Genomic DNA, 55983 nt, shown 5'->3' with positions numbered 1-55983 from the left:
GCACTGCGCCATCAGGCGCGCGGCCTCGTCCATGCGTGGGCCGGGGCGCACGACCACGTCGGTCTGCTCGGCGTCGAAGCGGCACACGCGGCCTTCGCGCACCGCGCGGATGCCGCCCCAGCCGGGTCGCTGCTCCAGCCCCATCGCGCTGCGCACGCTGACCATGATGAGGTCGGGGTTCGCGCGCACGACGAACTCGGGGTTGAGCTTGGGAAAGGGGCCGAGCGACGCCGGCACGATGTTCTTCACGCCCAGCCGCGCGAGCGTCTCGCCGATGAAGGACGAGCCGCCTGCCGCGTAAGGGCCGGTGTTGACCTCGAAGTACACGCGCAGGCCTTTGGCGCTGGCGGGCAGCGACTGCGCCGCGGCCGACACGGCCGCATCGATGGCGCGCCAAACAGCGGGCGCCTCGTGCGTGCCGAGAACCTGGTCGAGCGCGCCCAGCACGCGGCGCACGTCGGCGTGGCTCTTGGGTTCGAGCACGATCACCTTCAGGCCCAGTGCCTCGAGCCGCTGCGTGACGCGCGACGATTTGGCGAGCAGCACCACGTCGGGCTTGAGCGCGACGACGGCTTCGACATTCGGATCGATCCCGCCGCCGAGCTGCGGCAGCGCGCGCACCTGCGCGGGCGAGTTGGAATAACGGTCGACGCCGATCAGGCGGTCGCAGGCGCCGAGTGCGCAGACGCCTTCGGTCAGCGACGGCAGCAGCGAGACGATGCGCTGCGGCGGCTGCGGCAGGTGCACGGTGACGCCGCGCTCGTCGACCACATCGACGGCCTGCGCCGCATGCGCGCCCACCACCAGGGCGAGCCCGAGCAACGACGCGCGCAACCAGGTCTTCACGCGATCGAAGCTCATGCGCCAGGTGCCTTCAACGTCAGCGGCAGGCCGGCGACCATCAGCGTCGCGCGGTGGCACGCGGCCGCCACGTCCTGGTTCAGCCGGCCGAGCACGTCGACGAAAGCGCGGGTCTCGCGGCCCAGCGGGATCACGCCCAGCCCGATCTCGTTGCCGACCAGCACCACCGGCCCGCGCGCCTCGCGCAGCGCGATGAGCAGCAGCGTGGCGTGCGCCGAGGGCGTGCGCGTGACCACGGCGGCGCCTTCGGTGCGCAGCGGCATCAGCAGGTTGGTGAGCCACAGCGTGAGGCAGTCGACCACCACGAGCGTGTCGGGCGCGCTCTGCGTGACGATGGCGCGCCCCAGCTCGATCGGCTCCTCGAGGGTCTGCAGACCGGGCACGCGCTCGGCGCGGTCGGCCTGGTGGCGGGCGATGCGCTCGCGCATCTCGTCGTCGTGGGCCTGCGCGGTGGCGATCAGCACCGCGCGGCGCGATGCGGGCCCGGACGCCAGCCAGTCGGCCGCGCGCTGTTCGGCGCGGCGCGACTTGCCGCTTTTCTGGCCGCCGAGGATGAATTCGTGCTCAGTGAGGGGCATCGGGGGGCGCCTGTGCGGCGTGGCTGTCGAGTTCGAGGGGCATGGCGCTGAAGAGCCGCGCGGTCGCTTCCGGGCTGGACGCGAACCACGCATGAAAGTAGCTCGCGCGCACGGGCCCGTGCACGTACAGCGCCTCGCCGCCGCGCGTGCCGACAGTGCGCGCGGCGGGCGCGAGCGGCGTCTCGCAGCGCGAGTAGTGGAAGGTGTGGCCGCGCAAGGCATGCGCGCCCAGGTCGAGCTGCTGCGGGCCCAGGCCGGCCAGCCGCTTCTGCATGACGGCCCGCCCCGGCAGCACGCCCCAGAGGCGGTGCACGTCGGTCGGCTCGGCGTCGTCGCGCGTGGCGAGTTCGTCGAACAGCGCCATCATGCCGCCGCACTCGGCCCAGATCGGTTTGCCGGCCGTGACGTGGTTGGCGAGCGAGAGCCGCAACCGGTCGCTGGCCGACAGCACGGCCGCATGCAGCTCGGGGTAGCCGCCGGGCAGCCAGGCGGCGTCGCAGGGCGGCAGCGGTTCGTCGGCCAGCGGCGAGAAGAACGCGAGCCGCGCGCCGAGAGCCTCGAGCACCTCGAGGTTGGCCGGGTAGATGAACGAGAACGCCGTGTCGCGCGCGATGGCGATGGTGCGTCCGGCCAGCAACGGCGCGACGGGCGCCGTCGGCGCGGGCTCGAAGCGCACCTGCGGCAGCTGCCCGGGCGTGCGCTGCCCCAGCGGCGTGGCGGCGAGCACGTCGGCCGCAGCGTCGAGCCGCACCATCGCATCGCCGAGTTCGGCGGCACCGACCAGCCCCAGGTGGCGTTCGGGCAGCGCGAAATCGGCGCTGCGCGGCAAGGCGCCGAGCCAGTCGCCGGGTTCGCGCAATGCGTCCTTCAGCATGTCGGCATGGCGCTCGCCGGCCACGCGGTTGGCCAGCACGCCAGCCCAGGGCAGGCCCGGGCGGAAATTCTGCAGGCCGTAGGCCAGCGCGCCGAAGGTGCCGGTCATGGCCTGGGCGTCGATCACGGCCAGCACGGGCAGGCCCAGGCGCTCGGCCAGCTCGGCCGCGCTGGGCGTGCCGTCGAACAGGCCCATCACGCCTTCGACGATCACCAGGTCGGCCTCGCTCGCGGCGGCATGCAGGCGCGCGCGGCAGTCGGCCTCGCCGGTCATCCACAGGTCGAGCGAATGCACCGGCGCGCCGGTGGCCAGCGCGAGCCAGTGCGGATCGAGGAAGTCGGGACCGCACTTGAAGGCCCGCACGCGGCGGCCCTGGCGCACTTGCAGCCGCGCGAGCGCGGCCGCGACCGTGGTCTTGCCCTGCCCCGAGGCCGGCGCGGCCACGAGCACCGCGGCGCAGGTGACGGCTGCGCCGGGCGAAGGGCGGCGGGTGTTTACTGCGGAGTCCACTTGAGTCCGACGTACGCGGTGCGGCCCCCGGTGGCGTAGAGCCGTGCGAACTGGTAGTCCTTGTCGCCCACATTGTCCACGCGCGCCACCAGGTTCAGGTCGCGCGTGATCTGCGTGCTGGCCGACAGGTTCAGCAGCGTGTAGCCGCCGAGCTTGACGGTGTTGGCTGCGTCGTCGTAGCGCTTGCCCGAGCTCTGGAGCTCGGCGCCCAGCGTCCAGCCGGCGATGCGCCAGTCGGCGCCCAGCGTGCCGTGGGCCCGGGCGCGGCGTGCCAGCAGGTGGTCGGTGGCGAGGTCGCGCGGGTCCTGGTAGTCGAGCGAGGCGCGCAGCGTAACGTCGCCGATGCGGTGGCCGCCCGTGAGCGTCACGCCCTGGTAGCGCGCACGCGCCGTGCTGGCGTAGCAGCCGAACGACGACTGGCAACCCTTGGCGCTGCCGTCGAACACGATGAGGTTCTGCACCCGGTTGCGGTACAGCACGATGCCGGCCTGCGTGGCGCCGGCCGTGTACTGCAGGCCCAGCTCGACGTTGCGGCTCGATTCGGGCTGCAGGCTCGCCAGGCCGTATTCGCTGAAGCGCTGGTACAGCGTGGGCGCGCGGAACGCGGTGCCGGCCGACACGGTGGCGCGCAGGCTCGGCGTGATCGCGTAGCCGTAGGCGGCGCTGCCGGTGGTCTTGCCGCCGAACTCGCTGTCGTCGTCATGGCGCACGTGCAGCTGCAGCGAATGCGGGCCCTTCACGTAACCGTAGCCCAGTGCGGCGGCGTTCTGCGAGCGGTCGCGCGAGAACAGCTTGGCCGAGGTGGTGGGCGCGTTCTCGAGCGCGTCTTCGCGGCGCTCGAGCGTGGCGGTCACCAGGTGGGCGCCGAAACGGAATTCGTTCTGGAACAGGTAGCCGCGCAGGCGGGTCTCGGTGCGGTAGAACGAGGGTTGGGTCTTGTAGACGGTCTGCGAATCGGTCACCTGCAGGCGGGTGCTGTAGATGTCGTTCCACTTGGCCGACCAGGTCAGCCCGGCGGTGCGCAGCTCGTTGGTCGACACGTCGTTGCGGAAGGTGATCGGCGGCTTGGTGCGAAAGCTCACCGACGGGTCGTAGGCCGCCTCGGTGTTGCTGGTGAGCAAGGTGGCGTCGATGCGCTGGTCGGGCGTGATCTGGAAACCCAGCTTCAGGTTGCCCGAGGTGCTGCGGTAGCCGTCGCGGTCGGGGTTGGTGAAGCCGTCTTTCGAGGGCGTGCGTTTGGCGATGGGCTGGATGTTGAAGCCCTTGCTTTCCTCATGCGCCACGCCGAACGAGTAGTCGAGCAGGCCCGACTTGCCGCTCACGCCGCCTTCGATCCGGCGCAGGCCGTGGCTGCCGAAGCCGATGCCGGCGTAGGGCGACACGCCCTCCTCGCCGCGCTTGGTGAAGAGCTGGATCACGCCGCCCACGGCGTCCGAGCCGTACACCGCGGCGGCCGGGCCGCGCAGCACTTCGATGCGGTCGATCTGCGCGAGCGGAATGCCTTCCCAGCCGGCGCCGCCGGTCGATTGCGAATCGATGCGCACGCCGTCCAGGTAGACCGCGGTGAAGCGCGACTCGGCGCCGCGGATGAACACGCTGGTGGCATTGCCCACGCCGCCGCTGCGCGAGATCTCCATGCCCGGCAGGCGCGCGAGCACGTCGGCCACGCCGGTCGCGCCGCTGCGCTCGATGGTCTTGCGGTCGATGATGGAGACATCGCCCACCAGGTCCGACAGCGCCTGCGGCGTGCGGTTGGCGGTGACGACGGTCTCGTCGAGCGTCGCGGCGGCTTGCGCTTGCGCAGCCAGCGGCACCAGGGCCAGGCCGCCGAAGGCCGAGGCCAGGGCGAGCGTCAGCGGCAGGCACGCGGGACGGTTGCGGCGCACGCTGGCGCGGCCGCTGGAGAGGGAAACACAGGAAATCATGGGGTGAACCGAACGAACTTCTATGCCCTGGCCGGCTTCCCCGCCGGCGCCATGGGCGTCATGGCTGCCGATGCGGCAGCCGCCTTGTTGGCCGGTATCCGGGCTGGCAGATCGACCCTTTGCCGCCTTCCCAGGCACCTGTTTCAGGGCGCCCAGTGGCTGGATGGAAAGGGGTGACGCGTTGCGGCGTCGTCTGCTTGACCGTTGCGGGGGCAGCGCAGGCGGCTTCGGCCCCGGGGGGCGTCCACTCCTGCTTCCCGTTGAACTGCGCCGTGCGAACCACGCCGCGAGCACCAACGGGCAGGATTTTAGGCCCACGGGGCGCCCACGGGGCGCGCGCACCACACCGTGTTTGATCACGGGCGGCGCAGGCCCCAGAATCTCGGCCACGTCCGGTGCGCGCCCCGCGCGGTGCGCCGGATGTTCCGAATTCCCGGGAAACTACAATCGCCAACCATGCCCGCCTCCAGCCCCATCGACCAGATCGCCGAGCGTGTGGAACGCCTGCTCGTGCGTCACGAAGAGGTGCAGCGCACCAACGCGCTGCTGCAGGAACAGGTCGATGCGCTCACGCGTGAACGCGACGGCCTGAAGTCGCGGCTCGCCGCAGCCCGCACTCGCCTCGATGCCCTGCTCGAACGGCTGCCGGCCGAACCCCCTTCCGAAGATTCCCATCACGCATGAAGCAGATTGAAGTACAGATCATGGGCCAGAGCTACTTGCTCGGCTGTCCCGACGGCGGCGAAGCGCAACTGCGCGAGGCCGTCGACCGCGTGGACGCGGCCATGTGCAAGATCCGCGACGCGGGCAAGGTGAAGGCACGCGACCGCATCGCCGTGCTCGCCTCGCTGAACCTGGCTTTCGATCTCGCGGCCCAGCAGGCCGCTGCTGCCGCCGCACCGGCCCCCGTCGCGGCCAGCAGCACGGAAGAAACCGCCACCGACACCGACCCGAAGGCCGCCCAGCTCATTCAGAGACTCGATCAGGCCCTGGCGGGCGATGGACATTTGCTCTGAGGGCGCGCGGCCCGGCACATCCGGGGCGTAAAATCCGTTTTGTCTGCAGACGTGTCGGGCTTAATATTTCCTTGTTCCAATGCTCTCCGGAGCCGGGCTTGGTACATCGCTTGACGGGCGTGATCATCTCGCGTCAGATGAACCCGAAGTCCTGCTGCCCTCGCCCACCTGAACCCTGGTTCAGGATGCGGGTCCGGCACACCATCTGCAGACACCTTTTCCCGCCACGGCCCCCTGCTTCACCGCACGGGGCCGTTGCTTTTTCAGCCGCTCGTTCTTTCTCCATCCTCCCGTGAACCTCGCTGCCCTGCTCGACCCCCTCCTGATCGCCGAACTCGCCGCGCTCGGCCTGGGCACCGGTTTCCTCGCGGGCCTCCTGGGCATCGGCGGCGGCATGCTGATGGTGCCGTTCATCACGATCATCATGGGCCAGCGCGGCGTGCCGGCCGACCTGGCGGTGAAGATGGCGATCGCAACCTCGATGGCGACGATCATCTTCACGTCGGTGTCCAGCGTGCGCGCGCACCACAAGCGCGGCGCGGTGCGCTGGGACATCGTGCAGCGCCTGGCACCCGGCATCGTCATCGGCAGCCTCGCGGGCAGCCTGGGCGTGTTCGCGCTGCTCAAGGGCACGGCGCTGGCCATCTTCTTTGCGCTGTTCGTGGGCTTCTCGGCCACGCAGATGTTCCTCGACAAGAAGCCCAAGCCCACGCGCCAGATGCCCGGCACCGGCGGCCAGCTCGCGGCGGGCGGCATCATCGGCTTCATCTCGGGCCTGGTGGGCGCGGGCGGCGGCTTCATCAGCGTGCCGTTCATGACCTGGTGCAACGTGGCGATCCACAACGCGGTGGCGACCAGCGCGGCGCTGGGCTTTCCCATTGCGGTGGCCAACGTGCTGGGCTACGTGCTCAGCGGCCAGTCGGTGCAGGGCCTGCCGGCCGGCGCCTTCGGCTACATCTGGCTGCCCGCGCTCGTGGTGATCGCGGCCTGCAGCGTGTTCACCGCGCCGTTGGGCGCCAAGGCCGCGCACAGCCTGCCGGTGAAGAAGCTCAAGCGCGTGTTCGCGAGCATCCTGTACCTGCTGGCCGCCTACATGCTCTGGAAGGGCCTGCGCGGCTGAGGCATATCAAACACCCCGTGGCTTTCCTGTGCCATCCTATGCGGCACTTGTTCACAGTCGTAGAAGGAAAGCCATGAAAATCCTCATTGCAGTCGACGGCAGCGCCTACACGCAAAAGGCCCTCAATTACCTGCTCGCCAACCGCGCCATGTTCGTGGACGGCCATGAGCTGGTGGTGGTCAATGTCTGCACCGGCATCTCCGGCCACGTGGCGCGCCACCTGAGCAAGGAAATCGTCACCGAGTACTACGCCGAGGAAAACGCCAAGGTGCTCGACCCGGTGAAGGCCTGGTTCGCCGAGAAAGGCGTGGCCAACTTCACCGCCGACGCGCGCCACGGCCACGCGGCCGAGGAAATCCTCAAGTCGGCCACCGAATCGAAGGCCGAGCTGATCGTGCTGGGCACGCACGGCCACGGCATCCTGGGCCGCGCGCTGATGGGCTCGGTGGCGACCAAGGTCGTGGCCGAGACCGACATCTCGGTGCTGCTGGTCCAGTAAGAAGACCCGGTCACCCCGGCGACGGCCGATGCGCCGTGGCCGCGGTCATTGCGGCGAGCGCTGCTGCCGCCATTCGCGCGGCGAACACCCGAAGCGCTCGCGAAACGCGCGGCTGAAATGCGCCGCGTCGTTGAACCCCCTCCCGTACGCGATCTCTCCCACCGGCCGCCCTGCCAGGCGCGGCTCCAGCAGGTCGCGGCTGCATGCGTCGAGCCGGCGCTCCCAAATGTACTGCGAGGGCGTCAGCGGCTCGCTCTTGAACACGCGGTGGATGTGGCTCACCGACATGCCCAGCTGCGCCGCCAGCGTGCCCACCGACAGCGTCGGATCGGCCAGCTGCTCGTCGATGCGCTGCTTCACGCGCGCGAGGTGGTACGCCGTGAGCTTGCTGAGCGCCGGTGCGTGCGCCGCAGGCAGCGTCTGCAGGCCGGCCACGAGGATGTTCTGCACGCCATGGGCCACCGCCAGCGCCGAGGCCGGCTGCAGCGCGTCGAAGTCCTCGCGCAGCGTGCGGATCATGCCCAGCAGCAGGTGCCCCGCGCCCTCGCGCCCCGACACCGTGGTGGCCGTGAGCGCCTCGGTGTCGCGCAGTTCGCTGCGCAGCCGCTCGCCGGGCAGCTTGAGCACGATCTGCTCGAAGGGCTGGTCGAACAGCAGTTGATAAGGCCGCGTGCTGTCGTAGAGCGCGAAGTCGCCGGCACCGAGCACGGCGTCGCGCCCGTCCTGGCGCACCACGCCCTGTCCGCGCGCCTGGATGCTCACGAGAAAACAGTCGTCGCTCGACGCCGCGATGTGGCCCGGCGTGCGCATCACCTTCTGCGCCCGCGAGGTCACGACCGACATGCCGAGGCCGGGCAGCGCGTGCTGGCGAATGCTGCCCTCGAAGTCGCCGCCGTCGCCGGTGCGCACCGCGTCGCATTCGAGCTGCACGTAGACGTTGCAGATCATGTCGGTCCAGTACGCGAGCCGCTGCTCGCGCGGGACGGCATCGGTGCTGAGCAAGGGGGTCATCGGGGTCCTCGGAAGGCCTTCGCAAGGCACATGCAACGCTGGAACAAGAACGCCGCCAATCCGGGTCAAGGCGTTCCGGCGGCGCGAATTTACGCTTCATGCAACCCGCATGCCACCGCGCAAACCCGGTGCGCACAGCGGGGATTTCGTTACGTTCATTGCCCCCTGGAGAACACCCCATGCCGACCACCGTCCACCCCCAACTCCGCGTCGCCGCCGTGCAGGCCGCGCCTGTTTTCCTCGACCTCGACGCCACCATCGACAAGACCATCGACCTCATGGCGCAGGCTGCGAAACAGGGCGTGCAGCTCATCGCCTTTCCCGAGACCTGGGTGCCGGGCTACCCGTGGTGGGTCTGGCTCGATTCGCCGGCCTGGGGTATGCAGTTCGTGCAGCGCTACCACGACAACTCGCTGGTCATCGGCTCGCCCGAGTTCGAACGCCTGCAGGCGGCGGCGCGCCAGCACAAGATCTGGCTCTCGCTCGGCTACAGCGAGAAAGCGGCGGGCAGTCTCTACATCGCGCAGGCGCTGATCGACGACCAGGGCCGCACCGTGCAGACGCGTCGCAAGCTCAAGCCCACGCACGTGGAACGCACCGTGTTCGGCGAAGGCGACGGCGCCGACCTGCACGTGGTCCAGACGCCGCTGGGCAACATCGGCTCGCTGTGCTGCTGGGAACACCTGCAGCCGCTGAGCAAGTACGCGATGTATGCGCAGAACGAGCAGATCCACTGCGGCGCGTGGCCGAGCTTTTCGCTCTACCGCGGCGCGGCCTACGCGCTGGGCCATGAGGTCAACAACGCCGCGAGCCAGGTGTATGCGGTCGAGGGCGGCTGCTTCGTCATCGCGCCCTGCGCCACAGTGTCGAAGGCCATGAGCGAGCTGATGTGCACCGACGACGGCAAGCGGCAGATGCTGGGCGTCGGCGGCGGGCATGCGCGCATCTACGGCCCGGACGGTTCGCCACTGGGCACGCCGCTGGCCGAAGACGCCGAAGGCCTGGTGATCGCCGACATCGACCTCGGCATGATCGCGCTCGCCAAGGCGGCGGCCGATCCGAGCGGCCACTATTCGCGGCCCGACGTCACACAGCTGCTGCTGAACAAGACGCGGCGCACGCCCGTGGTGGTGCAGCTCACGCCGGAGCCCGAGGGCAGCGTGCCCGAGCCGGTCGTGGCCTGAGCCGACCACGGAGCCGCACCATGGAATCGGCCATCCCCGAGCACCTGCGCTGCCCGCGCACCCGCGAGCGCCGCGTGGCAGACGACCACACCCCGCCCTACCCCGGCTGGTCGGCGCGCGCGCCCGTGACGACGACCCAGGTCGTGATGGGCTATTTCGGCGTGCAGTCGCGCGGTCCGGCGATGCAGGGCCGGGCCTGCGCCGCGCTCCTGAAGATCGCTGGCGACTTCGCCTTGCCCGACGGCCCCGGCCACCACGACCTGGCCCACTGTGTCGACGCCGACGGCTGCGACAACATGATCGCCATCGCCTACTGGCACGATGCGGCGGCGTTCGCGCGTTGGTGTGCCACGCCCGCCATCGAGGCCTGGTGGAACGCCGACGAGCGCTTGCATGAAGGCCTCGGCTACTTCCGCGAAATCGCATCCCCGCGTGCTGCGCACTTCGAGACCCTGTTCAGCACGCCCGACCGCCTCGAGGGCATCGGCGTGGTGATGGGCGGTGTGAGCGGCGAACTGCAGGAGCACGGCTACTGGGGGTCGATGCGCGATCGACTCCCGCTCGCGCAGGCCGACGCGCTCGCGCCTTCGGGCACGCGCGCGGTGATCGCCGGCACGCCTGCGTCAGGCCAGCGCGTGCGCATCGCGGGCCACACGCACCTCGCGATGATCCGTTCGGGCCAGGAATGGACCGAGACCACCGGCCAGGAACGCCAGCGCTACCTGGAAGACATGGCCCCGGTGCTGCGCGAAGGCATGGACTTTCTGCGCGACCAGGGCCTGCCCATCGGCTGCTACAGCAACCGCTTCATGCACCACCTCGACGCACGCGGTGCACCGCTGCAGAAGTCCTTCGGCCTGAGCTACTGGCGCTCGCTGGCCGACATGGAGCGCTGGGCCGAGTCGCACCCGACGCACGTCGCGATCTTCGGCAGCTTCATGCGCTACGTGCAGGCGCTGAACTTCGAGCTGCGCCTGCGCCTGTACCACGAGGTGTCGGTGCTGAAGGCCGACGAGCAAAGCTACGAATACATCAACTGCCACGCGCGCAGCGGGCTGATGAACGGGCTCGCGCCCGCCGCCTGAAGCCCGGGCGCGCGGCGGGGCTCAGGCTGCGAACAGCCCCTTGTGCTCCGCCCGCAGCAGCGCCTTCTGCACCTTGCCCATCGTGTTGCGCGGCAGTTCCGGCACGACGAAGCAGCGCTTCGGGATCTTGAAGTTCGCCAGCTTGGCCTTGAGCTCGGCCACGATGGCGTCGGCGTCGATCGTGGCGCCGCCCTTGGGGATCACGATGGCTACGCCCACCTCGCCGAAGTCGGGGTGCGGCACGCCGATGACGGCGCTTTCGGCCACGCCGGCCATCTCGTTGATGTAGCCCTCGATCTCGGCCGGGTAGACGTTGTAGCCGCCGCTGATGATCAAGTCTTTGCTGCGCCCGACGATGGTGATGTAGCCGCGCGCATCGATCTTGCCCACGTCGCCGGTCTTGAAGAAGCCGTCGGCGGTGAACTCTTCCTTCGTCTTCTCGGGCATGCGCCAGTAGCCGGCGAACACGTTGGGGCCCTTCACCTGGATGCCGCCGATCTCGTCGACCGGCAGGTCCTTGCCCTCGTCGTCGCGCACGCGCAGCTGCACGCCCGGCAGCGCGAAGCCGACGGTGCCGCCGCGGCGCTCGCCCTTCTTGGCGTCGTACGGGTTGGACGTGAGCATGGCGGTCTCGCTCATGCCGTAGCGCTCGAGGATGGTGTGGCCGGTGCGCTCGCGCCATTCGTCGAACGTCTCGATGAGCAGCGGCGCCGAGCCCGCGACGAACAGGCGCATGGTGCGCACCGCCTCGCGCGTGAGGCCCGGCTCAGCCAGCAGCCGCACGTAGAGCGTGGGCACACCCATGAACACCGTGGCCTCGGGCAGCTTGGCGACGATGCGCTTGGGGTCGAACTTCGAGAACCACAGGATCTTGCTGCCGTTGAGCAGCGCACCGTGCAGCGCCACGAACAGGCCGTGCACGTGGAAGATCGGCAGCGCGTGGATCAGCACGTCGCCCTTCGTCCAGCCCCAGTAGTCCTTGAGCACTTCGGCATTCGACAGCAGGTTGCGGTGCGTGAGCATCGCGCCCTTGCTTCGGCCGGTGGTGCCGCTGGTGTACAGGATGGCGGCGAGGTCGTCGGGCTTCTTGATGGCCACGGTGTGGCGGTCGCTGCAGCGCGCCGCGGCGTCGAGCAGCGTGCCGGTGCGGTCGTCGTCCAGCGTGAACACGTGGCGCGTGCCGGCCGCCTCGGCGATGGGACGCACCCAGGCCGCGTTGCGGCCGGTGCACACGACCACGGCGGGCTCGGCGTTGCCGATGAAGTACTCGATCTCGGCGCTCTGGTAGGCCGTGTTGAGCGGCAGGAACACGTAGCCCGCGCGCAGGGTCGCGAGGTACAGCAGCATGGCTTCGACCGATTTCTCGACCTGCACGGCGACGCGCGCACCCTTCTCGAGCTTCAGGCCGTCGAGCAGGTTGGCGATCATCGCGCTGGCGCGGTCGAGGTCGCGCCACGAATAGTGCAGGCCGTTATCGGTCTCGACCGCGATGGCGTCGAGATCGGCAGGAAAGGCGGCGCGCAAGGCGGCGAACAGGTTGGCGTTGGGGGAGGACTTCGTCTTCATCATCTTCGTCATCATCAAACGGCAGGCTCAGGAAGGTCGGAAATTCGGAGGGCGCTTGCCCAGGAAGGCATCGATGCCCTCGCGGTGCTCGGCGCTGTCGGCGTAGTCGTACGCGGTGGCCAGCAGCTGCTGCGCCGCCGCACCGCCACGCTTGAGCGCAGTGAAGGTGGCCTTGTGCAGGCGCGCGGCCTGCGGCGACAGCGCGGCAATGCGCGCCGCATGCGCCTGCGCGGCGGCCGGCACTTCGGCGTCGGGCAGCACATGCAAGAGAAAACCCGCGTCGTACAGCCGCTGCGCGCCATGCACGCCGGCGGCCAGCAGCATGTCGCGCGCCAGCACGTCGCCGATGGCGCCATGCACCAGCGCGGCTTCGCGCGGCGCCATCGGAAAGCCCAGCTTCGCGATCGGTGCGCCGAACTTCGACGACGCGCCGGCCAGGCGGATGTCGCAGCAGCTGGCCATCTCGACGCCGGCGCCCATGCAAGCGCCTTCGATCTGGGCCACCAGCGGCAGCGGGCAGTCGAGCATCGCCTGCAGCGCGGCCCAGACTTCGTTCTCGTGGAATTCGCGCAGGCTCGCTTCCTCGAAGCGGAACGAGGGGTACTCGGAGATGTCGCCGCCCGCGCAGAAGGCACCGCCCTCCCCGCGCACGACGACGCAGCGCAGCGCGGTGTCGCCGCGCAGGTCGTCGAACACCGCGCGCAGCGCACGCCACATGGCACGCGTCATCGCATTGAGACGCCCCGGGTTCGACAGCGTGACGAGCGCCACGGCGCCTTCGCGGCGCAGCGAGACCTGCCGCTCGGTCATTCGAGCTTGGCGCCCGAGGCCTTCACGACGGTCGCCCATCGCTTGATCTCGGCGTTGACGAAGCGGCCGTAGGCGGCGTTCGTGACGTTCGGGATCTCGGAGCCGTTCTGGGCCCAGATGGCCTTCAGCTCGTCGGTGCCCAGCGCCTTCTTCATCGTGTCGATGATCTGCGTCTGCGCTTCGGCCGGCGTGCCCTTGGGCGCCCACAGGCCGTACCAGGTGGTGACGGTGTAGTCGGGCAGCCCGACCTCGGCGGCGCAGGGCACGTCGGGGAACGCGGGGTTGCGCTTGGCGCCGGCCACCATGAGCGCCTTGATGCGGCCGCCCTTGATGTGCTGCGCGGAAGAACCCAGGCCGTCGAACATCAGGTCGACGTTGCCCGCGATCAGGTCGGACAGCGCCGGGCCCGCGCCGCGGTACGGAATGTGGGTGATGAAGGTGCCGGTCTGCAGCTTGAACAGCTCGCCCGCCAGGTGGTGCGAGGTGCCCGAGCCGGCCGAGCCGTAGTTGAGCTTGCCGGGGTTGCGCTTGGCGGTGGCAATGAGCTCCTGGATGGTCGCGGCCTGCACCCGCTTCGGGTTGACCACCACCACCTGCGGCACGTTGGCCAGCAGCATCAGGGGCACGAAGTCTTTCTCGAGGTCGTAGTCGAGCTTGGGGTAGATCGACGGCGCGATCGCGTGGTGCACGGCGCCCATGAAGAGCGAGTAGCCGTCGGCCGGCAGCTTGGCCGCGATGCTCGCGCCCACGGTGCCGCCGGCGCCGCCGCGGTTGTCGATGACCAGCGTCTGGCCCGCCGCGCGGGAGAACTGGGCCGACAGCGGGCGCGCGAAGGCGTCGGTGCCTCCGCCGGCCGGGAACGGCACCACCATGGTCACGGGCTTGGTCGGCCAGCCCTGGGCACGTGCGCCACCGCACAGGGCCACGGCCCCGGCTGCTGCGGCGACGCGCAGCACATCGCGTCGTTGAAAACTCTGTTGCGTCATCTGTCTCGTCTCCTGTCGTCGTCGTTGTAGATGTTGCCGCCCTCCGGCGGTCAAGGTGCGGGCCGCAGCGCTGCCGCGGCGAAGCGAACGGACTCAGCCTTTTTTGAGGAACAGGCCTTCGATGTCTCCCGAAACCGCGATCTTGCCTTCGGCCAGCCAGGCGCGATGGCGGTCCAGGCGCTTGAGGTCGTACAGGTAGTTGACCATGAGGCCGTACGACTGCTTGAGCCCCTTGGCCGACGGGTCGCCGGCCCAGTTGAGCCGTTCGACGCGCGCGCCGTTGCCCAGGTGGAAGCGCGCCACCGGGTCGGCCGGCGTGCCGTCGACCAGCGTGCGGCCCAGGTACTCGGCGGTGGCCTGCAGCAGCCACTGGCGCAGCGGCGATTTCGCGTCGAGTTCTGCCGCCGCATCAACCGCGGCCAGCAGGCGTTCGGCCGTGGGCGGCACCGAGCCGACGAGGCGGCCGAGTTCGGCTTCGCGCTTCTCGTCCAGGCGCGGCAGCAGCTCGGCGGCGTTCTTGGCGAGCCACGCGCGCAGGCCCGGAATGGGCGACAGCGTGGCGAAGGTCTTCAGGCGCGGCAGCTCGTCCTGCAGGGTCTCGACCACGCGCTTGATGAGCGAGTCGCCGAAGCTCACGCCGCGCAGGCCGGTTTGCGTGTTGCTGATCGAATAGAAGATTGCGGTGGTCGCCTTGGCCGGCTGCACCGGCACGGCGGCCTCGTCGAGCAGCGGCATGATGCCTTCGCTGATGCGGTCGACCAGCGCCACCTCCACGAAGATGAGCGGCTCGTTCGGCAGGCGCGGATGGAAGAAGCCGTAGCAGCGGCGGTCGCTGTCGTCCAGGCGGTTCTTCACGTCGGACCAGCTCTTGATGTCGTGCACCGCCTCGTAGCGGATGAGCTTCTCGATCAGCGAGGCCGGCGAGTTCCAGTCGATGCGGCGCAGCTCGAGAAAAGCCACGTCGAACCAGGTGGAAAACAGGTGCTCCAGCTCGGCCTCGAGCGCGAGCAGGCGCTTGTCGGACTTCAGGCACGGCAGCAGGTCGGCGCGCAGGTCGACCAGGAAGCGCATGCCGCCGGGCTCGACCGCGAAGCGCTGCAGCAGCCGCATGCGCGGCGACACCAGCGCGCGACGCAGGCGCAGCTCGGCCTGTCCTTCGTCGGGCGTGCCGACGGCGCTCTGGTGCTGGTCGCGCGCGCTCTTGAGCTTGCCCGCGTGGGCGGCGAAATGCTCGCTCATGAGCGCCCAGTAGTCGCGGCGCTCTTCGGGCGAGGCGCCGGCGTAGGCCTGCGCGATGGCATGGGCGCGACGGCCGCCCTCGACCTCGCTCACGCGCGGATCGATCACGGCCTGCAGCTCGGCCAGCACGCGGCGCAGCGTGCGCGGCGACAGCGCCTCGTCGGCCTTGCGCAGCGTGGCCTGCAGCCGCTCGGCGGTGGTGCGGGCGCTGGGCTTGGGCGTGTGGCGGGCCGGGCCTTTCGTGGCGCCGTTGCTCGCCACGGGAACCTTGGACGATTCGCCCATGCGCAGGCGCGCCTGGAACCACTCGGTCGCACTCATCGATCTGCTCCTGTGCCGTTGGCTGTATGGGCGATGCCTGTCACGGCATCACCCGGGATTTCTGCTGTTGCATCACTTCGCGCAGCGCCTCGCGCTGGCGCGTCATGTGGGTGCGCATGGCGGCGTCGGCGCCTTCGCTGTCGCGCGCCTTGAGCGCGGCGAACACGGCCAGGTGCTCCGACAGGCTCTGGTCGAGCCGCCCCGGCGCGTGCAGCTGCTGCAGCCGCGCGAGCTTCAGGATCTTGCGCAGGTCGCCGATCACCTGGGCCAGCCACTTGTTGTCGGCGAGCTTGATGATCGCCTCGTGAATGATGTGGTTGGTGGCGTAGTAGTCGTTGATGCGCCGCGCCTTGGCGTGGCGCACCAGGCGCTCGTGCAGCGCGTCGAGCTCGTTCAGCTCGGCGTCGCTGGCGTTGCGCGCGGCCTCGTAGGCGCAGCGCCCTTCGAGCAGCGCGATCACCGGAAAGATTTCGTCGAGGTCGCGCTCGGTCACCTCGTTCACGAAGCAGCCGCGGCGCGGCTCGTGGCGCAGCAGGCCTTCGGCCGTGAGCACCTTCAGCGCCTCGCGCAGCGGCGTGCGCGAGATCGACAGCCGCTCGCACAGGGCCACCTCGTCCACGAAGCTGCCGGGCGACAGCGTGCCGTCGAAGATCTGCTCGCGCAGCGTGGCGGCGACTTCGTCGTGGAGGGAATTGGGGACCAGGCGCATGCGTGAAGGACTCGGAAAGTCGGTGGGCGTTTCTCGTAATTTCCTGTAATTACGCATAATTGTGAGTGCATGGTTAACGCAATGCAAGGGCTGCGCCCTGCCCTTGCGGCCCGGAATTACCCTGAGACGGACGAAAAAAAGCGGCGCGCACCCGAAGGTGCTGCGCCGCGTTGTGCGGGGGGGCCGAAAGATCAGGCGCGCGCGGTGCTGCCCGTCTTGCCGGCGCGGCCGAACCAGATCCACAGCGCGATGCCGCCGATCACCATCGGCACACTGAGCCACTGCCCTTGGCTCAGGCTGAGCGCGCGCAGGCCGAGGAAATCGTCGGGCTCGCGGAAGTACTCGGCCACGAAGCGCAGCACGCCATAGCCGATGAGGAACACGGCGGCCACCTGGCCCTGCTTGCGCTCCTTGCGCGCATAGAGCCACATCACAACGAACAGCAGCAGCCCTTCGAGCAGGAACTGGTAGACCTGCGACGGGTGGCGCGGCAGCATCGAGCCGCTTTGCGGAAACACCATGCCCCAGGGCAGCTCGGGGCTGCTGAAGCGGCCCCACAGCTCACCGTTGATGAAGTTGCCCACGCGGCCCGCGGCCAGGCCGGTCGGCACGCAGGGCGCGACGAAATCCATCACCTGCCAGAACGGCCGCGCACGCGAGCGCGCAAACCACACCATGGCGCCGATCACGCCGAGCAGGCCGCCATGAAAGCTCATGCCGCCCTGCCAAACATAAAGAATCTCGAGCGGGTGCGTGAGGTAGTACTCGGGCTTGTAGAACAGGCAGTAGCCGAGCCGGCCACCGACGATCACGCCCATGACGCCCAGGAACAGGATGTCCTCGATGTCCTTGCGTTGCCACACGCCGGCCGTGGCCAGCGAGCGGAACGGCTCGTGGTGCAGGCGGCGCGTGCCCAGAAAGTAAAACAGCGCGAAGGCCGCCAGGTAGGTCAGGCCGTACCAGTGGATGGCCACCGGCCCCAGCTGCAAGGCGATGGGATTGATCTGCGGATACATGAGCATCCGACGATTGTGCCGTGGCGCAATGACGCCGCCGCCACGGGGGCATTCAGGGCAATGTCAGCGCCCGAACTTCCACCACAGCAACCCCGCCACCAGGGCCGGCACCGCGAAGATGAACAGGAAGATCGGCAGCTCCTCGGCCACCGAGTACCCGGCCTTGAGCACGCCCACGGCCATGTTGATGCCCGCGCCGACGAACCACGCCGGAATGAACCACTTGGCCGCCGCGGCCAGCGCCATCGACGAGCCGTCGCCCATGAAGCGGCCGCCCAGAAGAAACACCACCAGCAGCGCGAAGCCGCCCCCCATCACCATGACTGTGTGCATCTGCGTTGTCCTCCTGGTCGCATCTTGCCGGATATCGGCGCTTCAGCGCGTGGTGTAGCCACCGTTGGCGAAGATGGTCTGGCCCGTGATCCACCAGCCTTCGGTGACCAGGAAGCGCACGATGGGCGCGATATCCTCGATGTCGGTGAGGCCCTTCTTCGAGTACTTGCTGAGCGCGGCGGCGCTGCTGTGGTACGCCACGGCCTCGGGGCTTTCCTGGCCGTAGAAGAACGGCGTGTCCATCGGGCCCGGGCCGATGGCGTTCACCGAGATGCCGCGGTCGCCGAACTCCTTGGAGGCCGCGCGCGTGTAGTGCTCCACCGCCGCCTTGGCCGCCGGGTAGATCGCATAGAACGGCGTGTAGGCCGCCAGCAGCGAGCTCACCAGCGTCACGATGCTGCCGCCGTCGGCCAGCGTGCGGCCGGCCTGCTGGATGAAGAAGAAAGCCGCCTTGGCATTGGCGTCGAAGCTCTTGTCGTAGTCGGCTTCGGTGATGTCCAGGATCGGCTTCTTGATCACCACGCCCGCCGTGTTGATCGCCAGGTCGACCTGACCGAAGTGCTTCACGGCCTGGTCGAACAGCTTCACGTTGTTCTCGACCACGGCGAGATCGCCCTGCACCAGCAGCGTGTCGGCACCTTTGGCCTTCAGCGCGGCGGCCGTCTGTTCGGCCTCGGCGCGCGAGCCGTCGCTGTTGTAGTGGATGGCGATGCCGCGGGCGCCGCCGTCGACCAGCTGGTGGGCGATGAGGGCACCGAGGTTCTTGCCACCGCCGGCGATGACGGCGACCTTGTTCGTGAGCGTGCGTGCGGACATGGATGGATTCCTCTGCGTGAGTGAAAGACCCGGGACGGGATGTGTGACGAGCCGCCAGTCTATTGATCGCCAAGTTACAGATAAATCACTCATTCAAGGCTAGACTGTTCTGAAAACAACGAACAATCAGCCTCGCCGCCATGGACCGCATCGAACTCCTCCAGGTCTTCCTGCGCGTGGCCGAAACCGGCAGCTTCACGCGCGCCGCCGACCGGCTGGCCCTGCCGCGCGCCACCATCTCGACCGCCATCCAGCAGCTCGAGGCCCGCCTGGGTTCGCGCCTGCTGCACCGCACCACGCGCCGCGTGGGCCTCACGCCCGACGGCGAGGTGCTGCTCGAGCGGGCCCGCGCGCTGGTGGCCGACATGGAAGACATGGAGCAGCAGTTCCAGCCCGCGCACAGCAGCGTGAGCGGCCGGCTCAAGGTCGACGTGCCCAGCCGCATCGCACGCCTGCTGATCGCGCCTGCGCTGCCCGATTTCTTTGCACGCCACCCGGCGGTCGAGCTCGAGCTGGGCTCCAGCGACCGCGCGGTCGACCTCGTGCTCGAAGGCGTGGACTGCGCCCTGCGCGTCGGCCCGCTCGCCAGCAGCAGCCTCGTGGCCCGGCCGCTGGGGCATTTCACGCTCATCAACTGCGCCAGCCCCGCCTACCTCGCGCGCCACGGCACGCCGCGCACGCCGGCCGACCTGCCGCAGCACATGGCGGTCAACTACGCCTCGCCGACCAGCGGCCGGGCCGCACCGTGGGAATGGCAAGTGCGCGACGGCGAGACCCAGGTGCTGCGCCTGCGCAGCCAGGTGGCGGCGAACAACGCCGAGACCTACGTCGCCTGCGCGCTGGCAGGGCTGGGGCTGATCCAGATCCCGGCCTACGACGTGCGCGAGCACCTCGCGGCCGGCGAGCTGGTGGAAGTGCTGCCCGACGCGCGCGCCGAGCCGCTGCCGGTGCACCTCGTCTACCCGCACCGGCGCAATCTGTCGCGGCGGGTGCAGGCCTTCGCGGGATGGCTCGACGCCCTGCTGGCGGCCTCGCTCGATGTGCCCTCGCCCGCCGGCCGGGCTTCGCGCAGCGTCTGAGTCTTACGCCGGCACGCGCCCCGCCCGCTCGCGCACGAAGGCCACGAAGCGCGCCAGCGCCGGATGCGAGGCTTGCGCGGGCCACACGAGGCTGGTCTCGCACACCGGCAACGTCACGCGCCGGCGCCCCACACCCTTGAACTCGTGGACCTGCCGGTAGACCACGCCCGCGCGCCGGAACTGCATCACGCTGTGCGGCACCCAGGCCGCGCCGATGCCGCCCGACACGAGGTTGACGATGGTCTGCATCTGGATCGCTTCCTGCGCCACCTGCGGCGTGCGCCCGGCCGCGTGGTACAGGTCGAAGATCGCGTCGTGCAGCGAGGGCACGATGCGGCGCGGAAAGATCACCAGCGGCTCGTCCAGCACCTCGGCCAGCGGCACCGGCCGCGCCTCGGCCAGCCGGTGCTGCGCGGGCAATGCGAGCACCAGCGGCTCCACCTCGACCGGCAGGCAGGCCAGCCCCGGCGGCGCGGCGCCCGGCGAATGCAGCATCAGGCCGGCGTCGATCTCGCCGCGCGCGAAGGCCTCGAGCTGCACGTCGCCGGTGGCCTCGACCAGCTCCAGCGCCACCTCGGGGCACAGCACGCGGAACTCGCGCACCCAGGCCGGCAGCTGTTCAAAGCCGACCGTCGAGACGAAGGCGATGCGCACGCGCCCCACCTGCCCCGCCGCCGCCGCGCGCGCCCGCGCCGGCAGCGCCTGGGCGCGCGCCAGCAGCTCGCGCACATCGGGCAGCAGCGCCTCGCCGGCCGGCGTGAGCGCCACGCGGCGGCGCGTGCGGTCGAACAGCACCACGCCCAGCGTTTTCTCGAGCTGGGCGATGGCCTGCGTGACCGGCGGCTGCGTCATGTGCAGGCGCAGGGCGGCGCGGCCGAAGTGCAGCTCTTCGGCCACGGCCACGAACTGGCGCCAGGCGCGCAGGTCGATGAGGGCTTCATTCATATGCCAAGCATATCAATCCAAGCTTCAAATTGGATTGGAACCAATCAATCAGAAGTCCGATACTTGGCGCTCCCCTCACGATCTCCCCACGACAGAAGAGACACCATGGACACCAAGACCATCCAGATCAACCGCCGCAGCGCGAACATCACCGAAGGCAAGAGCCGCGCCCCCAACCGCTCGATGTTCTACGCCATGGGCTACGAGGAAGGCGACTTCAAGAAGCCGATGGTCGGCGTCGCCAACGGCCACAGCACCATCACACCCTGCAACTCGGGCCTGCAGAAGCTGGCCGACGCGGCCATCGCGGGCATCGAGGAAGCCGGCGGCAACGCGCAGGTGTTCGGCACGCCCACCATCTCCGACGGCATGGCCATGGGCACCGAAGGCATGAAGTACTCGCTGGTGAGCCGCGAGGTCATCTCCGACTGCATCGAGACCTGCGTCGGCGGCCAGTGGATGGACGGCGTGCTGGTGGTCGGCGGTTGCGACAAGAACATGCCCGGCGGCCTCATGGGCATGCTGCGCGCCAATGTGCCCGCCATCTACGTCTACGGCGGCACCATCCTGCCGGGCCGCTACAAGGGCCAGGACCTGAACATCGTCAGCGTGTTCGAAGCCGTGGGCCAGAACGCCGCCGGCAACATGAGCGACGAAGACCTGCACGAGATCGAGAAGCGTGCCATTCCCGGCACGGGCTCGTGCGGCGGCATGTACACGGCCAACACGATGTCGAGCGCGTTCGAGGCGCTGGGCATCTCGCTGCCCTACTCGTCGACCATGGCGAACCCGCACGACGAAAAGGCCAACTCGGCCAAGGAATCGGCCAAGGTGCTGATCGAGGCCATCAAGAAAGACCTGAAGCCGCGCGACATCGTGACCAAGAAGGCCATCGAGAACGCGGTGGCAGTCATCATGGCCACCGGCGGTTCGACCAACGCGGTGCTGCACTTCCTGGCCATCGCGCACGCGGCTGGCGTGGAGTGGTCCATCGACGACTTCGAGCGCATGCGCAAGAAGGTGCCCGTGATCTGCGACCTGAAGCCCTCGGGCAAGTACCTCGCGGTCGACCTGCACCAGGCCGGCGGCATTCCGCAGGTCATGAAGGTGCTGCTCAAGGCCGGCCTGCTGCACGGCGACTGCATCACCATCAGCGGCCAGACCATCGAGGAAGTGCTCAAGGACGTGCCCGACGTGCCGCGTGCCGACCAGGACGTGATCCGCCCGATCGACAACCCGATGTACGAGGAAGGCCACCTGGCCATCCTGAAGGGCAACCTGTCGCCCGAAGGCGCGGTCGCCAAGATCACCGGCCTGAAGAACCCGGTCATCACCGGCCCGGCGCGTGTGTTCGACGACGAGCAGTCGGCATTGCAGGCCATCCTGGCCGGCAAGATCGTCGCCGGCGACGTGATGGTGCTGCGCTACCTCGGCCCCAAGGGCGGCCCGGGCATGCCGGAAATGCTGGCCCCCACGGGCGCGCTGATCGGCGCGGGCCTGGGCGAAAGCGTCGGCCTCATCACCGACGGCCGCTTCTCGGGCGGCACCTGGGGCATGGTGGTCGGCCACGTCGCGCCCGAAGCGGCGGCGGGCGGCACCATCGCGTTCGTCAACGAAGGCGACTCGATCACCATCGACGCGCACGAACTGAAGCTCGAACTCAACGTGCCCGAAGCCGAACTCGCCAAGCGCCGCGAAGGCTGGACGCCGCCGGCCCCGCGCTACACGCGCGGCGTGCAGGCCAAGTTCGCGTTCAACGCCTCGAGCGCGAGCTCGGGCGCGGTGCTCGACAAGTTCTAAGACGGCATCAGCCCATCATCCACGCGCCGTAGCCGAAGGCCGCAAAGCCCAGGCCGACGATCGCGAAGATGGCCCGGGCTTCGAAATCCATCGCCGGGGGAAAGCTCTGCACGACGAAGTGCAGCAGCGCCCCCGCGCCGATGGTGAGAAAACCCGCACCGAACTGCTTCATCGCACTGTCGTCGGGATAGAGAAACACCAGCGCGAAGCCGGCCAGGAACACCACGTTCGCCAGCACCGTGCCGCGCGTGCGCCATTTCTTCTGCGCGGGCGTCGGCTCGCGCACCGGCGCCGGCCGCCCCCTGCGGCCCTCCTTGAGCGCCATGCCGGTGAAGAACAGGCCGAACATCGTCGGAAAGCCGCCGAAGAGGCCGAGCCCCCAGACGATGCCCCACATGTTCTGGAAGTCGGCCACCAGCGCCTGGGCCGGGTCGGCGGTGCTGTAGCGCACCTCGACCGCATCGCCCCACTCCTTGTCCGACAGGCTGCCGCCGAGCCCCTTGACGCGGCGCTTCTGCCCGTCGGCGGCGGTGTATTCGACGAGGGGCGCGCGCGTGGTGGTGACGTAGCCCTTGCTGTCCTTGCTGCGCTCTTCCACGAACTCGACCAGGCTGCCCTGCGTGCTGGCCGTGCCCGCGATCGACTGGTAGCGCTGCCAGCCCACCGTGACCGCACCGTACAAGCCGGCGCAGCCGATCAGCAAGGCGCCGATGCCGGCGCCCCAGAAAAAGGTCTTGAAACGACCGACCAGCGCACCGACGGCTGGCCCGACCAGCAGCGACAGCCCGAAGACGAGCAAGGCGTGGATGGCGGCTTCGTCGTCCATGGCGCGCGTCCTGTCGGCATGCGGCGCGGGTGACGGGGCCGTGAGTTCAGCGGCGCGGGCGCTGTTGCCCGTTGCTGGTGCGCAGGCCCATGTTGGTCTTCTGGCGGTCGATGCGCGCCTGCTTGCGTCGCTCTTCGCGCTCGATGACCTTGCGCTTGGTATAGCCCGACGAATCGGCCCAGGCCCACCAGGCCAGCGCCAGCGCGAACGGGCTCAGCACGACCCACCAGCTCCAGCCGGCGACCATGCCCACTTCGAAATATTTGAGGGCTACACCGAGCAGGCCCAAGAGCAGAAACCACATCGCGAATACCCTCCGAGTTGGTCGGTATCGCCGCCGGTGCGTGTGCACCGCGCTACCTACAATCGCGTTGGATCGAATGTAACTCAGCCCTTACGAAAACAGTCCCCATGAAAAGAACGATGTTGATGGCAGCCCTGGGCCTCGGCCTCGCGGCGCCCGCCTTTGCCGACCTGGCCCTTGCCACGTCGAAGAACTGCATGAGCTGCCACGCGGTCGAACGCAAGGTGCTCGGGCCGTCGTTCAAGGACATCGCGGCCAAGTACAAGGACGACAAGGGCGCAGCCAACTCGCTGGCCACCAAGATCATCAAGGGCGGCTCGGGCGTGTGGGGCCCGGTGCCGATGCCGGCCAACAACCAGGTCAGCGAAGCCGATGCGAAGAAGCTCGCGGCCTGGGTGTTGTCGACGAAGTAATCGGCAGGAAAACGAAGCGCGCAGCGGCGCGCCCGCTCAGATGCTCGGGTTGATGTCGCTGGGCACCGGACGGCGCTCGATGCGGTCCTCGAGCTGCCCGATGTGCGCCGCCACCGTGTTGTCGGTCTGGTCCGAACGCAGCTTGACCGCGCTTTCCAGCTGATCCATGCGCGCCAGCAGCGCCGTGTGCCGGTCGGCGTTGTGCGACATGTGCTGCTTCTCCTGTGCTTCCAGGAAGTTGCGCAGCTCGGTGAAGCGCGAGGCCTCGGCCTTGTCGGCAAGGTCGCGCTGGGTCTGCATTTCCTTCGTGTGGCGCTTGGTCTCCAGCAGCACCGAGCTGTGCAGGTACAGCACGTACACGAGGAAGAAGGCTGCGAGCACGGCCGTGAGCCCCAGCATGATCAGCCCCAGCGGCGCCGACACGCTCATGAAGCCCAGCCACACGTCGGTGGGTGCCGACAACGTGCCCCAGTTCAGCGCGGCAAGCCCCGCGATGAGCAGCACGATGACAAAAAGAAAAGCGGATCTCACGCCCATGTGGCGCCTCCTTGCAAACAACCGATCACGATGACAAAAGCCGCGCGCCTGTCGTGGCACGCGGTGACGACATCGGTTTTACCTCAGCAAGGAGGCCGCTTTGGTGCACATGGCCGCACAAACGGCCATGTCCTACACCTCTGTACAGCGCGTTCGTGACAACTGTTCCGGAATGGCCGGATTCGGCCAATCCCGGGGGGGTCAGTTCGTCTCGGACAGCTGGTCGAGGATCGCTGGGTTCTCCAGCGTCGAGGTGTCCTGCGTGATCGCCTCGCCCTTGGCGATGCTGCGCAGCAGGCGCCGCATGATCTTGCCGCTGCGCGTCTTGGGCAGGTTGTCGCCGAAGCGGATGTCCTTGGGCTTGGCGATGGGGCCGATTTCCTTGGCGACCCAGGCACGCAGCTCGTTGGCGATCTGCTTGGCCTCTTCGCCGGTCGGGCGCGCGCGCTTGAGCACGACGAAGGCGCACACGGCCTCGCCGGTCACGTCGTCGGGACGCCCCACCACCGCGGCTTCGGCCACGAGGTCGGTCTTGGACACCAGCGCCGATTCGATTTCCATCGTGCCCAGGCGGTGGCCCGACACGTTGAGCACGTCGTCGATGCGGCCCGTGATGCGGAAGTAGCCGCGGTCGGCGCTGCGCACCGCGCCGTCGCCGGCCAGGTAGATCGTGCCGCCCATCTCTTCGGGGAAGTAGCTCTTCTTGAAGCGCTCGGGGTCGTTCCAGATGGTGCGGATCATCGAGGGCCATGGCCGCTTGATGACCAGCATGCCGCCCGCGCCGTTGGGCAGGTCCTTGCCGGTCTCGTCGACGATGGCGGCCATGATGCCCGGCAGCGGCAAGGTGCACGAACCCGGCACCAGCGGCGTGGCGCCCGGCAGCGGCGTGATGACGTGGCCGCCGGTCTCGGTCTGCCAGAAGGTGTCGACGATCGGGCAGCGCTCGCCGCCGATATTGCGGTGGTACCACATCCACGCCTCGGGGTTGATCGGCTCGCCGACCGAGCCGAGGATGCGCAGGCTGGTCAGGTCCCAGTTCTTCGGGTGCACTTTTTCGTCGCCTTCGGCCGCCTTGATGAGCGAGCGGATCGCGGTGGGCGCGGTGTAGAAGATCGAGACCTTGTGCTTCTGGATCATTTCCCAGAAGCGGCCCGCGTGCGGGAAGGTCGGGATGCCTTCGAACACGACCTGCGTGGCGCCGGCCGCGAGCGGGCCGTAGGCGACGTAGGTGTGGCCGGTGATCCAGCCGATGTCGGCGGTGCACCAGAACAGGTCTTCGGGACGGATGTCGAAGGTCCAGTCCATCGTGAGCTTGGCCCACAGCAGGTAGCCGCCGGTGGCGTGCTGCACGCCCTTGGGCTTGCCGGTGGAGCCCGAGGTGTAGAGGATGAACAGCGGGTGCTCGGCATTGACCGGCACGGGCGCGCACTCGGTGCTCTGCCCTGCCAGCGCTTCGGTGAAGGTCTTGTCGCGGCCCTCGACGCGGTTCCACGCGGTGGGCGTGCGCTCGTACACGAGCACGGTCTTGAGCGTGTCGCAACCGCCCAGTGCGATGCCGTCGTCCACGATGGCCTTCAGCGGCAGTTCCTTGCCGCCGCGCAGCTGGTAGTTGGCGGTGATGACGGCCACGGCGCCCGCGTCGATGATGCGTTCCTGCAGCGCCTTGGCCGAGAAGCCGCCGAACACCACGCTGTGGGTGGCGCCGATGCGCGCGCAGGCCTGCATGGCGACCACGCCCTCGATGGTCATCGGCATGTAGATGATGACGCGGTCGCCCTTGCGGATGCCCTGCGCCTTGAGCGCGTTGGCGAACTGGCTCACACGGGCCAGCAGTTCCTTGTAGGTGACACGGGTGACGGCGCCGTCGTCGGCTTCGAAGACGATGGCGGTCTTGTTCTCGACGGGGGTGCCGATGTGCTTGTCCAGGCAGTTGGCGCTGGCGTTGAGCTCACCGTCGCCGAACCACTCGTAGAACGGCGCCTTCGATTCGTCCAGGGTGCGGGTGAAGGGCTTCGTCCACTGGAGGTTGTCCTTGGCCAGGCGGGTCCAGAAGCCTTCGAAGTCCTGTTCGGCTTCCTTGCACAGCGCCTCGTAGGCGGCCATGCCGGCAATGCGGGCGCCTTCGGTGGCGCGGGCGTCGGGCGGGAACACGCGGTTCTCGACCAGGACGGATTCAATGTTCTTCGATGCGCTGCTCATGCTCTTGTCTCCTGATTGAATGCGGCCGTAATGTCGGGGCACGCACTTACGGGCCACTGACGGGGTCGATGTTAGTTCGCAGGGTTATCACGAGTGCGTCACTGGGAGACCTCTAGAATCGCCCGACTTTTTACATCTGTCTTCTTACTTCATGTCCGCCCCCGATCCTTTCGACGCCCGGAACGCGCCCGTACCAGCACGCAGTTCCCCGCTGAAGCCACTGCCCCGGCTCATCTTCGCGAGCCGCTGGCTGCAGCTGCCGCTGTACCTGGGGCTGATCGTGGCGCAGGGCGTGTACGTGGTGCACTTCCTGGTCGAGCTGCTGCACCTGGTCGAAGCCGCCTTCGGCAACAAGGATGCGCTGCAGGCCCTGATCGCGAGCATCGGCTACAAGACCACCGCCCCGGTCGGCGCGCTCAACGAGACGGTGATCATGCTGGTGGTGCTGGCACTGATCGACGTGGTGATGATCTCCAACCTGCTGATCATGGTGATCGTGGGCGGCTACGAGACCTTCGTGAGTCGCATGGACCTCGAAGGCCACCAGGACCAGCCCGAGTGGCTGAGCCACGTGAACGCCTCGGTGCTCAAGGTGAAGCTGGCCACCGCCATCATCGGCATCAGCTCGATCCACCTGCTCAAGACCTTCATCAATGCGGACAACTACACCGACAAGGTGCTGATCGCGCAGACCGTGATCCACATCGCGTTCCTGTTCTCGGCCATGGCCATCGCGTACACCGACAAGCTGATGAACGAGGCGGCCGCCGCCAACGCCCACCACTGAGGGCCAGTTAAGCCGCATCCCAGGCCGGCACTTCGGTGAAGCGCTCGGCCAGGAAATCGAGCAAGGTGCGCAGCGCAGACGGCATGTGCTTGCGCGAGGCGTACACCGCGTACACCCCCAGCACCTGCGGCTCGTGATCGGGAAAGAGCGACACCAGCTCGCCCGATTGCAGCAACCCCGACGTCAGATAGGTGGGCAGCATCGCGATGCCCGCCCCGGCCCGCGCCAGCGCCATCAGGCTGGCCGCGTCGTTGGTCGAGAGGTTGCCGGCCACGGCCACCGAGACCGGCAGGCCGTCGGCCTTGCGCGTGAAGTTCCACAGGCTGCGGCCGAAATACGAATGCGTGAGGCAGTTGCGCTGCGCCAGCTCTTCCACGCGCTGCGGCTGGCCGTGCGCCTTCAGGTAATCGGGTGTCGCGCAGACCACCGAACGGCACACCGAGAGCCGGCGTGCGATGAGGTTCGGATCGATCTCGGACGACACGCGGATGGCGAGGTCGATGCGCTCGTCCACCAGGTTCACCGCGCGATCGAGCAGCACCAGGTCCACCGCCACGCCCGGATAACGCCGCACGTAGTCGGCCACCGCGCCGGCCAACTGCGCCTGCGCGAACGAGGTGCTGGCGGTGATGCGCAGCTGCCCGCTCGGCGCCTCGGCCGGATGGCGCACCGCGGCCTGCATGTCGCCCGCGAGTTCGAGCACCTGACGGCAGCGCGGCAGCAACTCTTCGCCAGCGGCCGTAAGGCTCAGGCGGCGCGTCGTGCGGTGCAGCAGGCGTGCGCCGGTCCATTGCTCCAGCTCGGCCACGTAGCGCGTGACCACCGGGCGCGACAGGTCGAGCTTGTCGGCCGCGGCCGAGAGGCTGCCCGCGTCCACCACGGTCACGAACACCCGCATTGCGTTCAATCGGTCCATTCGAACGATTTTAGGAATAAAGAAGCGCGGAATTCGAGGTATTTCTTTCGAAACCAGAAACCTAAGATGCGGTTCATCCCCTTCCCAACTTTTGACTGGAGTCCCTCATGAGCCACATCGCCATCCTCGGCGCCACCGGACGTGCCGGCGGTCGCCTTCTCGAAGAAGCGCTGCGCCGCGGCCACACCGTGACGGCCATCGCCCGCCATGCCAGCGCAAAGCTGGCCGGCCGTGCCAACGTCAAGACCGTCGATGCCGACGCGCTCGACGCCGCCGCCCTCGAAAAGGCCGTGGCCGGCCATGACGCCGTGTTCAGCGCGGCGCATTTCGCCACCGTGCCGCCCGCGGCCGTCATCGAGCCCGTGAAGCGCGCGGGCGTGAAGCGCCTGCTCGTGGTCGGCGGCGCCGGCAGCCTGTTCGCAGCGCCCGGCCTGAAGGTGATCGACACGCCGAACTTCCCCGATGCCTACCGCGCCGAAGCCACGGCCGGCGGCGTGTTCCTGGACGCGCTGCGCAACGAGAAGGACCTCGACTGGACCTTCCTCTCGCCCTCCGCCGAGTTCGTCGAAGGCGAGCGCACCGGCAAGTTCCGCCTCGGCAAGGACGAGCTGCTGGTGAGCGCCGAAGGCCGCAGCTGGATCACGTTCGAGGACTACGCGATCGCGTTCATCGACGAGCTCGAGAAGCCTGCGCACTCGCGCCAGCGCTACACGATCGGCTACTGATCGCTCGGCCGGCAACGAAAAAGGACCCTCGCGGGTCCTTTTTTCTTTGGGGCTGCGGAGCGGATCAGCGACCGGTCATGTTCTCCGGCACCACCCACTGGTCGAACTGCTCGGCCGTCAGGTGCCCCGACGCAATCGCCGCCTCGCGCAGGCTCGTGCCTTCCTTGTGCGCCTTCTTGGCGATGTAGGCCGACTTGTCGTAGCCGATGTGCGTGTTCAGCGCCGTCACCAGCATCAGCGAACGCTGCACCAGTTCCGTGATGCGTTCGCGGTTCGGCTCGATGCCCACGGCGCAGTGGTCGTTGAAGCTCACCATGCCGTCGGCCAGCAGGCGCACGCTCTGCAGGAAGTTGTGCGCCACCATTGGGCGGAACACGTTCAGCTCGAAGTTGCCCGAGGCGCCGCCGATGTTGATGGCCACGTCGTTGCCGAACACCTGCGCGGCCAGCATCGTGACGGCCTCGCTCTGGGTCGGGTTGACCTTGCCCGGCATGATCGACGAGCCCGGTTCGTTCTCGGGAATGCTCAGCTCGCCGATGCCGCTGCGCGGGCCGCTCGCGAGCCAGCGCACGTCGTTGGCGATCTTGTTCATGCTGGCGGCGAGCGTCTTGAGCGCGCCGTGGGCATGCACCAGCGCATCGACGCTGGCCATGGCTTCGAACTTGTTCGGCGCCGTGACGAACGGCAGGTTCGTGAGCTTCGCGAGTTCGGCCGCGACCTGCTCCGCGTAGCCCTTGGGCGCGTTGAGCCCGGTGCCGACGGCCGTGCCGCCCAGCGCCAGTTCGCACAGGTGCGGCAGCGCGGCGCGCACATGCACCTCGCCGTGCGCCAGCTGCGCCACGTAGCCCGAGAATTCCTGGCCCAGTGTGAGCGGCGTGGCGTCCTGCAGGTGGGTGCGGCCGATCTTCACGATGTCGGCGAAGTCTTCTGCCTTCTTCGCCAGCGTACCGCGCAGCTTGGCGATGGCGGGCAGCAGCTTGTGCGTGATGGCTTCCACGGCCGCCACGTGCATGGCGGTGGGGAACACGTCGTTGCTGGACTGGCTGCGGTTCACGTCGTCGTTCGGGTGCACCAGGCGCCCTTCCCCGCGCTCGCCGCCGAGCAGTTCGCTGGCGCGGTTGGCCAGCACCTCGTTGACGTTCATGTTGCTCTGCGTGCCCGAGCCGGTCTGCCAGACCACGAGCGGGAACTCGCCCGGGTGCTTGCCGGCAATGACCTCGTCGGCCGCGGCCACGATGGCGTTCGTCTTCTTCTCGTCCTGCAGGCCCAGCGCGTGGTTGACCACGGCCGACGCGCGCTTGACCTGGGCCAGCGCCTTGATGATCTCGCGCGGCTGCTGCTCGCCGGAGATGTCGAAGTTCTGCAGCGAGCGCTGCGTCTGCGCGCCCCACAGCTTGTCGGCCGGCACGTCGATCGGGCCGAAGGTGTCGCGCTCGGCACGGGTCTTGGGAGAAGTCGTCATGAGAAAAATGGCTCCACAGTCTTGGATGATTGCGCCCGCTCACCGGGCGCGGTGCCGAGTATGGTCTCAATAAGAATGGCTCGCATCTGACGAGGCCTTTCGCCCGGGTCCCACAGACACGATACGCCCGTGGGTTGACTCGCGTCATGCCAAAAAGTTATAATTAGCGGCTTCCGACGACCAACAAGTCATGTTGGTCACCCTTGCACTACTCGCGGATCTGCGAATCCCGTCGCGGTGCAAGGCCCTTCACGCCGGGCCCAGCCCGGCAAACCGGCCGGATCTTTTTTCCGGCCCCATTGCCACGTCACGCTCATCCAGGCGGCGCCCCTCGACCAGGCCCGTTGTCTGCGAATGAAGCATCCGGCGGGCACTGGCTTCGTCGCCAAGTCGTCTTCAGTGCCTGTCGGCAGCCCTCGGGGCTCGCCGGGCCATTGCATGCGCATGCGCAATCTTCATGCGCGCTGTCGGGCAGCTCCCTCATCGGGCTGATGGCGTGGCCGTTGCCGCCCTTCGGGGCGGTGCTGTGTCCACCCTTCACTCAAGGAGCCCCGGCATATGGCCAAAGGAATTCTCATCGACCATGTCTTCAAGGTGTTCGGCGACTCGCCCGAACAAGCCCTCGAGCTGGTCCGCCAAGGTTTTTCCAAGAAGGACATCCTGGCGCAAACCGGCCAGTCGATCGGCGTGTTCGATGCCACCTTCGAGATCCAGGCCGGCGAGATCTTCGTGATCATGGGCCTGTCGGGCTCGGGCAAGTCGACGCTGGTGCGCCTGTTGAACCGGCTCATCGAGCCGACCGCCGGGCGCATCGTGATCGACGGCGCCGACATCAACGAGCACTCCGACAGCAAGCTGCGCGCGCTGCGCCGCAAGGACATCAGCATGGTGTTCCAGTCGTTCGCGCTGATGCCGCACATGACGGTGCGCGAGAACACCGCCTTCGGCCTGGAGCTGTCGGGCACGCGCAAGAAAGACCGCCTCGCGCAGGCCGACCTCGCGCTGGCGCAGGTGGGCCTTTCGGGCTGGGGCGACAGCTACCCCGACGAGCTCTCGGGCGGCATGCAGCAGCGCGTGGGCCTGGCGCGCGCGCTGGCGTCCGACCCGTCGATCCTGCTGATGGACGAGGCCTTCTCGGCGCTCGACCCGATCATCCGCACCGAGATGCAATCGGAGCTGCTGCGGCTGCAGCAGGTGCAGCGCCGCACCATCGTCTTCATCTCGCACGACCTGGACGAAGCCATGCGCATCGGCGACCGCATCGCGATCATGAAGGACGGCCATGTGATCCAGGTCGGCACGCCCGACGAGATCCTGCGCACGCCGGCCGACGACTACGTGCGCAGCTTCGTGCGCGGCGTGGACGCGGCGGCGGTGTTCAAGGCGGCCGACATCGCGCGCAAGTCGCTCACCGTGGTGTGCGAGCACCCCGAGCGCGGCGCGCGCGCGGCGCTCAAGCTGCTGGAAGACCAGGACCGCGACTTCGCCTACGTGACCAGCCCGACCAAGCGCTTCCTGGGCGTGGTCTCGGCCGACACGCTGCGTGGTGCGCTCGACGGGCATTCGGGCCCGCTCGGCTTGCAGCACGCCTTCCTCGAGGACCTGCCGCGCATCGACGCCGAAGCCCCCGTGGCCGGCCTGATCGGCCAGCTCGCGCAGGCGCCGTGCGCACTGCCGGTCGTGGCCGGTGACGGCCGTTTCTGCGGCGCGATCAGCAAGACGACGCTGCTGCGCTTCCTCGACCGCGACACGCCGCCGATCGAACCCGTCTCGCCGCACGCCGCGCCCGCACTCGCCGCCGAGCCGCACTGAATTCACGAAGGACCTTGAACGATGAACGACACCACATTGCCTTCCGACCTGAACGCGCACCTGCTGGACACCCCCGTCCTAGACACGCCCGCCGCGCCCCCTGCGGCCCTCGATCCGTGGGAAGCCATCTCGGCCGCGCCTGACACCTCGGCCGCCAGCGCCTGGCTCGACGCCCCGGCGAACACCGCGCACGCCCTTGCCGGCCAAGCCGACACCGCCACCAACGGCTTCGCGCTGCACCGCCTGTGGGACGGCTCGCTGCCCGTCGAGGCCTGGATCAACCAGGGCCTGGGCTGGGTGGTGGAGCACTTCCGCCCCTTCTTCCAGACCGTGCGCCTGCCCATCGACAGCACGCTCAACTCGGTGCAGGGCCTGCTCACCGCCCTGCCCGCGCTGCCGATGATCGCGCTCATCGGCCTGCTCGCCTGGCAGTTCGCCGGCCGCGCGCTGGCCATCGGCACCGTCGTGTCGCTGATGCTGGTGACCGTGTTGGGCATCTGGCCCGAAGCCATGGTCACGCTGTCGCTGGTGCTGACCTCGCTGGTGTTCTGCATGGTCATCGGCCTGCCGCTGGGCGTGCTGCTGGCCAGCAGCGACCGGGCCCAGCGCGTGATGCGCCCGGTGCTCGACGCCATGCAGACCACGCCGGCCTTCGTGTACCTCGTGCCGGTGGTGATGCTGTTCGGCATCGGCAACGTGCCGGGCGTGATCGTGACCATCGTCTTCGCGCTCGCCCCGCTGGTGCGCCTGACCAACCTCGGCCTGCGCCAGGTGCGCCCCGACCTCATCGAGGCCGCGCGCGCCTACGGCGCCTCGCCCTGGCAGATGCTCGTGAAGGTGAAGCTGCCGCTGGCCATGCCCTCGATCATGGCGGGCATCAACCAGGCGCTGATGCTGTCGCTGTCGATGGTGGTGATCGCCTCGATGATCGCCGTGGGCGGCCTGGGCCAGATGGTGCTGCGCGGCATCGGCCGGCTCGACATGGGCCTGGCCACCGTCGGCGGCCTGGGCATCGTGCTGCTGGCGATCACGCTGGACCGCCTGACGCAGGCCATGGGCAAGTCGCGCCGCAGCGCCGGCCACCGCTGGTGGTACACGGGACCGGCCGGCCTCGCGCTGCGCACGCTGCAGCGCCTTGTCGGCACGCCCTCGCGCGGCTCGCACGCCGATGACGCCGTGCCCGCCCTTTCCACGCAAGCGCACTGACCGCCCCGGAGGACAACCACGCATGAAGACCACCCGCCTCTTCCTTGCCCGCGGCCTCCTGGCGCTGGGCCTTATCGCCTTCGGTGCGACCGCGCAGGCCGCCAACGACCTGCCCGGCCAGGGCGTCACCGTACAGCCGCTGAAAAGCTCGCTCGCCGAGGAAGCCTTCCAGACGCTGCTGGTGATGCGCGCGCTCGAGAAGCTCGGCTACAAGGTCGAGCCCATGAAGGACCTCGAGCCCGCCACCGAGCACCTGGCCATTGCCAATGGCGACGCCACCTTCATGGCCAACCACTGGAGCCTGCTGCACGCCGACTTCTACAAGAACAGCGGCGGCGACGCCAAGCTGTGGCGCCAGGGCACGTACTCCGACGGCGCGGTGCAGGGCTACCTGATCGACCGCAAGACCGCCGAGCAGTACAACATCACCAACCTCGCGCAGCTGAAGGACCCGGCGATTGCGAAGCTGTTCGATGCCGACGGCGACGGCAAGGCCGACCTCACCGGCTGCAACCCCGGCTGGGGCTGCGAGCTGGCCATCGAGAACCACCTGAACACCTACCAGCTGCGCGACAGCGTGACCCACAAACAGGGCAGCTACGCCGCGCTCATGGCCGACACCATCGCGCGCTTCAAGCAGGACAAGCCGATCCTCTACTACACGTGGACGCCCTACTGGGTCAGCGCCGTGCTGCGCCCGGGCGCCGACGTGGTCTGGCTGCAGGTGCCGTTCTCGCCGCCGCAGGCCGGCGCGCAGGTCGACACCCGGCTTCCCAACGGCCGCAACTACGGCTTCCTGGCCAACGAGCAGCGCATCGTCGCCAACCGGGCCTTCATCGAGAAGAACCCCGCCGCCGGCCGCCTGTTCGAGGTGATGAAGCTGCCGATCAGCGACATCAACGCGCAGAACCTGCGCATGAGCGAAGGCGCGAACAGCATGCAGGACGTGACGCGGCACACCGACGGGTGGATTCGGGTGCACCAGGCGACGTTCGATGGGTGGATTGCGCAGGCGCGCGCGGCGGCCCGGTAACACGGCCTCACCCCCGCGCCGGCGCCCTTTCGCCCGGCGCCGGCCTGCGGTATTGGTGGCTGAGATAATCGAGGGCGTTCCCCCTCCAAGAAGACTCCCCACCATGACGACCACGATCCAGCAGGCCGACCTGATCGAATCGATCAGCGCCGCGCTCCAGTACATCAGCTACTACCACCCCGCGGACTACATTGCCCATTTGGCCAAGGCCTACGAGCGCGAGCAGAGCCCCGCCGCCAAGGACGCCATTGCGCAGATCCTGACCAACAGCAAGATGAGCGCCACGGGCCACCGCCCGATCTGCCAGGACACCGGCATCGTCAACGTGTTCCTCAAGGTGGGCATGGACGTGCGCTGGGGCGGCTTCACCGGTTCGCTGGACGACGCCATCAACGAAGGCGTGCGCCGCGGCTACAACCACCCCGACAACACGCTGCGCGCCTCGGTCGTGGGCGACCCGCAGTTCGATCGCAAGAACACCAAGGACAACACGCCCGCGGTGATCTTCACCGAGATCGTGCCCGGCAACACCGTCGAGGTGACGGTGGCCGCCAAGGGCGGCGGCAGCGAGAACAAGAGCAAGCTGGTCATGCTGAACCCCGGCGACAGCGTGGTCGACTGGGTGCTCAAGACCGTGCCGACCATGGGCGCCGGCTGGTGCCCGCCGGGCATGCTGGGCATCGGCATCGGCGGCACGGCCGAGAAGGCCGCGCTGATGGCCAAGGAAAGCCTGATGGACGACCTGGACATGCACGAGCTGCAGGCCAAGGCCGCCTCGGGCGCCGAACTCAGCAAGGTCGAGGCGCTGCGCCTGGAGCTGTTCGAGAAGGTCAATGCCCTGGGCATCGGCGCGCAGGGCCTGGGCGGCCTGGCCACCGTGCTCGACGTCAAGATCCAGATGTACCCCACGCACGCGGCCAGCAAGCCCGTGGCGATGATCCCCAACTGCGCGGCCACGCGCCACGCGCACTTCGTGATGGACGGCAGTGGCCCGGTCTACCTCGATCCGCCGTCGCTCGACCTGTGGCCCGATGTGAACTGGGCACCCGACGAAAAGAAGAGCAAGCGCGTCAACCTCGACCAGCTCACGCCCGCCGAAGTGGCGAGCTGGAAGCCCGGCGACACGCTGCTGCTGAACGGCAAGATGCTCACCGGCCGCGACGCCGCGCACAAGCGCATCCAGGGCATGCTGGCCAAGGGCGAGAAGCTGCCGGTCGACTTCAAGAACCGCGTCATCTACTACGTCGGCCCGGTCGATCCGGTCGGCAACGAAGCCGTGGGCCCCGCCGGCCCGACCACCGCCACGCGCATGGACGGCTTCACCGAGATGATGCTGGCCGAAACCGGCCTGATCGCCATGATCGGCAAGGCCGAGCGCGGCCCGGTCGCCATCGAGGCGATCAAGAAGCACAAGAGCGCCTACCTCATGGCCGTGGGCGGCGCCGCCTACCTCGTGAGCAAGGCCATCAAGACCGCCAAGGTGGTGGGCTTCGAAGACCTGGGCATGGAAGCCATCTACGAATTCGACGTGGTCGACATGCCCGTGACGGTGGCGGTCGATGCCGGCGGCACCAGCGCGCACATCACCGGCCCGGCCGAGTGGCAAAAGCGCATCGCCAGCGGCGAGTTCAAGACCATTCCGCTGGAAGTCGCTTGAACCCGGTCGGCGTGTTCGACAGCGGCGTCGGGGGGCTGAGCACGCTCGCCGCGCTGCAGGCCGAGCTGCCGACGGAACGCTTCGTCTACTTCGCCGACACCGCGAACGCGCCGTATGGCGAGCGCGGCGACGCCTACGTCATCGCGCACTCGCGCCAGGTGGTCGAACACCTGCTGCGCGCGCACGACATCAAGGCGCTGGTGGTGGCCTGCAACACGGCCACCACGGCGGCGATCCACGTGCTGCGCGCCGAATTTCCCTCGCTGCCCATCGTGGGCCTGGAGCCGGCGCTCAAGCCCGCCGTGGCGACGAGCCGCACGGGCCACATCGCGGTGCTGGCCACGCGCGGCACGCTGGCCAGCGCCCGGTATGCAGCGCTGCGCGATTCCTTCGCAGGCGCGACGACCGTGCGGCCCGTGCCGTGCGACGGCCTCGTGAAGGCCATCGAAGGCTTTGACAGCGCCACCATCGCCGCGCTGTGCGAGCGCTACATGGCGCAAGCAGGCCCCTTCGGCGACGGGCCAGGCGAGGTCGACACCGTGGTGCTCGGTTGCACGCACTATCCGCTCGTGAAAGACGAACTGCAGCGCCACGCACCGCCGACGCTGCGCTTCATCGACACCGGCGCACCGGTCGCGCAGCAGACGCGCCGCGTGCTGACATCGCTCGGCCGGCTGGCCGACGACGGCAGCGAAGGCGGGTTGGTGCTCGAGAGCAGCGGCGACATGACGGTGCTCGAAGCCGCCGCGGCGCGCTGGTTGCCCGCGCGCGTGCAAGGCGCTTCGGTGCCGGCGGCGAACGCAGCCTGACATCCACTCACCAGCAAATGCGCGCCCTCTTCTTTCTGCGTCATGCACTGGTCCTGCTGGGCCTGGCCTCGGCCGCCGGCCTGAGCCACGCCGCCTGCGAAAGCGGGCTGGCCGAGCGCATGCACGCCAAGCTCTATCCGAAGCAGCCGCTCGACGAACGGTTGGCCGCCTGCAAGGTCTGGCCGGCGTTTCCCGGCCGCAGCATCGTGGTGCTGCCCATGCCGCGCGAGACCACGGACAAGGGCGCCAAGGTCTTCGACCTCGCGCTGCTGCTGATCCAGCGGCCCGACAACGGCAACACCGACCGCGACACGGTGATCGGGCGGATCTTCCTGCCCGAGGCGCTCGACGAAGACGCCACCACCTCGATCCAGGAAATCCGCGTCGACACCTCGCGCTACGTGCTGTCGCCCGACACGCGCGCCTTCGGCCTGCGCGTGCGTTACCGCGGCAACAGCACGACCTCGGGCCCGCAGGCCAGCGAGACCGTGCGCCTGTACGTGCAGCGCGGCAACAAGCTGCAGCAGGTGCTGCAGGAGATCGAGCTCGACCACGACAACGGCGGCTGGGACGCCACCTGCACCGGCCACTTCGAGAAGCTGCGCACCATGCTGTCAGTCGCCCGCACCACGAGCAACGGCTTTGCCGATCTGCAGTTGTCGCGCACGCTGGTGCAAAGCCGCGCGCAGGAACAGGAAGACCAGGGTTGCGTCGAGAAAGCGCTGCCCGCGAAGTTCAGCACCGTGACGCTGCGCTATGACGGCGAGCGCTTCAAGGTGCCCAAGTCGCTGCAGCAGGCGCCCTGAGGCACTGACCCGCCGCTATCGCGCAACAGCCTTGTCGTGCAGCGCAGCCCTGCGGCCGCGTTGCATGTCGATCGGCAGCAGCAACAACAGCCCGCCGATGAACAGCACGGCCGTCGAGAGGATCGCGATGCGCTGATTGCCGCCGGTGGCCCAGGTGATGGCGCCGAAGCTCAGCGGGCCGATGATGCTGGCCAGGCGCGTGGCGAAGGTCCAGAGCCCGAAGAACTCGGCGAGCTGCTGCGGCGGCGCAAGGTAGCCCGTCATCGCGCGCCCGGCCGACTGGCTCGAGCCCATTGCCAGCCCCGCGATGGCGGCGGCCCACCAGAAGCCGCCCTTGGTCGTGACCCATGCGGCGATCACGCACACCGCGATCCACGCGAGCAGCGTGGCGGCCAGCGACACCTTGTGGCCGATGCGGTCCTGCACGTAGCCGAAGCCGAAGGCGCCGAGCGCGGCCGCGATGTTGAGCACGAAGATCAGCACCATCGTCTCGCTCGCGACGAAGCCGATCACCTGCTCGGCGTAGATCGCGGCCAGCGTGATCGCGACCGCCACGCCGCCCTGGTAGCAGACGGTGCAGACCAGCAGCCACATGAAGTCACGGTAGGCGCGCGCCTGCTGGAAGGTGGTGCGCAATTGCCGCCAGGCGCTGTCCTGGCCGCGGCGGGCCTGGGGCACGGCGCGTTCGGGCAGCAGCGCGAAGGTAACGCAGGCGGCCACGCCATAGATCGCTGCCGTGATCAGCATCGTGACCGGCACGAAGTGCGCCGCCGGCAACCCGCGCGCCTGCGACCACAGCACGTATGCCAGACACAACCCCAGCGCCAGCATGCCGCCGACATAGCCGAAGGCCCAGCCCCAGCCGCTCACCTTGCCCATGCCTTCGGCCGTTGCCAACTCGGGCAGGAAGGCGCCGGTCAGCGACTCGCCGTAGGAATAGAAAGCATTGGAGACGATCACCAGCGCCATTGCGAGCGCGACGCCCATCGCGCCGCCCGCGAAGCCCGGCGTGAGCGCCAGAGCCGCCGTGGCGAGCACGCAGCCTGTGGTCGTCATGACCAGCACGCGCTTCTTGGCGGCGCGCAGGTCGGCCCAGGCGCCGATGGCGGGCATCGTGAGCATCACGATGGCGTACGAGGTACTGAGGGCCACGGTCCACGCGAAGGTGGCCCATGGCGCACCCTTGGCGATGCCACCCACGAAGTAGGCGGCGAACACCGCCGTGATCACGACCGTGGTGTAGCCCGAGTTCGCGAAGTCGTACATCGTCCAGCCGAACACCTCGCGCTTGCGCACGCCGGGGCGCAACGCGGAGGCTGGGAACAGGGCCATGCGGCCTTGGGACCGGGCGGTAAGGGAAAGGTCAGTGCAGGTGGCGCGGACGACGGCCACCGCCGTGACCACCACCGCTGCCGCCGCCGGCCCCACCGGCACCGCGCGGACGCTTGCCGATTTCGAGCGAGTTCACGAGCGCGTCGAAACGGTCGCTGAAGAGGCGGTCGATCTCGGCGACCACACCGCCCAGCTCGGCGCCGTCGAAGTGGCGTTCCATGAGATTGACCACGTCTTCGACCAGCAGATCGCGCTGCACCTGCATGATCGCGGCCGGGTTGGGGCCCACGAACAGCATCAGGAAGTCGTCGCGCGATTCTTCGTCGGGATCACCCTCTTCCTCGTCGAAATCGGTGTCGTAGAAGGTGACTTCGATCGCGGCACCGCGTTCGGAGAGTTCGTTCAGGCCCATGCACATCTCGTCGAGCGCCTGGCGGAAGTCTTCGTCGCCCGGCACGGTCCAGCAGATCTGCAGCGTGTGGTCCTTCTGCTCGAAGCGGATGCCGGGTTCTTCTTCGTAGGTGCTGGTGGCACCGTCGGCCAGCGATTTGGCGCCTGCGTATTTCCAGAGCGGCCGCAGCGCCTCCTGGATCTGCTCGAAGCTCACGTCCGAGCGCAGCGGCACATCGCCATGCACATGGATCTCAAATGGAGCGTTGTAGCGAGGCATCAAATACTCCCTTGTAAATATGGTGGTACCCGGAACGGGGGTCGAACCCGTATGCCCCGATTAAGGAAGCGGCGGATTTTAAGTCCGATGTGTCTACCAATTTCACCATCCGGGCCTCGGGTTGAACATCGACGATAACCCAAATGAAACAAGCCCCGGCAACGTCGGTTGGCGGGGCTTGTGTATCGGAGCCGATCGGTCTTGACGAGAGGGTGGAGGCGCGACCCGGAGTCGAACCGGGCTAGACGGATTTGCAATCCGTTGCATAACCGCTTTGCTATCGCGCCACGCTGAATAACGAAATCGAACTGCGAAAAAAAGGGAAGCTGCTTGCTTCCCTTTTTCAAAACTGGAGCGGGAAAAGAGTCTCGAACTCTCGACCTCAACCTTGGCAAGGTTGCGCTCTACCAACTGAGCTATTCCCGCGTTTCGAGCCTCAAATTATATACCAGTTTTTTGAGGCTTCACAAGTTCTGCAATCAATCGATCAATGTTTGACCGAGCCTTCGACGGCCGGCGCCGCAGCACGCTGCTTGGCCAGTTCGGCCACCGCAGCAGCCGACGCGGCCACCTCTTCGTCGGACAGCGGCTCGGGCATTTTCTCGAGCGCGATCTCGAGCACCTTGTCGATCCACTTCACCGGCACGATCTCGAGGCCGTTCTTCACGTTCTCGGGAATGTCCTGCAGGTCCTTGGCGTTCTCTTCGGGGATCAGCACGGTCTTGATGCCGCCGCGCAATGCTGCCAGCAGCTTTTCCTTCAGGCCGCCGATGGCGGTGACTTCGCCGCGCAGCGTGATCTCGCCGGTCATCGCGACGTCGGCACGCACCGGGATGCCCGTGAGCGCCGACACGAAGGCCGTCGTCATCGCCGCGCCCGCGCTCGGGCCGTCCTTGGGCGTGGCGCCGTCGGGCACGTGGATGTGGATGTCACGCTTCTCGAACACCTCGTCCTTGATGCCCAGGCGGCGCGAGCGGCTGCGGACCACGGTGCGTGCGGCCTCGACCGATTCCTTCATCACGTCGCCGAGCGAACCCGTGCGGCTGATCACGCCCTTGCCGGGCATGGTCACGGCCTCGATCGTCAGCAGGTCGCCGCCGACTTCGGTCCACGCAAGGCCGACCACCTGGCCGACCTGGTTCTGCTTCTCGGCCAGGCCGAAGCTGTACTTGCGCACGCCGAGGAACTCGCTGAGGTTCTCGCCGTCCACCGTGACCTTGGGCGTCAGTTGCTTGAGCAGCAGACCCTTCACCACCTTGCGGCAGATCTTGGACAGCTCGCGCTCGAGCGAACGCACGCCGGCTTCACGCGTGTAGTAGCGCACGATGTCGCGCACGGCGGCTTCGGTGACGGCCAGTTCATCGTCCTTCACGCCGTTGTTCTTCATTTGCTTGGGCAGCAGGTACTTGATCGCGATGTTGGTCTTCTCGTCCTCGGTGTAGCCCGAGAGGCGGATGACTTCCATGCGGTCCAGCAGCGCCGGCGGGATGTTCATCGAATTCGACGTCGCGACGAACATCACGTCGCTCAGGTCGAAGTCGACTTCCACGTAGTGGTCGCCGAAGGTGTGGTTCTGCTCGGGGTCGAGCACTTCGAGCAGAGCGCTCGACGGGTCGCCGCGGAAGTCCGTGCCCAGCTTGTCGATTTCGTCCAGCAGGAACAGCGGGTTGCGCGTGCCGATCTTGCTCAGACCCTGCAGCACCTTGCCCGGCAGTGCGCCGATGTAGGTGCGGCGGTGGCCACGGATCTCGGCTTCGTCGCGCATGCCGCCCAGCGCCATGCGCGTGTACTTGCGGCCGGTCGCTTTCGCGATCGACTGCCCCAGCGAGGTCTTGCCGACACCCGGTGGGCCCACGAGGCACAGGATGGGTGCCTTCACCTTGTCGACGCGCTGCTGCACTGCGAGGTATTCAAGGATGCGGTCCTTGACCTTCTCGAGGCCGTAGTGGTCGGCGTTGAGCACGGCCTCGGCATTGGCCAGGTCGTGCTTGATCTTGGTCTTCTTGCTCCACGGCAGGCTGATGAGCACGTCGATGTAGTTGCGCACCACCGTGGCTTCGGCCGACATGGGCGACATGAGCTTGAGCTTCTTGAGCTCGCCCTCGGCCTTCTTCAGGCCTTCCTTGGACATCTTGGCGAGCTTGATCTTCTTCTCGATCTCCTCGATGTCCGCGCCCTCTTCGCCTTCGCCGAGCTCCTTCTGGATGGCCTTGACCTGCTCGTTGAGGTAGAAGTCGCGCTGGTTCTTCTCCATCTGGCGCTTCACGCGGCCACGGATCTTCTTGTCGACGTTCAGGATGTCGACTTCGCGCTCGAGCTGGCCGAACAGGTTTTCCAGGCGCGCCTTGACGTCGTCCAAGTCGAGCACGGCCTGCTTGTTGTCCAGCTTGAGCGGCAGGTGGGCGGCGATGGTGTCGGCCAGGCGGCCGGCGTCGTCGATGCTCGAGATCGAGGTGAGGATCTCGGGCGGGATCTTCTTGTTCAGTTTGACGTACTGGTCGAACTGCTGCATCACCGCGCGGCGCAGCGCCTCGACCTCGGTGCCCTTCTCGCCGCCTTCGGGCGCCTCGACGGGCGTCACGTTGGCCGAGAAGTGCGTCTCGCCGTCATCGATGCGGTTCACGCGGGCGCGCTGCTGGCCTTCGACCAGCACCTTCACGGTGCCGTCGGGCAGCTTGAGCATCTGCAGGATGGTCGAGACGCAGCCGACCTCGAACATGTCCTCGACCGAGGGCTCGTCCTTGGCGGCGGCCTTCTGGGCCACCAGCATGATGCGGCGCTCGGCCTCCATCGCCAGCTCGAGCGCCTTGATGCTCTTCGGGCGACCCACGAAGAGCGGGATCACCATGTGGGGAAACACCACGACGTCCCGCAGCGGCAGCAGCGGCAGGTCGAGGGCTTCGGGGGGCAATGGGGTATGACCAGACATGAGCGTCCTTGTCCTTTAGGCCTTTTTCGCCGTTTCGCGGTACACGAGCAGCGGGGGCTTGTTTTCGTCGATGGTCGATTCCTCGACCACCACCTTGTCGACATTGGTCGCGTTCGGCAATTCGAACATGGTGTCGATCAGCGACTGTTCAAGGATCGAGCGCAGGCCGCGCGCACCGGTCTTGCGGGCCAGCGCCTTGCGTGCGATCGCCTTGAGCGCCGCGGGACGGATTTCGAGGTCCACGCCCTCCATCTGCAGCAGCTTGGTGAACTGCTTCACCACCGCATTCTTGGGCTCGGTCAGGATCTGCACCAGCGCGTCTTCGCTCAGTTCGGCCAGCGAGGCGACCACGGGCATGCGGCCCACGAGTTCGGGGATCAGGCCGAACTTGATCAGGTCTTCGGGCTCGACTTCGCGGAACACCTCGGTGATGCTGCGCTGGGCCTTGCTCTTCACTGCGGCGCCGAAGCCGATACCCGAGGCCTCGGTACGGTTTTCGATGACCTTCTCCAGGCCCGCAAAGGCGCCGCCGCAGATGAACAGGATGTTGGTCGTGTCGATCTGCAGGAAGTCCTGGTTCGGGTGCTTGCGCCCGCCCTGGGGCGGCACGCTGGCCATGGTGCCTTCGATGAGCTTGAGCAGCGCCTGCTGCACGCCCTCGCCCGACACGTCGCGGGTGATCGAGGGGTTGTCGGACTTGCGCGAGATCTTGTCGATTTCGTCGATGTAGACGATGCCGCGCTGGGCGCGCTCGACCTCGTAGTTGCAGCTTTGCAGCAGCTTCTGGATGATGTTCTCGACGTCTTCGCCCACGTAGCCGGCTTCGGTCAGCGTGGTGGCGTCGGCCATCACGAAGGGCACGTCGAGCATGCGCGCGAGCGTTTGCGCCAGGAGCGTCTTGCCCGAACCCGTGGGGCCGATCAAGAGGATGTTGCTCTTGCTGAGCTCGACCTCGTCGCCCTTGGTGTTCTTTTCCTTGTGGCGCAGGCGCTTGTAGTGGTTGTAGACCGCCACCGACAGCATGCGCTTGGCCGGCTCCTGGCCGATCACGTAGTTGTCGAGGTTGGTCTTGATCTCCAGCGGCGTGGGCAGGTCGCTGCGCGCGTCGCGCGCTTCCTCACCGGCCGGCAGCTCGTCACGGATGATCTCGTTGCACAGGTCGATGCATTCGTCGCAGATGAAGACCGAAGGGCCCGCGATCAGCTTCTTGACCTCATGCTGGCTCTTGCCGCAGAACGAGCAATAAAGCGTTTTTTCGCTGGAGGTGCCTTTTTTTTCGGCCATGGACTTTTGCCTCGTGACAGGGTATGGACAATGATAACTAAACAAAAACGGCGTTTCCCGTGTGGGAAACGCCGTTTTTGCCTTTTGGGCGCCCGAGGCGCCGGGCGGCATTAACCGCGCTGGGAGACGACCTGGTCGACCAGGCCGTAATCCTTGGCCTCGTCGGCGGTCAGGAAATAGTCGCGCTCGGTGTCCGACTTGACCTTTTCCAGCGGCTGGCCAGTGCGTTCGGCCAGGATGCGGTTCATCTGGTCCTTGGTGCGCAGGATGTCGCGCGCATGGATTTCGATGTCGGTGGCCTGGCCGCGTGCGCCGCCGAGCACCTGGTGGATCATGATCTTGGAGTTGGGCAGCGAGAAACGCTTGCCCTTCTCGCCGGCCGCCAGCAGGAAGGCGCCCATGCTGGCCGCGAAGCCCAGGCACATGGTCGACACCGACGGCTTGATGAACTGCATCGTGTCGTAGATCGCCATGCCGGCGCTCACGCTGCCGCCCGGGGAGTTGATGTAGAACGAAATGTCCTTGTCCGGGTTCTCGCTCTCGAGGAACAGCAACTGGGCCACCACGAGGTTGGCGGTCTGGTCGTTGACCTCGCCCACCAGGAAGATGATGCGTTCCTTGAGGAGACGCGAGTAGATGTCATACGACCGCTCGCCGCGGCCCGACTGCTCGACGACCATCGGGATCATGCCGAGGCCTTGAATTTCCTGTGCGCTCATGAATTTGCTCTCCGGAAAATGGATTCGTTCGCTCTGATTGAACTGTACGCCTGAGTGAAATGGGGCTCGTGCCGCAAAGCACAAGCCCCATCGGCGTTGCTGCATGCAGCGACGGAAACCAGCTTACTGCTGCTGCGCCATCAGTTCGTCGAACGACACCGACTTTTCGTTGACCTTGGCCTTGCCCAGCACGAAGTCGGTCACGTTGTTCTCGATGACCACGGCTTCGACTTCCGCCAGGCGGTTGTTGTCGCTGAAGTACCAGCGCACGACGTCTTGCGGCTTCTCGTAGCTGGCGGCCAGCTCGTCGATGTGGGCCTTGATCTGCTCGGGCTTGGCCTGCAGTTCGTTGGCACGCACCAGCTCGGCGACCACGAGGCCCAGGCGCACGCGGCGCTCGGCTTGCGGGCGGAACACTTCTTCGGGGATCGGGGCCTTGTCGGCGTCCTTGATGCCGCGCTGCTTGAGCTCGGCGCGGGCGCCTTCGATCATGCGGGCGACTTCCGACTGCACGCTGGCGTTCGGCAGGTCGAGTTCGGCGTTGGCCACCAGGGCGTCCATCACGGCGTTCTTGTTGCGGGCCAGCAGGCGGAACTTCACTTCGCGCTCGAGGTTGCGCTTGATGTCGGCGCGCAGGCCTTCCACGGTGGCTTCGGCGATGCCGAGCGACTTGGCCAGCTGTTCGTTGACTTCGGGCAGGTGCGAAGCTTCGATCTTCTTCACGGTGACCATGAAGTCGGCTTGCTTGCCGGCCACGTCCTTGCCGTGGTAATCGGCCGGGAACGACAGCGGGAAGGTGCGGCTGTCGCCGGACTTCATGCCGCGCACGGCATCTTCGAATTCCTTGAGCATCTGGCCTTCGCCGACGACGAACTGGAAGTCTTCGGCCTTGCCGCCCTGGAAGGGCTCGCCGTCGATCTTGCCTTCGAAGTCGACCGTCACGCGGTCGTTGTCTTCGGCCACGGCGTCTTGGGCGCGCTGGGCGAAGGTGCGGCGCTGCTTGCGCAGGATGTCCAGGGTCTTGTCGATGGCTTCGTCACCGACTTCGGCCGACAGCTTCTCGACTTCAGCGCCCGACAGGTCGTTGATCTTGACTTCGGGGAACACTTCGAAGACCGCGTCGAAGGCGAGCTGGCCTTCGGGCGACTCTTCCTTCTCGGTAATGCGGGGCTGGCCGGCGACGCGCAGCTTGGCTTCGTTGGCGGCTTGCGAGAAGGCCTCGCCGACCTTGTCGTTCATGACTTCGTAGTGCACCGAGTAGCCGTAGCGCTGGGCCACGACGTTCATCGGCACCTTGCCGGGACGGAAGCCGTCCATCTTGACGGTGCGCGCGAGCTTCTTGAGGCGCGAATCGACTTCGTTCTGGATGGTGCCGACCGGCAGGGTCAGCGTGATCTTGCGTTCGAGCTTCTCGAGAGTTTCAACGTTCACGGTCATGGTGTCTTCCTTGTGAGGGGTGTGGCTGGTGCGCGGGGCCGGACTCGAACCGGCACGTTCTTGCGAACGTCAGGACCTAAACCTGGTGCGTCTACCAATTTCGCCACCCGCGCGATGCCAAATTTCAGGTGAATGCAAAGGCGGACGGCCTCGGCGCTGCGGAAAACCGCTGGCCCAAGACCGTCCGCCTGAAATCGGTCAACCGCGCATTTTAAACGCAAGAATGGGGGCCTTCCGGCTTCCCCCTTTGGGGGATTTCACCCACTCTCGCGCAAGGGATACGGGCCGCGCGACAACGGCCCCTGAAAAGCGCCTTTTCAGGCGGCAGCGGTTTGCGGCTCCCGCTTGATGCGGAAGGCCGCGGCGTACATCGCCGGCAGCGCGAGCAGGGTCAGCACGGTGGCCACGATCAACCCGCCCATGATGGCCACGGCCATCGGCCCCCAGAACACGCTGCGCGACAGCGGGATCATCGCCAGCACCGCCGCCGCGGCGGTCAGCACGATGGGGCGCAGGCGCCGCACGGCCGACTCGACGATCGCGTCCCAGGCCGGCACGCCGGCGGCGCGGTCGAGCTCGATCTGGTCGATCAGGATCACGGCGTTGCGCTGGATCATGCCCATCAGCGCGATCACGCCGAGCAGCGCCACAAAGCCGAAGGGCCGGTTCAGCAGCAGCAGCGCGGCGGCCACGCCGGCGATGCCCATCGGGCCGGTGATGAACACCAGCAGCGAGCGGCTGAAGCTGTGCAGCTGCAGCATCAGCAGCGTGAACACCAGGAACAGCATGATCGGCACGCCCGCCACGATCGAGGCCGAGCCCTTGCTGCTTTCTTCCACGGCGCCCGCCACCTCGATGCGGTAGCCGCCCTGCCCGGCCGCATGCCAGCCGGCTTCGAGCTGACGCAGCTTCGGCAGCAGCTGCTCGGTCACGGTGGCGCCCTGCAGGCCTTCCACCACGTCGCCCTGCACGGTGATCGCGTAGTCGCGGTTCTCGCGCCACATCACGCCGGGCTCCCAGGTGAACACCGGCCGGGCGATCTGCGTGAGCGGGATCGAACGGCCCGTGGTCGTCGGGATGTAGGCATTGCCGATGTCCGAAATCGCCTCGCGCTCGTCGGCCGACTGGCGCAGCACGATGTCGATCAGCAGGTCGTTCTCGCGGTACTGGCCGACCGTGGTGCCGCTGAACATGGTGCGCGAAGCCTGGGCGATGGCCTGGCTGGTCACGCCGAGCGCACGCGCCTTGGCCTGGTCGATTTCGAGGCGGATCACCTTGACCGACTCGTTCCAGTTGTCGTTCACGCCGCGCATGTTGGGGCTCTCGCGCAGCACGGCCTTCACCTCGTCGGCGCGGGCGCGCAGCTGGGCGGGCTCGGTGCCGATCACGCGGAACTGCACCGGGTACGGCACCGGCGGGCCGTTGGGCAGCAGCTTGACGCGGCCGCGCACCTCGGGGAATTCCTCGGCCAGCAGGGCGGGCAGGCGCAGGCGCAGGCGCTCGCGCACCTTCAGGTCCTGTGCCAGCACGATGAGCTGCGACACGTTGGTCTGCGGAAACACCTGGTCCAGCGGCAGGTAGAAGCGCGGCACGCCGGAGCCGATCCAGGTGCTGACGGTCTTCACGCCCTCTTCCTTCATCACGCGCTGCTCGACGCGCTTGGCCACTTCTTCGTTGGCGGCGAACGAGGTGCCTTCGGGGAACCAGATGTCCACCATGATCTCGGGCCGGCTCGAATCGGGGAAGAACTGCTGCTGCACCTTGCCCATGCCGACGATGCCGAGCGCAAAGATCAGCACGGTGGCGCCGATGGTCAGCCAGCGGTGCTGCACGCACCAGTTCACGGCGCGGCGGAAGCTGTTGTAGAACGGCGTGTCGAACAGCTCGTGCGGCGGCGCGTCAGGGTCGTGCGGCTTCACCTTGAGCAGCAGCGTGCCCAGGTACGGCACGAAGTACACCGACACGATCCACGACAGCACCAGCGCGATCACCGTCACCGCGAAGATTGCGAAGGTGTATTCGCCCGTCACCGACTTGGCGATGCCGATCGGCAGGAAGCCCGCCGCCGTGATGAGCGTGCCCGTGAGCATCGGCTTGGCCGTGACGTCGTAGGCGAAGGTGGCGGCGCGGACCTTGTCGTAGCCCTCCTCCATCTTCCGCACCATCATCTCGACCGCGATGATCGCGTCGTCCACCAGGAGGCCGAGCGCGATGATCAGCGACCCCAGCGATATCTTGTGCAGCCCGATGCCGAAGTAGTTCATGGCCAGGAAGGTCACGGCCAGCACCAGCGGAATGGTGATGGCCACCACCAGCCCCGGGCGCATGTCGATGTACCAGCCGAAGCGCCCGCCCTTGTGCAGGCCGAGCGCGATGATGCTCACGGCCAGCACGATGGCCACGGCCTCGATGAGCACGCCCACGAATTCGTTGACCGAGCTGGCCACCGACACCGGTTGGTCTTGCACCTGCGCCAGCTTCACGCCGGCCGGCAGGCGCTGGTCGATGGTGGCGGTGGTGGCCTTCAGCGCCTTGCCCAGCGCGATGATGTCGCCGCCCTTGGCCATCGACACACCGAGCGCGATCACTTCCTTGCCCTGGTGGTGCACCTTGACGGCCGGCGGATCGACATACCCGCGGCGGATCTCGGCGATGTCGCCGAGCTTGATCTGGTTGCCCGAGCTGCCGCGGATCGGCATCTCGCGCAGCTGCTCCACGCTGGTGAACTGGCCGCCCACGCGCACCTGCACCACGTCCAGCGGCGACTGGATCGTGCCGGCGCTTTCGACCGCGTTCTGCGAGCCGAGCTGGGCCAGCACGGCGTTGAAGTCGAGCCCCAGCTGGGCCAGGCGCTTCTGCGAGATCTCGATGAAGACTTTTTCGTCCTGCACGCCGAACTGGTCGACCTTGGCCACGTCCTTCACGCGCAGCAGCTGCTGGCGCACGTCGTCGGCCAGCGTCTTGAGCTCGGCGTAGCTGAAGCCTTCGCTTTCCAGTGCGTAGATCACGCCGTAGACGTCGCCGAAGTCATCATTGAAGAACGGCCCCTGCACACCCGCGGGCAAGGTGCCGCGCATGTCGCCGATCTTCTTGCGCACCGTGTACCAGACGTTGGCCACCTCGGCGGCCTTCGACGAGTCCTTGATCTGGAAAATGATCTGCGACTCGCCCGGCTTGGAGTAGCTGCGGATCTTGTCGGCGTACGGCGCTTCCTGCAGCGTGCGCTCCAGCTTGTCGGTGACCTGCTCGGCCACCTGCTGCGCGGTGGCGCCGGGCCAGTAGGTGCGCACCACCATGGCACGGAAGGTGAACGGCGGGTCTTCGTCCTGGCCGAGCTGGAAGTACGCGAAGGCGCCCAGCACCATCAGCACCACCATCAGGTAGCGCGTGAGGGGCGCGTGGTCCAACGCCCATTTGGAAAGATTGAAGCCGGGCGACTTGTACTCAGACTCAGGCGCCGGGGTTGTCGCGGGGGTCGCTGGGCCTTCCGTCATTTGGCGGCACCCGTTGCGATCTCCTTCTTCGTCGCGGCCACGGCCTCGACGGCCTGCTGCTTCGCCTGCGCCTGTTGCTGGCCATTGGCGGCGGCCGCCATGGCCTCCTTCGATTGGTAGATGGTGACCTTCTGCCCCGGCGACAGCACGTGCACGCCCGCGGCCACGACCATCATTCCGGTCGACAGGCCCGATCCGATCACCGCTTCATTGCCGTCGGCCGTGACCACCTGCACCGGCTGCGAGCGCACGGTCATGCTGTCCTTGTCGAGCACCCAGACCGCCGAGCCCTTGCCTTCCTGGCGCAGCGCGCTGGTCGGCAGCTTGATCACCGCGACGTCGGTGCGGGCCAGCGCCTGCGGCCGGGCATAGACGGTGGCGCCGAGCGCCGGCGAGGTCGCGGCGTCGATCGACACCTTGACCGAGTAGGTGCGCGTGACCGCGTCGGCACTGGCCGCCACCTCGCGCACCTGGCCCTGCAGCACCTCGCCGCCGGACCAGCCGCGCACCGCGACCGGCGAGCCGGGCTTGATCAGCGCGGCGCGGTCTTCAGGCACCGCGAACACCACGTCGCGCGCGCCGTCCTGGGCGATGCGCACGACCGGCGTGCCGGCCTGCACCACCTGGCCCGGCTCGGCCTCGATGGCGGTGATGATGCCCGCCACGTCGGCCACCAGCGTCGTGTAGCTGGCCTGGTTGCCTTGCGAGGCCAGCTGCGCCTGCGCCTGTTCAAGCTGGGCCTGCGCGGCCTTCCAGGTGGTTTCGCGGCGTTCCAGTTCGGCACCGCTGATGAAGTTCTGCGATCGCAGCTCGGTGTAGCGCTTGAGGTCGGCGGCCGCGAGGTCGCGGTTGGTCAGCGCGGCGGCCTGCTGGGCGCGGGCGGCCTCGGCGGCCAGGCGGTAGTCCTGCGGATCGAGCTGGGCCAACACCTGGCCGGCCTGCACGTGCTGGCCGAGCTCGGCCTGGCGGCGGATGATCTTGCCCGCCACCCGGAAGCCCAGGCGCGATTCGACCCGGGCCCGCACCTCGGCCGAGAACTCGGGCTGGGCGTCGTAGTCGCTGGTGCCGACGGTCACGAACTTGACCGCCCTCACGGGCTCCTGGGCGGGCGGTTTCGGCGAACAGCCGGCCAGAAAGATGGCGGGAAGCAGCAGCCAGGCGGCGCTGCGGGCACGGAGTGAGGCGGCGGAGGCGGTCATGAGACACCCAAGAAGAGAGGAACCGGGTCATTAATGACCCACCGGTTAGTAATCTAGGGTAAACGTTAAACAGTGTCAATGACCCGCCGGTCAGTTGACCCTGTTCACGCTAAGTTCTCTGCCCCATCTCTACCAACCGGTTGTCGGGGAGCTCGAAGTAATCGGATGCCCGGCCCGCGTTGCGCTGCAGCCAGCCGAACAGCACCCGTCGCACCGGGTTCATGCCCGGCAGGTTCTCCTCGCCCACCGAGGCGCGGGAGACGAAGTACGAGGTCTTCATCGAATCGATGGCCAGGGTCTTCTGGTAGGCCAGGATGCGGATGAACTCGGGCACGTCGGCCCGCTCCATGAAGCCGTGGCGCGCCGTGACCACCCAGATGCCGGCCATCAGCTGCTCGGCCTCGATGCGCAGGCGCGCGTCCACGCGCGGCGTGTCGCACGAGAGCACGCGCAGCACGATCACCTGCTCGTGCAGCACCTGGTTGTGCTTGAGGTTGTGCAGCAGCGCGTGCGGCACCGCCGTGGCGTCGGGGTTCAGGAACACGGCCGTGCCGCTCACCCGGTGCGGCATGTTCAGCGCCAGCGACTCGACGAAGGGGCGCAGCGGCAGGCTGTCGGCCGCCGCCGCTTCCAGGCCCAGGCGCCGGCCCTTGGCCCAGGTGGTGAACAGCACCATCACCCCGGCCGCCACCGCCAGCGTGAGCCAGCCGCCCTCGGCCACCTTCAGGCTGTTGGACACCACGAAGGTCAGGTCGACCGCCGCGAAGGCCGCCACGCCGACCACCACCGCCACCTTGTTCCAGCGCCACAGGCCCCAGGCCACGATGCCGGCCAGCAATGTGGTCGTCACCATCGTGATCGACACCGCGATGCCATACGCCGCCGACAGCGCGCCCGAGCTGCGGAAGCCCAGCACCAGCAGCAGCACGCCGACCATCAACAACCAGTTGACCGCGGGCACGTAGATCTGCCCGATGGCCGTGCCCGAGGTCTGCACCACGCGCATGCGCGGCAGGTAGCCCATGCGCATCGCCTGCGCGGTGAGCGAGAAGGCGCCCGAGATCACTGCCTGCGACGCGATCACCGTGGCCATGGCGGCCAGCACCACCATCGGCAGCACGCCCCACGACGGAAAGAGCCGGAAGAACGGGTTGTCGATGGCCGCCGGGTTCGCCAGCACCAGCGCGCCTTGCCCGAAGTAGTTGAGCACCAGCCCCGGCAGCGCGATGAAGAGCCACGCGAGACGGATCGGCCTGGCGCCGAAGTGCCCCATGTCGGCATACAGCGCCTCCCCGCCCGTGAACGCCAGGAACACCGCGCCCAGCACGGCCAGCGACTGCGCCCGGTGCTCGACCAGGAAGCCCACTGCCCGGCGCGGGTCGAGCGCCGCCAGCACCTGCGGCTGCTGCAGCACCTGCCACAGCCCTGCCACGCCCAGCACCAGGAACCACAGCAGCATCACCGGCCCGAAGATCCTGCCGACCACGCCGGTGCCCTTCTTCTGCACCATGAACAGCCCGACGAGGATGGCCAACGTGATCGGGATCACCACGCGCTGCAGCACCGGCGCCTGCACCTCCAGGCCCTCCACCGCCGACAGCACCGAGATCGCCGGCGTGATGAGGCTGTCGCCGTAGAACATGGCCGCGCCCACCAGGCCCAGAACCCCGATCCCGCGCCACACCCAGGGCCGGGTCTTCGGGCCGGAAACGGCGTTGCGCGCCAGCGCCTGCAGTGCCAGGATGCCGCCTTCGCCATCGTGGTCGGCGCGCAGCACGAACACCACGTACTTGAGCGTCACCACGAACATCAGGCCCCAGAAGATCAGCGAGAGCAGGCCCAGCACCGCGTCGGGCGAGAACGGCACGCCGTGCTCGGGGTTCATCGTTTCCTTGAAGGCGTACAGCGGCGAGGTGCCGATGTCGCCGAAGACGACGCCCAGCGCCGCGATCATCAAACCGGGCCCGGCCGCGTGTGCCGTGTCGCCCGAAGCGGGAAGCGAGGTCCCGGAAGCCGCGGCAGTTGCTTTCATCGTCATGGGCGAAAGAGAGATGGAAAGTGGCGACGCCGCCAGCATAGTGCCCGGACATGACGTCGCCGACAATCGTGGCGTGTCCGCCACTCCTCCCGCCAATCCCCGTCATGCCGCCGCGCCGGCGCACTACGAAAACTTCCCCGTGGCCTCCTGGCTGTGCCCGCAGCACCTGCGCCCGCCCATCGCCGCGATCTACCACTTCGCGCGCACCGCCGACGACATCGCCGACGAGGGCGACGCCTCGCCCGATGCGCGCCTGGCCGAGCTGCGCGCCTACCGCGAGGAACTGGCCGCCGCCGCACGCGGCGACGCGTTGCCCGACTCGCGCTGGCCCCACGTGTTCGGCCCGCTGGCCTGGGCCATCGCCCAGTACCGCCTGCCCGAAGACCTGCTCGCCGACCTGCTCAGCGCCTTCATGCAGGACATCGAGAAGACCCGCGACCGCGGCACCTACGCCGACCGCGCCGAGCTGCTCGACTACTGCCGCCGCTCCGCCAACCCGGTCGGCCGGCTGCTGCTGCACCTGTACGGCGTGACCGATGCGCAGGCGCTGGCCCAGAGCGACGCCATCTGCAGCGCGCTGCAACTCATCAACTTCTGGCAGGACCCGAGCGTCGACCTGCCGCGCGGGCGCTTCTACTTTCCGCGCACCGACTGCGCGCGGCGCGGCCTGACGTCCGAGCATTTCAAGGTCTTCGCGCCGCTGTCTTCCGCGCCGCCGCCGCAGGAAGCTATCAATCTGATAGCGGTGGTGGCCTTCTGGGCGCGCGAGCTCATGACCGAGGGCGCCCCGCTCGTGCACCGCCTGCCGGGCCGCGTGGGCTGGGAGCTGCGCCTGGTCGTGCAGGGTGGCCTGCGCATCCTGGACAAGATCGAGGACCTGGGCTTCGACACCTTCACGCAGCGCCCTACCGTCGGCAAGGCCGACGCGCCCGTGCTGCTCTGGAAGGCATGGCGGATGCGGAGACAATCACGGCCCATGAAAGCAGCGCCTCCCCGATGAATCCCGAGCAATACGTGCAAGACAAGGCCGCCGCTTCGGGCAGCAGTTTCTATTACGCCTTCCTGTTCCTGCCCAAGCCGCGGCGCGCCGCGATCACGGCTTTTTATGCCTTCTGCCGCGAAGTCGACGACGTGGTCGACGAGGTCTCCGACCCCGGCGTGGCTGCCACCAAGCTCGCCTGGTGGCGCACCGAGGTTGCCCAGGCCTTCGCCGGCACGCCGCGCCATCCGGTCATGCAGGCGCTCATGCCGCATGCCGCCACCTACGGCATCGAGGCGCGCCAGCTCAACGAGGTGATCGACGGCTGCCAGATGGACCTGGACCAGACCCGCTACCTCGACTTTCCCGGCCTCGCGCGCTACTGCCACCTCGTGGCCGGCGTGGTCGGCGAAGTCGCGGCGCGCATCTTCGGCCAGACCGATCCGCAGACCACCGCCTACGCCCACAAGCTCGGCCTGGCGCTGCAGCTGACCAACATCCTGCGCGACGTCGGCGAAGACGCGCTGCGCGGTCGCATCTACCTGCCCGTCAACGAGCTGCAGCAGTTCGACGTGAAGGCGCACGAGATCCTGAACCGCGTGCACTCCGACCGTTTTGTCGCGCTCATGAAGTTCCAGGCCCAGCGCGCCCACGCCGCCTACGACGAAGCGCTGGCCCTGCTGCCGCTGGCCGACCGCCGCACGCAGAAGCCCGGCCTGATGATGGCCAGCATCTACCGCACGCTGTTGCGCGAGATCGAGCGCGACGACTTCCAGGTACTGAACCAGCGCATCAGCCTGACGCCCGTGCGCAAGTTCTGGCTGGCCTGGAAAGTCCAGGCGCTGGGCCGGATATGACGCCCCACCCTTCGTGCCCATGAGGCTCGCCGTCATCGGCGCCGGCTGGGCCGGCCTGGCCTGCGCCGTCGAGGCCACGCGCCTCGGGCACGCCGTCACCCTGTTCGAAGCCGCGCCGATGGCCGGTGGACGCGCGCGGCGGGTCGATCACATGCACGGCATGGCGCTGGACAACGGCCAGCACATCCTGATCGGCGCCTACACCGCCACGCTGGCGCTCATGCGCGACGTGGGGGTCGACGTCGACACCGCCCTGCAGCGCCTGCCGCTGTCGTTGCGCTTTGCCGACGGCGGCGGGCTGCAGATGCCCGCGGGCCGGCCGCCGCCGCTCGACCTGCTCATCGGCATCTTCACCGCGCGCGGCTGGAGCTGGCGCGACAAGGCCGCGCTGCTGGCCACCGCCGTGCGCTGGCGCCTCGCGGGCTTTCGCTGCGCGCCCGGCACCAGCGTCGCCACGCTGTGCGCCGGCCTCACGCCGCGCGTGATGCACGAACTCATCGAGCCGCTGTGCGTCTCGGCGCTCAACACGCCCGTGCCGCAATCGAGCGGCCAGGTGTTCCTGCGCGTGCTGCACGACGCGCTGTTCAGCGGGCGCGGCGGCGCCGACCTGCTGCTGCCGCGCGTGGACCTCGGCGCCCTGCTGCCCGATGCCGCGCTGGCGTGGCTCGCGCGGCACGGCGCCACCGCGCACATCGGCCACCGCGTGCGCGCCATCGCGCCCGAGGGCGACCGGTGGCGCGTCGATGACGAGCTCTTCGACCAGGCCGTGCTGGCCTGCGCCCCCTGGGACGCCGCACGTCTCGTGCGTGCCACCGGCCTGCCGGCCGCTTCGCGCTGGTGCAACGTCACCGAATCGCTGCGCTTCGAGGCGATTGCCACGGTCTACGTACGCGACGCCGCGCCGCTGGCCGAACCAATGCTCGCGCTGCGCAGCCAGCCGGGCAGCGCACCGGCCCAGTTCGTGTTCGACCGCGGCCAGCTCGGTGGACCAGAAGGCGTGCTCGCCTTCGTCGTGAGCGCCAACGAGACGCCGCGCGAGACGCTCGAAAAACAGGTGCTCGCCCAGGCCGGCACGCAGCTCGGCCAACCGGGGCTGACGCCGATCCAGACCGTGGTCGAGAAGCGCGCCACCTTCGCCTGCACGCCCGGCTTGGCCCGCCCGCCGGCCGCCATCACGCCGGGGCTGCAGGCCTGCGGCGACTACACCGAAGGCCCTTATCCCGCCACGCTCGAAGGTGCGGTCCTCAACGGACTGGCCGTCGCGCGCGCA

Annotated in this window: 49 protein-coding genes, 4 tRNA genes and 1 riboswitch (2 of these 54 cut by a window edge); of the genes, 20 read left to right on the top strand and 33 right to left on the bottom strand. The window is 68.1% G+C overall.

Translation table 11 applies throughout. The annotated features are described in order from the left end of the window. The 4 genes in view from AC3WQR_RS12385 to AC3WQR_RS12370 are tightly spaced (each overlapping or abutting the next) and all read right to left on the bottom strand, a layout consistent with a single transcriptional unit that may run on beyond the window. Positions 1–861: the 5' portion of an ABC transporter substrate-binding protein gene (locus AC3WQR_RS12385; protein WP_492742221.1), read on the bottom strand. The gene continues 21 nt to the left of window position 1, outside the view; only the first 861 of its 882 coding nucleotides appear in the window; it begins with the start codon at positions 859–861; the stop codon falls past the left edge of the window. Next, on the bottom strand, positions 858–1439 hold the full coding sequence (locus AC3WQR_RS12380) for a bifunctional adenosylcobinamide kinase/adenosylcobinamide-phosphate guanylyltransferase (RefSeq protein ID WP_159271953.1): 582 nt from the start codon (positions 1437–1439) through the stop codon (positions 858–860). Before AC3WQR_RS12380 ends, AC3WQR_RS12385 begins: the two co-directional genes overlap by 4 nt. Then, positions 1426–2823 (bottom strand): cobyrinic acid a,c-diamide synthase CobB, encoded by a 1398-nt coding sequence (locus AC3WQR_RS12375; RefSeq protein ID WP_492742220.1) that lies wholly within the window; start codon positions 2821–2823, stop codon positions 1426–1428. The genes AC3WQR_RS12380 and AC3WQR_RS12375 overlap by 14 nt, the downstream gene beginning before the upstream one ends. Continuing rightward, entirely contained in the window at positions 2808–4748 is a 1941-nt protein-coding gene (locus AC3WQR_RS12370) for a TonB-dependent receptor domain-containing protein (protein WP_492742219.1), read from the bottom strand. Before AC3WQR_RS12370 ends, AC3WQR_RS12375 begins: the two co-directional genes overlap by 16 nt. 72 nt (positions 4749–4820) lie before the next feature. After that, positions 4821–5061: riboswitch (cobalamin riboswitch) on the bottom strand. A gap of 143 nt (positions 5062–5204) precedes the next feature. On the opposite strand from AC3WQR_RS12370, the gene AC3WQR_RS12365 reads away from it, so the two are divergent. From AC3WQR_RS12365 to AC3WQR_RS12350, 4 genes are all read left to right on the top strand, one after another. Next, on the top strand, positions 5205–5432 hold the full coding sequence (locus AC3WQR_RS12365) for a hypothetical protein (RefSeq protein WP_056581479.1): 228 nt from the start codon (positions 5205–5207) through the stop codon (positions 5430–5432). After that, positions 5429–5764 carry a cell division protein ZapA gene (locus tag AC3WQR_RS12360; protein WP_062480529.1) on the top strand — a complete coding sequence of 112 codons (336 nt, stop codon included), beginning with the start codon at positions 5429–5431 and terminating at the stop codon, positions 5762–5764. The genes AC3WQR_RS12365 and AC3WQR_RS12360 overlap by 4 nt, the downstream gene beginning before the upstream one ends. Positions 5765–6056: 292 nt before the next feature. Then, positions 6057–6884, top strand: coding sequence for a sulfite exporter TauE/SafE family protein (locus tag AC3WQR_RS12355; protein ID WP_070060491.1), 828 nt, complete (start codon positions 6057–6059; stop codon positions 6882–6884). 73 nt (positions 6885–6957) lie between these two features. Further along, positions 6958–7383 carry a universal stress protein gene (locus AC3WQR_RS12350; RefSeq protein ID WP_062480532.1) on the top strand — a complete coding sequence of 142 codons (426 nt, stop codon included), beginning with the start codon at positions 6958–6960 and terminating at the stop codon, positions 7381–7383. Positions 7384–7428: 45 nt separating this feature from the next. Here AC3WQR_RS12350 and AC3WQR_RS12345 read toward each other — a convergent pair whose 3' ends face one another. Next, the gene (locus AC3WQR_RS12345; protein WP_492742218.1) at positions 7429–8394 is read right to left on the bottom strand and encodes an AraC-like ligand-binding domain-containing protein; all 966 of its coding nucleotides are present in this window, start codon (positions 8392–8394) and stop codon (positions 7429–7431) included. A gap of 179 nt (positions 8395–8573) precedes the next feature. Between AC3WQR_RS12345 and AC3WQR_RS12340 the strand changes: the two genes are divergently transcribed. Next, the gene (locus AC3WQR_RS12340; RefSeq protein ID WP_492742217.1) at positions 8574–9578 is read left to right on the top strand and encodes a carbon-nitrogen hydrolase family protein; all 1005 of its coding nucleotides are present in this window, start codon (positions 8574–8576) and stop codon (positions 9576–9578) included. A gap of 20 nt (positions 9579–9598) precedes the next feature. Then, positions 9599–10663: a phenylacetaldoxime dehydratase family protein gene (locus tag AC3WQR_RS12335; RefSeq protein ID WP_492742215.1), complete on the top strand. Its 1065-nt coding sequence runs from the start codon at positions 9599–9601 to the stop codon at positions 10661–10663. A 21-nt stretch (positions 10664–10684) separates the two neighbouring features. On the opposite strand, the gene AC3WQR_RS12330 is transcribed toward AC3WQR_RS12335, so the two are convergent. The 8 genes from AC3WQR_RS12330 to AC3WQR_RS12295 all read right to left on the bottom strand — a co-directional run bounded on the left by AC3WQR_RS12330 (position 10685) and on the right by AC3WQR_RS12295 (position 18459). Further along, positions 10685–12229: a malonate--CoA ligase gene (locus AC3WQR_RS12330; RefSeq protein ID WP_492742213.1), complete on the bottom strand. Its 1545-nt coding sequence runs from the start codon at positions 12227–12229 to the stop codon at positions 10685–10687. Positions 12230–12256: 27 nt separating this feature from the next. Next, positions 12257–13039, bottom strand: a complete 783-nt coding sequence (locus tag AC3WQR_RS12325) for an enoyl-CoA hydratase/isomerase family protein (protein WP_492742212.1) — start codon at positions 13037–13039, stop codon at positions 12257–12259. Next, on the bottom strand, positions 13036–14025 hold the full coding sequence (locus AC3WQR_RS12320; RefSeq protein ID WP_062480542.1) for a Bug family tripartite tricarboxylate transporter substrate binding protein: 990 nt from the start codon (positions 14023–14025) through the stop codon (positions 13036–13038). The genes AC3WQR_RS12325 and AC3WQR_RS12320 overlap by 4 nt, the downstream gene beginning before the upstream one ends. A gap of 93 nt (positions 14026–14118) precedes the next feature. Next, positions 14119–15585: a malonyl-CoA decarboxylase gene (locus AC3WQR_RS12315; protein ID WP_492742210.1), complete on the bottom strand. Its 1467-nt coding sequence runs from the start codon at positions 15583–15585 to the stop codon at positions 14119–14121. Positions 15586–15625: 40 nt separating this feature from the next. Then, positions 15626–16294 carry a GntR family transcriptional regulator gene (locus AC3WQR_RS12310; RefSeq protein ID WP_062480546.1) on the bottom strand — a complete coding sequence of 223 codons (669 nt, stop codon included), beginning with the start codon at positions 16292–16294 and terminating at the stop codon, positions 15626–15628. A 191-nt stretch (positions 16295–16485) separates the two neighbouring features. Beyond that, positions 16486–17316 carry a prolipoprotein diacylglyceryl transferase gene (gene lgt, locus AC3WQR_RS12305; protein WP_139703741.1) on the bottom strand — a complete coding sequence of 277 codons (831 nt, stop codon included), beginning with the start codon at positions 17314–17316 and terminating at the stop codon, positions 16486–16488. 57 nt (positions 17317–17373) lie between these two features. Continuing rightward, positions 17374–17643 (bottom strand): hypothetical protein, encoded by a 270-nt coding sequence (locus tag AC3WQR_RS12300; protein ID WP_492742207.1) that lies wholly within the window; start codon positions 17641–17643, stop codon positions 17374–17376. A 42-nt stretch (positions 17644–17685) separates the two neighbouring features. Further along, positions 17686–18459 carry an SDR family oxidoreductase gene (locus tag AC3WQR_RS12295; protein ID WP_070060483.1) on the bottom strand — a complete coding sequence of 258 codons (774 nt, stop codon included), beginning with the start codon at positions 18457–18459 and terminating at the stop codon, positions 17686–17688. Between the two features lie 140 nt (positions 18460–18599). Between AC3WQR_RS12295 and AC3WQR_RS12290 the strand changes: the two genes are divergently transcribed. After that, entirely contained in the window at positions 18600–19538 is a 939-nt protein-coding gene (locus AC3WQR_RS12290) for a LysR family transcriptional regulator (RefSeq protein WP_492742206.1), read from the top strand. 3 nt (positions 19539–19541) lie between these two features. Here the strand turns inward: AC3WQR_RS12290 and AC3WQR_RS12285 are convergent, their stop codons facing one another. After that, a complete protein-coding gene (locus AC3WQR_RS12285; RefSeq protein ID WP_101492949.1) occupies positions 19542–20483 on the bottom strand; it encodes a LysR family transcriptional regulator in 942 nt (313 codons plus the stop codon). Between the two features lie 105 nt (positions 20484–20588). Between AC3WQR_RS12285 and ilvD the strand changes: the two genes are divergently transcribed. Further along, positions 20589–22283, top strand: a complete 1695-nt coding sequence (ilvD, locus tag AC3WQR_RS12280) for a dihydroxy-acid dehydratase (protein WP_369632648.1) — start codon at positions 20589–20591, stop codon at positions 22281–22283. A 7-nt stretch (positions 22284–22290) separates the two neighbouring features. Here ilvD and AC3WQR_RS12275 read toward each other — a convergent pair whose 3' ends face one another. Both AC3WQR_RS12275 and AC3WQR_RS12270 read right to left on the bottom strand, forming a co-directional pair. Beyond that, a complete protein-coding gene (locus AC3WQR_RS12275) occupies positions 22291–23109 on the bottom strand; it encodes a DUF3592 domain-containing protein (protein ID WP_492742204.1) in 819 nt (272 codons plus the stop codon). 46 nt (positions 23110–23155) lie between these two features. Further along, positions 23156–23413 carry a TIGR04438 family Trp-rich protein gene (locus AC3WQR_RS12270; protein ID WP_492742203.1) on the bottom strand — a complete coding sequence of 86 codons (258 nt, stop codon included), beginning with the start codon at positions 23411–23413 and terminating at the stop codon, positions 23156–23158. A gap of 107 nt (positions 23414–23520) precedes the next feature. Here AC3WQR_RS12270 and AC3WQR_RS12265 point away from each other — a divergent pair, with 107 nt between their 5' ends. Continuing rightward, positions 23521–23826, top strand: a complete 306-nt coding sequence (locus tag AC3WQR_RS12265; RefSeq protein WP_095745089.1) for a c-type cytochrome — start codon at positions 23521–23523, stop codon at positions 23824–23826. Between the two features lie 36 nt (positions 23827–23862). Here the strand turns inward: AC3WQR_RS12265 and AC3WQR_RS12260 are convergent, their stop codons facing one another. Further along, positions 23863–24363, bottom strand: a complete 501-nt coding sequence (locus AC3WQR_RS12260; protein WP_062482638.1) for a hypothetical protein — start codon at positions 24361–24363, stop codon at positions 23863–23865. Between the two features lie 201 nt (positions 24364–24564). Further along, positions 24565–26562 (bottom strand): acetate--CoA ligase, encoded by a 1998-nt coding sequence (gene acs / locus AC3WQR_RS12255; RefSeq protein WP_159271966.1) that lies wholly within the window; start codon positions 26560–26562, stop codon positions 24565–24567. A gap of 151 nt (positions 26563–26713) precedes the next feature. Here acs and AC3WQR_RS12250 point away from each other — a divergent pair, with 151 nt between their 5' ends. Beyond that, entirely contained in the window at positions 26714–27349 is a 636-nt protein-coding gene (locus AC3WQR_RS12250) for a YqhA family protein (RefSeq protein WP_062475803.1), read from the top strand. 7 nt (positions 27350–27356) lie between these two features. Here the strand turns inward: AC3WQR_RS12250 and AC3WQR_RS12245 are convergent, their stop codons facing one another. Further along, positions 27357–28265, bottom strand: coding sequence for a LysR family transcriptional regulator (locus AC3WQR_RS12245; RefSeq protein WP_159277143.1), 909 nt, complete (start codon positions 28263–28265; stop codon positions 27357–27359). 107 nt (positions 28266–28372) lie between these two features. Between AC3WQR_RS12245 and AC3WQR_RS12240 the strand changes: the two genes are divergently transcribed. Beyond that, on the top strand, positions 28373–28990 hold the full coding sequence (locus tag AC3WQR_RS12240; RefSeq protein ID WP_159271968.1) for an NAD(P)-dependent oxidoreductase: 618 nt from the start codon (positions 28373–28375) through the stop codon (positions 28988–28990). A gap of 64 nt (positions 28991–29054) precedes the next feature. Here the strand turns inward: AC3WQR_RS12240 and fumC are convergent, their stop codons facing one another. Then, positions 29055–30452 (bottom strand): class II fumarate hydratase, encoded by a 1398-nt coding sequence (gene fumC, locus AC3WQR_RS12235; protein WP_492742201.1) that lies wholly within the window; start codon positions 30450–30452, stop codon positions 29055–29057. Positions 30453–31010: 558 nt separating this feature from the next. On the opposite strand from fumC, the gene proV reads away from it, so the two are divergent. From proV to AC3WQR_RS12205, 6 genes are all read left to right on the top strand, one after another. Further along, positions 31011–32264, top strand: a complete 1254-nt coding sequence (gene proV / locus AC3WQR_RS12230) for a glycine betaine/L-proline ABC transporter ATP-binding protein ProV (RefSeq protein ID WP_492742200.1) — start codon at positions 31011–31013, stop codon at positions 32262–32264. Positions 32265–32285: 21 nt separating this feature from the next. Beyond that, the gene (gene proW / locus AC3WQR_RS12225) at positions 32286–33470 is read left to right on the top strand and encodes a glycine betaine/L-proline ABC transporter permease ProW (RefSeq protein ID WP_492742199.1); all 1185 of its coding nucleotides are present in this window, start codon (positions 32286–32288) and stop codon (positions 33468–33470) included. 22 nt (positions 33471–33492) lie between these two features. After that, positions 33493–34503, top strand: coding sequence for a glycine betaine/L-proline ABC transporter substrate-binding protein ProX (proX, locus tag AC3WQR_RS12220; RefSeq protein WP_492742197.1), 1011 nt, complete (start codon positions 33493–33495; stop codon positions 34501–34503). 103 nt (positions 34504–34606) lie between these two features. Further along, positions 34607–36160 (top strand): fumarate hydratase, encoded by a 1554-nt coding sequence (locus AC3WQR_RS12215; RefSeq protein WP_062475824.1) that lies wholly within the window; start codon positions 34607–34609, stop codon positions 36158–36160. Then, positions 36157–36969, top strand: a complete 813-nt coding sequence (murI, locus tag AC3WQR_RS12210) for a glutamate racemase (RefSeq protein WP_492742194.1) — start codon at positions 36157–36159, stop codon at positions 36967–36969. Before AC3WQR_RS12215 ends, murI begins: the two co-directional genes overlap by 4 nt. Before the next feature lie 17 nt (positions 36970–36986). Continuing rightward, positions 36987–37775: a PA3715 family protein gene (locus tag AC3WQR_RS12205; RefSeq protein WP_492742193.1), complete on the top strand. Its 789-nt coding sequence runs from the start codon at positions 36987–36989 to the stop codon at positions 37773–37775. A 15-nt stretch (positions 37776–37790) separates the two neighbouring features. Here AC3WQR_RS12205 and AC3WQR_RS12200 read toward each other — a convergent pair whose 3' ends face one another. The 13 genes from AC3WQR_RS12200 to AC3WQR_RS12140 all read right to left on the bottom strand — a co-directional run bounded on the left by AC3WQR_RS12200 (position 37791) and on the right by AC3WQR_RS12140 (position 52871). Beyond that, on the bottom strand, positions 37791–39107 hold the full coding sequence (locus tag AC3WQR_RS12200) for an MFS transporter (protein ID WP_492742191.1): 1317 nt from the start codon (positions 39105–39107) through the stop codon (positions 37791–37793). Positions 39108–39138: 31 nt separating this feature from the next. Further along, positions 39139–39777 (bottom strand): DUF6806 family protein, encoded by a 639-nt coding sequence (locus AC3WQR_RS12195; RefSeq protein ID WP_095745079.1) that lies wholly within the window; start codon positions 39775–39777, stop codon positions 39139–39141. Between the two features lie 23 nt (positions 39778–39800). After that, positions 39801–39892, bottom strand: a tRNA-Leu gene (locus AC3WQR_RS12190). 98 nt (positions 39893–39990) lie between these two features. Further along, a tRNA-Cys gene (locus AC3WQR_RS12185) sits at positions 39991–40064 on the bottom strand. Between the two features lie 63 nt (positions 40065–40127). Then, positions 40128–40203 (bottom strand) — tRNA-Gly (locus AC3WQR_RS12180). Between the two features lie 61 nt (positions 40204–40264). Further along, positions 40265–42706 carry an endopeptidase La gene (gene lon / locus AC3WQR_RS12175; protein ID WP_492742190.1) on the bottom strand — a complete coding sequence of 814 codons (2442 nt, stop codon included), beginning with the start codon at positions 42704–42706 and terminating at the stop codon, positions 40265–40267. Between the two features lie 15 nt (positions 42707–42721). Beyond that, a complete protein-coding gene (gene clpX / locus AC3WQR_RS12170; RefSeq protein ID WP_062475840.1) occupies positions 42722–43990 on the bottom strand; it encodes an ATP-dependent Clp protease ATP-binding subunit ClpX in 1269 nt (422 codons plus the stop codon). Between the two features lie 110 nt (positions 43991–44100). After that, positions 44101–44709 (bottom strand): ATP-dependent Clp endopeptidase proteolytic subunit ClpP, encoded by a 609-nt coding sequence (clpP, locus tag AC3WQR_RS12165; protein ID WP_062475843.1) that lies wholly within the window; start codon positions 44707–44709, stop codon positions 44101–44103. A gap of 123 nt (positions 44710–44832) precedes the next feature. Beyond that, the gene (tig, locus tag AC3WQR_RS12160; RefSeq protein ID WP_153284507.1) at positions 44833–46146 is read right to left on the bottom strand and encodes a trigger factor; all 1314 of its coding nucleotides are present in this window, start codon (positions 46144–46146) and stop codon (positions 44833–44835) included. Positions 46147–46172: 26 nt separating this feature from the next. Then, a tRNA-Leu gene (locus AC3WQR_RS12155) sits at positions 46173–46259 on the bottom strand. 204 nt (positions 46260–46463) lie between these two features. After that, the gene (locus tag AC3WQR_RS12150) at positions 46464–49640 is read right to left on the bottom strand and encodes an efflux RND transporter permease subunit (protein WP_492742188.1); all 3177 of its coding nucleotides are present in this window, start codon (positions 49638–49640) and stop codon (positions 46464–46466) included. After that, a complete protein-coding gene (locus AC3WQR_RS12145; RefSeq protein ID WP_139703705.1) occupies positions 49637–50839 on the bottom strand; it encodes an efflux RND transporter periplasmic adaptor subunit in 1203 nt (400 codons plus the stop codon). The genes AC3WQR_RS12150 and AC3WQR_RS12145 overlap by 4 nt, the downstream gene beginning before the upstream one ends. 109 nt (positions 50840–50948) lie before the next feature. After that, the gene (locus tag AC3WQR_RS12140) at positions 50949–52871 is read right to left on the bottom strand and encodes a potassium transporter Kup (protein WP_492742186.1); all 1923 of its coding nucleotides are present in this window, start codon (positions 52869–52871) and stop codon (positions 50949–50951) included. 79 nt (positions 52872–52950) lie between these two features. Here AC3WQR_RS12140 and hpnC point away from each other — a divergent pair, with 79 nt between their 5' ends. The 3 genes in view from hpnC to hpnE are tightly spaced (at most 19 nt apart) and all read left to right on the top strand, a layout consistent with a single transcriptional unit that may run on beyond the window. Next, positions 52951–53877: a squalene synthase HpnC gene (hpnC, locus tag AC3WQR_RS12135; protein WP_492742184.1), complete on the top strand. Its 927-nt coding sequence runs from the start codon at positions 52951–52953 to the stop codon at positions 53875–53877. After that, positions 53874–54713, top strand: a complete 840-nt coding sequence (gene hpnD, locus AC3WQR_RS12130) for a presqualene diphosphate synthase HpnD (protein ID WP_062475853.1) — start codon at positions 53874–53876, stop codon at positions 54711–54713. Before hpnC ends, hpnD begins: the two co-directional genes overlap by 4 nt. Positions 54714–54732: 19 nt before the next feature. After that, on the top strand, positions 54733–55983 hold the 5' portion of the coding sequence (hpnE, locus tag AC3WQR_RS12125; RefSeq protein WP_492742183.1) for a hydroxysqualene dehydroxylase HpnE. Its footprint extends 15 nt past the window's final position; the window shows 1251 of its 1266 coding nt (coding positions 1–1251); its start codon is at positions 54733–54735; its stop codon lies beyond the right edge, outside the window.

This window comes from Variovorax sp. FW305-3-2-15-B-LB1 (assembly GCF_058787635.1).
This window is presented reverse-complemented; position numbering and strand designations above follow the sequence as displayed.

Excerpts from the sequence above, each read along its gene's own strand:
- AC3WQR_RS12380 (WP_159271953.1), bottom strand. The coding sequence starts at position 1,439 with ATGCCCCTCACTGAGCACGAATTCATCCTCGGCGGCCAGAAAAGCGGC.
- AC3WQR_RS12370 (WP_492742219.1), bottom strand. The coding sequence starts at position 4,748 with ATGATTTCCTGTGTTTCCCTCTCCAGCGGCCGCGCCAGCGTGCGCCGC.
- AC3WQR_RS12365 (WP_056581479.1), top strand. The coding sequence starts at position 5,205 with ATGCCCGCCTCCAGCCCCATCGACCAGATCGCCGAGCGTGTGGAACGC.
- AC3WQR_RS12360 (WP_062480529.1), top strand. The coding sequence starts at position 5,429 with ATGAAGCAGATTGAAGTACAGATCATGGGCCAGAGCTACTTGCTCGGC.
- AC3WQR_RS12350 (WP_062480532.1), top strand. The coding sequence starts at position 6,958 with ATGAAAATCCTCATTGCAGTCGACGGCAGCGCCTACACGCAAAAGGCC.
- AC3WQR_RS12345 (WP_492742218.1), bottom strand. The coding sequence starts at position 8,394 with ATGACCCCCTTGCTCAGCACCGATGCCGTCCCGCGCGAGCAGCGGCTC.
- AC3WQR_RS12340 (WP_492742217.1), top strand. The coding sequence starts at position 8,574 with ATGCCGACCACCGTCCACCCCCAACTCCGCGTCGCCGCCGTGCAGGCC.
- AC3WQR_RS12335 (WP_492742215.1), top strand. The coding sequence starts at position 9,599 with ATGGAATCGGCCATCCCCGAGCACCTGCGCTGCCCGCGCACCCGCGAG.
- AC3WQR_RS12330 (WP_492742213.1), bottom strand. The coding sequence starts at position 12,229 with ATGAAGACGAAGTCCTCCCCCAACGCCAACCTGTTCGCCGCCTTGCGC.
- AC3WQR_RS12325 (WP_492742212.1), bottom strand. The coding sequence starts at position 13,039 with ATGACCGAGCGGCAGGTCTCGCTGCGCCGCGAAGGCGCCGTGGCGCTC.
- AC3WQR_RS12320 (WP_062480542.1), bottom strand. The coding sequence starts at position 14,025 with ATGACGCAACAGAGTTTTCAACGACGCGATGTGCTGCGCGTCGCCGCA.
- AC3WQR_RS12315 (WP_492742210.1), bottom strand. The coding sequence starts at position 15,585 with ATGAGTGCGACCGAGTGGTTCCAGGCGCGCCTGCGCATGGGCGAATCG.
- AC3WQR_RS12310 (WP_062480546.1), bottom strand. The coding sequence starts at position 16,294 with ATGCGCCTGGTCCCCAATTCCCTCCACGACGAAGTCGCCGCCACGCTG.
- lgt (WP_139703741.1), bottom strand. The coding sequence starts at position 17,316 with ATGCTCATGTATCCGCAGATCAATCCCATCGCCTTGCAGCTGGGGCCG.
- AC3WQR_RS12300 (WP_492742207.1), bottom strand. The coding sequence starts at position 17,643 with ATGCACACAGTCATGGTGATGGGGGGCGGCTTCGCGCTGCTGGTGGTG.
- AC3WQR_RS12295 (WP_070060483.1), bottom strand. The coding sequence starts at position 18,459 with ATGTCCGCACGCACGCTCACGAACAAGGTCGCCGTCATCGCCGGCGGT.
- AC3WQR_RS12290 (WP_492742206.1), top strand. The coding sequence starts at position 18,600 with ATGGACCGCATCGAACTCCTCCAGGTCTTCCTGCGCGTGGCCGAAACC.
- AC3WQR_RS12285 (WP_101492949.1), bottom strand. The coding sequence starts at position 20,483 with ATGAATGAAGCCCTCATCGACCTGCGCGCCTGGCGCCAGTTCGTGGCC.
- ilvD (WP_369632648.1), top strand. The coding sequence starts at position 20,589 with ATGGACACCAAGACCATCCAGATCAACCGCCGCAGCGCGAACATCACC.
- AC3WQR_RS12275 (WP_492742204.1), bottom strand. The coding sequence starts at position 23,109 with ATGGACGACGAAGCCGCCATCCACGCCTTGCTCGTCTTCGGGCTGTCG.
- AC3WQR_RS12270 (WP_492742203.1), bottom strand. The coding sequence starts at position 23,413 with ATGTGGTTTCTGCTCTTGGGCCTGCTCGGTGTAGCCCTCAAATATTTC.
- AC3WQR_RS12265 (WP_095745089.1), top strand. The coding sequence starts at position 23,521 with ATGAAAAGAACGATGTTGATGGCAGCCCTGGGCCTCGGCCTCGCGGCG.
- AC3WQR_RS12260 (WP_062482638.1), bottom strand. The coding sequence starts at position 24,363 with ATGGGCGTGAGATCCGCTTTTCTTTTTGTCATCGTGCTGCTCATCGCG.
- acs (WP_159271966.1), bottom strand. The coding sequence starts at position 26,562 with ATGAGCAGCGCATCGAAGAACATTGAATCCGTCCTGGTCGAGAACCGC.
- AC3WQR_RS12250 (WP_062475803.1), top strand. The coding sequence starts at position 26,714 with ATGTCCGCCCCCGATCCTTTCGACGCCCGGAACGCGCCCGTACCAGCA.
- AC3WQR_RS12245 (WP_159277143.1), bottom strand. The coding sequence starts at position 28,265 with ATGGACCGATTGAACGCAATGCGGGTGTTCGTGACCGTGGTGGACGCG.
- AC3WQR_RS12240 (WP_159271968.1), top strand. The coding sequence starts at position 28,373 with ATGAGCCACATCGCCATCCTCGGCGCCACCGGACGTGCCGGCGGTCGC.
- fumC (WP_492742201.1), bottom strand. The coding sequence starts at position 30,452 with ATGACGACTTCTCCCAAGACCCGTGCCGAGCGCGACACCTTCGGCCCG.
- proV (WP_492742200.1), top strand. The coding sequence starts at position 31,011 with ATGGCCAAAGGAATTCTCATCGACCATGTCTTCAAGGTGTTCGGCGAC.
- proW (WP_492742199.1), top strand. The coding sequence starts at position 32,286 with ATGAACGACACCACATTGCCTTCCGACCTGAACGCGCACCTGCTGGAC.
- proX (WP_492742197.1), top strand. The coding sequence starts at position 33,493 with ATGAAGACCACCCGCCTCTTCCTTGCCCGCGGCCTCCTGGCGCTGGGC.
- AC3WQR_RS12215 (WP_062475824.1), top strand. The coding sequence starts at position 34,607 with ATGACGACCACGATCCAGCAGGCCGACCTGATCGAATCGATCAGCGCC.
- AC3WQR_RS12205 (WP_492742193.1), top strand. The coding sequence starts at position 36,987 with ATGCGCGCCCTCTTCTTTCTGCGTCATGCACTGGTCCTGCTGGGCCTG.
- AC3WQR_RS12200 (WP_492742191.1), bottom strand. The coding sequence starts at position 39,107 with ATGGCCCTGTTCCCAGCCTCCGCGTTGCGCCCCGGCGTGCGCAAGCGC.
- AC3WQR_RS12195 (WP_095745079.1), bottom strand. The coding sequence starts at position 39,777 with ATGCCTCGCTACAACGCTCCATTTGAGATCCATGTGCATGGCGATGTG.
- lon (WP_492742190.1), bottom strand. The coding sequence starts at position 42,706 with ATGTCTGGTCATACCCCATTGCCCCCCGAAGCCCTCGACCTGCCGCTG.
- clpX (WP_062475840.1), bottom strand. The coding sequence starts at position 43,990 with ATGGCCGAAAAAAAAGGCACCTCCAGCGAAAAAACGCTTTATTGCTCG.
- clpP (WP_062475843.1), bottom strand. The coding sequence starts at position 44,709 with ATGAGCGCACAGGAAATTCAAGGCCTCGGCATGATCCCGATGGTCGTC.
- tig (WP_153284507.1), bottom strand. The coding sequence starts at position 46,146 with ATGACCGTGAACGTTGAAACTCTCGAGAAGCTCGAACGCAAGATCACG.
- AC3WQR_RS12150 (WP_492742188.1), bottom strand. The coding sequence starts at position 49,640 with ATGACGGAAGGCCCAGCGACCCCCGCGACAACCCCGGCGCCTGAGTCT.
- AC3WQR_RS12145 (WP_139703705.1), bottom strand. The coding sequence starts at position 50,839 with ATGACCGCCTCCGCCGCCTCACTCCGTGCCCGCAGCGCCGCCTGGCTG.
- AC3WQR_RS12140 (WP_492742186.1), bottom strand. The coding sequence starts at position 52,871 with ATGAAAGCAACTGCCGCGGCTTCCGGGACCTCGCTTCCCGCTTCGGGC.
- hpnD (WP_062475853.1), top strand. The coding sequence starts at position 53,874 with ATGAATCCCGAGCAATACGTGCAAGACAAGGCCGCCGCTTCGGGCAGC.